This window comes from Crossiella sp. CA198 (assembly GCF_052078295.1).
Taxonomy (GTDB): Bacteria; Actinomycetota; Actinomycetes; order Mycobacteriales; family Pseudonocardiaceae; genus Crossiella.
In genome coordinates this window covers 282,670-339,669 of the sequence record NZ_JBQJIM010000008.1, presented here as the reverse complement: position 1 = coordinate 339,669, position 57,000 = coordinate 282,670, and the positions used below count along the sequence as shown (strand labels likewise).

57 protein-coding genes (2 of these 57 cut by a window edge) are annotated in these 57,000 nt (G+C 70.1%); 44 read left to right on the top strand and 13 right to left on the bottom strand.

The window, feature by feature from the left end; all coding sequences use genetic code 11:
* Positions 1-455 carry the 5' portion of a DUF2231 domain-containing protein gene (locus tag ACTOWY_RS16270; protein WP_441310446.1) on the bottom strand. The gene continues 40 nt to the left of window position 1, outside the view, so 455 of the gene's 495 nt are visible here — the first part of the coding sequence; its start codon is at positions 453-455; the stop codon falls past the left edge of the window.
* A 171-nt stretch (positions 456-626) separates the two neighbouring features.
* On the opposite strand from ACTOWY_RS16270, the gene ACTOWY_RS16265 reads away from it, so the two are divergent.
* The 3 genes from ACTOWY_RS16265 to rdgB all read left to right on the top strand — a co-directional run bounded on the left by ACTOWY_RS16265 (position 627) and on the right by rdgB (position 3,296).
* Entirely contained in the window at positions 627-1,847 is a 1,221-nt protein-coding gene (locus ACTOWY_RS16265; protein ID WP_441310445.1) for an RNA-guided endonuclease InsQ/TnpB family protein, read from the top strand.
* 94 nt (positions 1,848-1,941) lie between these two features.
* On the top strand, positions 1,942-2,700 hold the full coding sequence (gene rph, locus ACTOWY_RS16260; protein ID WP_247766109.1) for a ribonuclease PH: 759 nt from the start codon (positions 1,942-1,944) through the stop codon (positions 2,698-2,700).
* A complete protein-coding gene (gene rdgB, locus ACTOWY_RS16255; RefSeq protein ID WP_441310444.1) occupies positions 2,697-3,296 on the top strand; it encodes an RdgB/HAM1 family non-canonical purine NTP pyrophosphatase in 600 nt (199 codons plus the stop codon). Before rph ends, rdgB begins: the two co-directional genes overlap by 4 nt.
* A gap of 51 nt (positions 3,297-3,347) precedes the next feature.
* On the opposite strand, the gene ACTOWY_RS16250 is transcribed toward rdgB, so the two are convergent.
* The 6 genes from ACTOWY_RS16250 to ACTOWY_RS16225 all read right to left on the bottom strand — a co-directional run bounded on the left by ACTOWY_RS16250 (position 3,348) and on the right by ACTOWY_RS16225 (position 9,385).
* Complete coding sequence (locus ACTOWY_RS16250) at positions 3,348-3,680, bottom strand: DMT family transporter (protein ID WP_441310443.1); 333 nt, start codon at positions 3,678-3,680, stop codon at positions 3,348-3,350.
* 218 nt (positions 3,681-3,898) lie between these two features.
* Entirely contained in the window at positions 3,899-4,816 is a 918-nt protein-coding gene (locus ACTOWY_RS16245; protein ID WP_441310442.1) for a hypothetical protein, read from the bottom strand.
* A gap of 125 nt (positions 4,817-4,941) precedes the next feature.
* Positions 4,942-5,415, bottom strand: a complete 474-nt coding sequence (gene bcp / locus ACTOWY_RS16240) for a thioredoxin-dependent thiol peroxidase (protein WP_441310441.1) — start codon at positions 5,413-5,415, stop codon at positions 4,942-4,944.
* Between the two features lie 354 nt (positions 5,416-5,769).
* Positions 5,770-7,683, bottom strand: coding sequence for an acyl-CoA dehydrogenase family protein (locus tag ACTOWY_RS16235; protein ID WP_441310440.1), 1,914 nt, complete (start codon positions 7,681-7,683; stop codon positions 5,770-5,772).
* 87 nt (positions 7,684-7,770) lie between these two features.
* On the bottom strand, positions 7,771-8,514 hold the full coding sequence (locus ACTOWY_RS16230; protein ID WP_441310439.1) for a DUF305 domain-containing protein: 744 nt from the start codon (positions 8,512-8,514) through the stop codon (positions 7,771-7,773).
* Positions 8,507-9,385 (bottom strand): DUF3105 domain-containing protein, encoded by an 879-nt coding sequence (locus tag ACTOWY_RS16225; protein ID WP_441310438.1) that lies wholly within the window; start codon positions 9,383-9,385, stop codon positions 8,507-8,509. The genes ACTOWY_RS16230 and ACTOWY_RS16225 overlap by 8 nt, the downstream gene beginning before the upstream one ends.
* 189 nt (positions 9,386-9,574) lie before the next feature.
* On the opposite strand from ACTOWY_RS16225, the gene argS reads away from it, so the two are divergent.
* The 19 genes from argS (at position 9,575) to fabF (ending at position 33,180) form a co-directional block, all read left to right on the top strand.
* Positions 9,575-11,245, top strand: a complete 1,671-nt coding sequence (gene argS, locus ACTOWY_RS16220; RefSeq protein ID WP_441310437.1) for an arginine--tRNA ligase — start codon at positions 9,575-9,577, stop codon at positions 11,243-11,245.
* A gap of 54 nt (positions 11,246-11,299) precedes the next feature.
* Positions 11,300-12,718 (top strand): diaminopimelate decarboxylase, encoded by a 1,419-nt coding sequence (gene lysA / locus ACTOWY_RS16215; RefSeq protein WP_441310436.1) that lies wholly within the window; start codon positions 11,300-11,302, stop codon positions 12,716-12,718.
* Positions 12,715-14,028: a homoserine dehydrogenase gene (locus ACTOWY_RS16210; protein ID WP_441310435.1), complete on the top strand. Its 1,314-nt coding sequence runs from the start codon at positions 12,715-12,717 to the stop codon at positions 14,026-14,028. The genes lysA and ACTOWY_RS16210 overlap by 4 nt, the downstream gene beginning before the upstream one ends.
* Positions 14,025-15,110 (top strand): threonine synthase, encoded by a 1,086-nt coding sequence (gene thrC, locus ACTOWY_RS16205; RefSeq protein WP_441310434.1) that lies wholly within the window; start codon positions 14,025-14,027, stop codon positions 15,108-15,110. Before ACTOWY_RS16210 ends, thrC begins: the two co-directional genes overlap by 4 nt.
* The gene (locus tag ACTOWY_RS16200; protein WP_441310433.1) at positions 15,107-15,382 is read left to right on the top strand and encodes a hypothetical protein; all 276 of its coding nucleotides are present in this window, start codon (positions 15,107-15,109) and stop codon (positions 15,380-15,382) included. Before thrC ends, ACTOWY_RS16200 begins: the two co-directional genes overlap by 4 nt.
* A gap of 68 nt (positions 15,383-15,450) precedes the next feature.
* Positions 15,451-16,014, top strand: a complete 564-nt coding sequence (locus ACTOWY_RS16195; protein WP_441310432.1) for a DUF3558 family protein — start codon at positions 15,451-15,453, stop codon at positions 16,012-16,014.
* Positions 16,015-16,130: 116 nt separating this feature from the next.
* Positions 16,131-16,448 (top strand): hypothetical protein, encoded by a 318-nt coding sequence (locus ACTOWY_RS16190; RefSeq protein WP_441310431.1) that lies wholly within the window; start codon positions 16,131-16,133, stop codon positions 16,446-16,448.
* 1 nt (position 16,449) lies between these two features.
* Positions 16,450-17,034, top strand: a complete 585-nt coding sequence (locus ACTOWY_RS16185; protein WP_441310430.1) for a DUF3558 domain-containing protein — start codon at positions 16,450-16,452, stop codon at positions 17,032-17,034.
* 206 nt (positions 17,035-17,240) lie between these two features.
* The gene (locus ACTOWY_RS16180; RefSeq protein WP_441310429.1) at positions 17,241-18,254 is read left to right on the top strand and encodes a hypothetical protein; all 1,014 of its coding nucleotides are present in this window, start codon (positions 17,241-17,243) and stop codon (positions 18,252-18,254) included.
* Positions 18,251-19,036: an ESX secretion-associated protein EspG gene (locus tag ACTOWY_RS16175; protein ID WP_441310428.1), complete on the top strand. Its 786-nt coding sequence runs from the start codon at positions 18,251-18,253 to the stop codon at positions 19,034-19,036. Before ACTOWY_RS16180 ends, ACTOWY_RS16175 begins: the two co-directional genes overlap by 4 nt.
* 173 nt (positions 19,037-19,209) lie before the next feature.
* Positions 19,210-19,740 (top strand): hypothetical protein, encoded by a 531-nt coding sequence (locus ACTOWY_RS16170; RefSeq protein WP_441310427.1) that lies wholly within the window; start codon positions 19,210-19,212, stop codon positions 19,738-19,740.
* 8 nt (positions 19,741-19,748) lie between these two features.
* The gene (gene thrB, locus ACTOWY_RS16165) at positions 19,749-20,678 is read left to right on the top strand and encodes a homoserine kinase (RefSeq protein ID WP_441310426.1); all 930 of its coding nucleotides are present in this window, start codon (positions 19,749-19,751) and stop codon (positions 20,676-20,678) included.
* A gap of 321 nt (positions 20,679-20,999) precedes the next feature.
* Positions 21,000-23,072: a transcription termination factor Rho gene (gene rho / locus ACTOWY_RS16160; protein ID WP_441310425.1), complete on the top strand. Its 2,073-nt coding sequence runs from the start codon at positions 21,000-21,002 to the stop codon at positions 23,070-23,072.
* A 430-nt stretch (positions 23,073-23,502) separates the two neighbouring features.
* Positions 23,503-24,630: a sensor histidine kinase gene (locus tag ACTOWY_RS16155; protein ID WP_441310424.1), complete on the top strand. Its 1,128-nt coding sequence runs from the start codon at positions 23,503-23,505 to the stop codon at positions 24,628-24,630.
* A complete protein-coding gene (locus ACTOWY_RS16150; RefSeq protein WP_441310423.1) occupies positions 24,627-25,304 on the top strand; it encodes a response regulator in 678 nt (225 codons plus the stop codon). The genes ACTOWY_RS16155 and ACTOWY_RS16150 overlap by 4 nt, the downstream gene beginning before the upstream one ends.
* A gap of 159 nt (positions 25,305-25,463) precedes the next feature.
* Entirely contained in the window at positions 25,464-28,022 is a 2,559-nt protein-coding gene (gene lanKC, locus ACTOWY_RS16145; protein WP_441310422.1) for a class III lanthionine synthetase LanKC, read from the top strand.
* Positions 28,023-28,030: 8 nt separating this feature from the next.
* Complete coding sequence (locus ACTOWY_RS16140; RefSeq protein ID WP_441310421.1) at positions 28,031-28,135, top strand: SapB/AmfS family lanthipeptide; 105 nt, start codon at positions 28,031-28,033, stop codon at positions 28,133-28,135.
* Between the two features lie 1,159 nt (positions 28,136-29,294).
* Positions 29,295-31,886 carry an aldehyde dehydrogenase family protein gene (locus ACTOWY_RS16135; protein ID WP_441310420.1) on the top strand — a complete coding sequence of 864 codons (2,592 nt, stop codon included), beginning with the start codon at positions 29,295-29,297 and terminating at the stop codon, positions 31,884-31,886.
* A gap of 31 nt (positions 31,887-31,917) precedes the next feature.
* Positions 31,918-33,180 carry a beta-ketoacyl-ACP synthase II gene (fabF, locus tag ACTOWY_RS16130; RefSeq protein WP_247765538.1) on the top strand — a complete coding sequence of 421 codons (1,263 nt, stop codon included), beginning with the start codon at positions 31,918-31,920 and terminating at the stop codon, positions 33,178-33,180.
* Positions 33,181-33,259: 79 nt separating this feature from the next.
* Here fabF and ACTOWY_RS16125 read toward each other — a convergent pair whose 3' ends face one another.
* Positions 33,260-33,631: a hypothetical protein gene (locus ACTOWY_RS16125; protein ID WP_441310419.1), complete on the bottom strand. Its 372-nt coding sequence runs from the start codon at positions 33,629-33,631 to the stop codon at positions 33,260-33,262.
* A gap of 251 nt (positions 33,632-33,882) precedes the next feature.
* On the opposite strand from ACTOWY_RS16125, the gene rpmE reads away from it, so the two are divergent.
* Together rpmE and prfA are read left to right on the top strand one after the other, a co-directional pair.
* Entirely contained in the window at positions 33,883-34,095 is a 213-nt protein-coding gene (rpmE, locus tag ACTOWY_RS16120) for a 50S ribosomal protein L31 (protein ID WP_441310418.1), read from the top strand.
* Positions 34,096-34,174: 79 nt separating this feature from the next.
* Complete coding sequence (gene prfA / locus ACTOWY_RS16115) at positions 34,175-35,254, top strand: peptide chain release factor 1 (RefSeq protein WP_441310417.1); 1,080 nt, start codon at positions 34,175-34,177, stop codon at positions 35,252-35,254.
* 3 nt (positions 35,255-35,257) lie between these two features.
* Here prfA and ACTOWY_RS16110 read toward each other — a convergent pair whose 3' ends face one another.
* Positions 35,258-36,232, bottom strand: coding sequence for a hypothetical protein (locus ACTOWY_RS16110; RefSeq protein ID WP_441310416.1), 975 nt, complete (start codon positions 36,230-36,232; stop codon positions 35,258-35,260).
* 133 nt (positions 36,233-36,365) lie between these two features.
* Here ACTOWY_RS16110 and prmC point away from each other — a divergent pair, with 133 nt between their 5' ends.
* From prmC to ACTOWY_RS16075, 7 genes are all read left to right on the top strand, one after another.
* Positions 36,366-37,232, top strand: a complete 867-nt coding sequence (prmC, locus tag ACTOWY_RS16105) for a peptide chain release factor N(5)-glutamine methyltransferase (protein ID WP_441310415.1) — start codon at positions 36,366-36,368, stop codon at positions 37,230-37,232.
* 138 nt (positions 37,233-37,370) lie between these two features.
* The gene (locus ACTOWY_RS16100; protein WP_441310414.1) at positions 37,371-38,513 is read left to right on the top strand and encodes an acyltransferase family protein; all 1,143 of its coding nucleotides are present in this window, start codon (positions 37,371-37,373) and stop codon (positions 38,511-38,513) included.
* Between the two features lie 10 nt (positions 38,514-38,523).
* On the top strand, positions 38,524-39,174 hold the full coding sequence (locus ACTOWY_RS16095; protein WP_185009551.1) for an L-threonylcarbamoyladenylate synthase: 651 nt from the start codon (positions 38,524-38,526) through the stop codon (positions 39,172-39,174).
* Positions 39,171-39,818 carry a cyclase family protein gene (locus ACTOWY_RS16090; protein WP_441310413.1) on the top strand — a complete coding sequence of 216 codons (648 nt, stop codon included), beginning with the start codon at positions 39,171-39,173 and terminating at the stop codon, positions 39,816-39,818. Before ACTOWY_RS16095 ends, ACTOWY_RS16090 begins: the two co-directional genes overlap by 4 nt.
* A 35-nt stretch (positions 39,819-39,853) precedes the next feature.
* Complete coding sequence (locus ACTOWY_RS16085; protein WP_441310480.1) at positions 39,854-40,336, top strand: helix-turn-helix transcriptional regulator; 483 nt, start codon at positions 39,854-39,856, stop codon at positions 40,334-40,336.
* A gap of 10 nt (positions 40,337-40,346) precedes the next feature.
* Positions 40,347-40,757: a VOC family protein gene (locus tag ACTOWY_RS16080; protein WP_441310412.1), complete on the top strand. Its 411-nt coding sequence runs from the start codon at positions 40,347-40,349 to the stop codon at positions 40,755-40,757.
* Positions 40,758-40,782: 25 nt separating this feature from the next.
* Positions 40,783-43,170, top strand: a complete 2,388-nt coding sequence (locus ACTOWY_RS16075) for an ATP-binding cassette domain-containing protein (protein WP_441310411.1) — start codon at positions 40,783-40,785, stop codon at positions 43,168-43,170.
* Here the strand turns inward: ACTOWY_RS16075 and ACTOWY_RS16070 are convergent.
* A complete protein-coding gene (locus ACTOWY_RS16070) occupies positions 43,167-43,883 on the bottom strand; it encodes a polysaccharide deacetylase family protein (protein WP_441310410.1) in 717 nt (238 codons plus the stop codon). The two genes, ACTOWY_RS16075 and ACTOWY_RS16070, sit on opposite strands and share 4 nt — an antisense overlap.
* 452 nt (positions 43,884-44,335) lie before the next feature.
* On the opposite strand from ACTOWY_RS16070, the gene ACTOWY_RS16065 reads away from it, so the two are divergent.
* The 10 genes from ACTOWY_RS16065 (at position 44,336) to atpD (ending at position 53,342) form a co-directional block, all read left to right on the top strand.
* Positions 44,336-45,481, top strand: coding sequence for a glycosyltransferase family 4 protein (locus ACTOWY_RS16065; protein ID WP_441310409.1), 1,146 nt, complete (start codon positions 44,336-44,338; stop codon positions 45,479-45,481).
* Positions 45,482-45,960: 479 nt separating this feature from the next.
* Complete coding sequence (locus tag ACTOWY_RS16060; protein WP_441310408.1) at positions 45,961-46,383, top strand: hypothetical protein; 423 nt, start codon at positions 45,961-45,963, stop codon at positions 46,381-46,383.
* A gap of 116 nt (positions 46,384-46,499) precedes the next feature.
* A complete protein-coding gene (locus ACTOWY_RS16055) occupies positions 46,500-46,724 on the top strand; it encodes a hypothetical protein (protein WP_441310407.1) in 225 nt (74 codons plus the stop codon).
* Between the two features lie 5 nt (positions 46,725-46,729).
* Positions 46,730-47,521 (top strand): F0F1 ATP synthase subunit A, encoded by a 792-nt coding sequence (gene atpB / locus ACTOWY_RS16050; protein WP_441310479.1) that lies wholly within the window; start codon positions 46,730-46,732, stop codon positions 47,519-47,521.
* A gap of 64 nt (positions 47,522-47,585) precedes the next feature.
* Positions 47,586-47,819, top strand: coding sequence for an ATP synthase F0 subunit C (atpE, locus tag ACTOWY_RS16045; RefSeq protein ID WP_441310406.1), 234 nt, complete (start codon positions 47,586-47,588; stop codon positions 47,817-47,819).
* A 29-nt stretch (positions 47,820-47,848) separates the two neighbouring features.
* Positions 47,849-48,406, top strand: coding sequence for a F0F1 ATP synthase subunit B (locus ACTOWY_RS16040; protein ID WP_441310405.1), 558 nt, complete (start codon positions 47,849-47,851; stop codon positions 48,404-48,406).
* An 8-nt stretch (positions 48,407-48,414) separates the two neighbouring features.
* Positions 48,415-49,245, top strand: coding sequence for a F0F1 ATP synthase subunit delta (locus ACTOWY_RS16035; protein WP_441310404.1), 831 nt, complete (start codon positions 48,415-48,417; stop codon positions 49,243-49,245).
* A gap of 86 nt (positions 49,246-49,331) precedes the next feature.
* A complete protein-coding gene (atpA, locus tag ACTOWY_RS16030) occupies positions 49,332-50,978 on the top strand; it encodes a F0F1 ATP synthase subunit alpha (protein ID WP_441310403.1) in 1,647 nt (548 codons plus the stop codon).
* A gap of 8 nt (positions 50,979-50,986) precedes the next feature.
* Entirely contained in the window at positions 50,987-51,919 is a 933-nt protein-coding gene (locus ACTOWY_RS16025; protein WP_441310402.1) for a F0F1 ATP synthase subunit gamma, read from the top strand.
* Positions 51,912-53,342 (top strand): F0F1 ATP synthase subunit beta, encoded by a 1,431-nt coding sequence (atpD, locus tag ACTOWY_RS16020; protein WP_441310401.1) that lies wholly within the window; start codon positions 51,912-51,914, stop codon positions 53,340-53,342. The genes ACTOWY_RS16025 and atpD overlap by 8 nt, the downstream gene beginning before the upstream one ends.
* Before the next feature lie 69 nt (positions 53,343-53,411).
* Here atpD and ACTOWY_RS16015 read toward each other — a convergent pair whose 3' ends face one another.
* Complete coding sequence (locus tag ACTOWY_RS16015; RefSeq protein ID WP_441310400.1) at positions 53,412-54,746, bottom strand: ubiquinol-cytochrome c reductase iron-sulfur subunit N-terminal domain-containing protein; 1,335 nt, start codon at positions 54,744-54,746, stop codon at positions 53,412-53,414.
* Entirely contained in the window at positions 54,728-55,270 is a 543-nt protein-coding gene (locus ACTOWY_RS16010; RefSeq protein ID WP_441310399.1) for a SigE family RNA polymerase sigma factor, read from the bottom strand. The genes ACTOWY_RS16015 and ACTOWY_RS16010 overlap by 19 nt, the downstream gene beginning before the upstream one ends.
* Before the next feature lie 115 nt (positions 55,271-55,385).
* Here ACTOWY_RS16010 and ACTOWY_RS16005 point away from each other — a divergent pair, with 115 nt between their 5' ends.
* Complete coding sequence (locus tag ACTOWY_RS16005) at positions 55,386-55,751, top strand: F0F1 ATP synthase subunit epsilon (protein WP_441310398.1); 366 nt, start codon at positions 55,386-55,388, stop codon at positions 55,749-55,751.
* A 27-nt stretch (positions 55,752-55,778) separates the two neighbouring features.
* A complete protein-coding gene (locus ACTOWY_RS16000; protein ID WP_185009515.1) occupies positions 55,779-56,210 on the top strand; it encodes a DUF2550 domain-containing protein in 432 nt (143 codons plus the stop codon).
* An 81-nt stretch (positions 56,211-56,291) separates the two neighbouring features.
* Here the strand turns inward: ACTOWY_RS16000 and ACTOWY_RS15995 are convergent, their stop codons facing one another.
* Positions 56,292-56,864 (bottom strand): cob(I)yrinic acid a,c-diamide adenosyltransferase, encoded by a 573-nt coding sequence (locus tag ACTOWY_RS15995; RefSeq protein WP_441310397.1) that lies wholly within the window; start codon positions 56,862-56,864, stop codon positions 56,292-56,294.
* A gap of 56 nt (positions 56,865-56,920) precedes the next feature.
* Between ACTOWY_RS15995 and murA the strand changes: the two genes are divergently transcribed.
* Positions 56,921-57,000, top strand: the 5' end (the start) of a protein-coding gene (gene murA, locus ACTOWY_RS15990) for a UDP-N-acetylglucosamine 1-carboxyvinyltransferase (protein WP_441310396.1). 1,189 nt of this gene lie beyond the right edge of the window; 80 of the gene's 1,269 nt are visible here — the first part of the coding sequence; the start codon lies at positions 56,921-56,923; its stop codon lies beyond the right edge, outside the window.

The following is a 57,000-nucleotide window of genomic DNA, read 5'->3' as shown; positions in this document are numbered from 1 at the left end:
CCACTGTGCCCGATCCGCACCACCTGCACGGTGCTCGCGACCCCGGCCGCGGCGAGGAGCACGGCGGCCGCCACCGCCACCCGCCGCCAGGTCGCGGGCGCCGTGCCCGCTTCGCTTTCCCGGTCCGCCAGCCTGCCCACCACCAGGAAGGCGATCATCAGCACCCCGAAGGCCAGCGCGTACGGCAGCAACTGGGTGCCGAGATCGGCATGCCGCTGGATCAACGGATTGGCCACCCCCAGCGCGGCCTGCAACTGCTCACCGCTGACCTGGGCGACGGGCACCGCGACCACCCCGGCCACGGTCAGCGCGAGCACCGGCCAGCCGAACCGGCGCCGCCAGGCCGGGCGGATCGCGATCAGCAGCGCGCACAGCGCGGCCAGCGGCAGCAGGATCACCACGGCATGCACGATCAGCGGGTGCAGGGGTAGACCATCGACGGTCGTCAGATCCATGGCAACCTCTCAAGGAAAACTGTTTCCGCCCCGGCAGGAAGACCGCCTGCCTTGGACAGCGGACGAATCAGGGTAGAAACCAGGCTGATCCGGCACACGTTGATCACTCGCTCGGGTGGCTCGGTTCTGTCCTGCGGCTGGGGAGCCTAATGCCGGGTACTGTCCACGTGTGTGGAGCAGGACGGGACCGTGATGCGGCGGTCGTTCAAGTTTCTGTTGCGCCCCACCAGCAAGCAGGCCGCCGCGTTCACGCAGATGCTGGCCGACCACTGTTCGCTGTACAACGCGGCACTCGAGGAACGCCGCACGGCGTACCGGCAGTGCGGTGTGACCGTGCGATACCCGATGCAGTCCGCGCAGCTCACCGCGATCCGGTCGTTCGACCCAGAGCGGCAAGGGCGATGGTCGTTCTCCTCGCAGCAGGCCACCTTGCGCAGGCTTGACAAGGCGATGCGGGCCTTCTTTCGCCGGGTCAAGGCCGGTGAGAAGCCCGGGTATCCGCGGTTCCGGGGTGTGGGCTGGTTCCACACCGTGGAGTTCCCCAAGGATGGTGACGGGGTCCGCTGGAACTCGACTCCAGACGACCCGGTGACCCGGGTCCGCTTCCAGGGGATCGGGCACGTCCGGGTCCACCAGCACCGGCCGGTCAGCGGCAACGTCAAGACCGTCTCGGTCAAACGGGAGGGTGACCGCTGGTACGTCGTGCTGTCCTGCGACGACGTACCAGCTCAGCCGCTCCCGGTCACCACTGTGTCGGCCGGTATCGACCTGGGTATCGCGCACTTCCTGACCACCAGTCACGGCACGCATGTCCCCAACCCGCGGCCTTGCCAGACCGCGTCCGACCGACTCGCGCGGATCCAGCGAGTTCTGGCTCGCTGTGAACGCGGCTCGACTCGTCGGCGGAAGGTCGTCACCCGGCTGGCCGCCCTGCACCGGAAGATCCGGCGCCAGCGGCTCGACCATGCTCATCAGACGGCATGGACGCTGGTCCGCACATTCGACGTGATCGCGCACGAGCGCCTGAACGTCGCCGGCATGGTCCGGTCGCCCAACCCAAGACCGGACCCGGAGCAGCCCAAGACCTTCCTGCCCAACGGCGCTGCTGCCAAAGCAGGTCTGAACCGGGGTATCCAGGACGCGGGTTGGGGGGTGTTCCTGGGTGTGCTCGCGCACAAGGCTGACAGTGCCGGTCGCAGGTTGATCCCGGTGGACCCCCGCAACACATCCCGTCGCTGTCCGAACTGCGCACACGTGTCCAGCGACAACCGTCGAACCCAGGCCGAGTTCGTGTGCGTGGCCTGTGGGTATACGGCCAACGCGGATGTCGTCGGCGCGCTCAACATCGCACACAGGGCCGGGCTGGTCCTGCGCGAAGCCCGAGCGGCCTAGCGAGAAGCCGCCTGCCTTGGCTGGCGGAGGAGTCACGTCCACTCCATACGACGGGCTGTCCAGGCCGGTTCACCAAGGTAGCTAGGCTAGCCCCGTGGTGCGCATCGACGGCAGAAGCGACGAGACCCTGCGGGACATCAAGATCACCCGGGGTTACCAGGACTGGCCAGCTGGCTCGGTGCTGGTGGAGTTCGGCAAAACCCGCGTGCTCTGCGCGGCCAGCGTGTCCGAGGGGGTGCCGCGGTGGCGCTCCGGATCCGGACTGGGCTGGGTGACCGCCGAGTACGCGATGCTGCCCTCGGCAACGCACAGCCGCAGTGACCGGGAGTCCATCAAGGGCAGGGTCGGCGGGCGCACGCACGAGATCAGCAGGCTGATCGGCCGCTCGCTGCGTACCTGCATCGACCTGTCCGCACTGGGCGAGAACACCATCGTGATCGACTGCGATGTCATCCAGGCCGACGGCGGCACCCGCACCGCCGCGATCACCGGCGCCTACGTGGCGCTGGCCGACGCGATCACCTGGCTGGGCGCGGCTGGCAAGCTGGCCGACCCGAAGCCGCTGTCCTGCCAGATCGCCGCGGTCAGCGTGGGTGTGGTGGACGGCAGGGTGCGGCTGGACCTGCCGTATGAGGAGGACTCCCGCGCCGAGGTCGACATGAACGTGGTGGCCACCGACGCGGGCACGCTGGTCGAGGTGCAGGGCACCGGCGAGGGCGCCACCTTCGCCCGCTCCACCCTGGACAAGATGCTCGACCTGGCCCTGGCCGGCGTGGCCGACCTGTGCCGCCTGCAGGCCGAGGCGCTGGAGCTGCCGTACCCGGGCACGCTGCCGGAGGGCAAGAAGGCATGAGGGTCCTGCTGGCCAGCCGCAACGCCAAGAAGCTGGCCGAACTCCGCCGGATCGTGGCCGCCGAGCAGCTCGACGGCATCGAGATCGTCGGGCTGGACGAGGTCCCGGACTTCCCGGAGGCCCCCGAGACCGGCGCGACCTTCGAGGAGAACGCCGTCGCCAAGGCCGTGGACGCGGCCGCAGCCACCGGCCTGCCGTCCATCGCGGACGATTCGGGCCTGGCGGTGGACGCGCTCAACGGCATGCCCGGCGTGCTCTCCGCGCGCTGGTCCGGCAAACACGGCGACGACCTGGCCAACCTGGAACTGGTGCTGAACCAGCTCGGCGACACCCCGGACGAGCGCCGCGGCGCGGCCTTCGTCTGCGCCCTCGCGCTGGCCGTGCCCGGCACGGAACCGGTGGTGCTGCGCGGGGAATGGCGGGGCACACTGCTGCGCGCCCAGCTCGGCGCCAACGGCTTCGGCTACGACCCGATCTTCGTGCCCGAGGGCGAGACCCGGACCTCGGCGGAGCTGACGCCTGCGGAGAAGGACGCCGACTCGCACCGCGGCCGGGCGATCCGGCTGCTGGTGCCGCACCTGCGCGCACTGGGCTGAGCAGGCAGGACGGCGGGGGCGAGCGCTGCCTGGCCCCGCCGCTCCCGCTCGCTAGTGCGCGAGGCTGGTCGACACCTGCACCACCAGCACCCCCGCCACGATCAGGCCGATCCCGGCCAGCGTGAGCCCGTTCACCGCGTCCGCGAACAGCACCTTCCCGGCCACCGCGACCAGCACGATCCCGCCCCCGGCCCAGATCGCGTAGGTGACCGCGACCGGCACGCCGAGCCGGATCACCTGCGCCTCCAGGTAGAAGGCCAGCGCGTAGCCGCACACCAGGCCGATCGTGGGCCACAACCGGGTAAAGCCGTTGGAGTATTTGAGCATCAGGGTGGCGAAGACTTCGAAAACAATGGCAAGCGCGAGCAAAGCCCATTTGAGCATGACAATTCCCAGGTAGGGGTGAGTTGAAGGCGAATCCCCTGGTCAGGGGCGTGCCTGGTCAACCACCGCGAGCTGGGAAATGAACCCTGACAACCCTCTGGTCGAAGCCGCCGAAGATGCCGACGCCGGGCGGCGTCAATGCGCCACGCACGGTATATCACCCTGTCAGTTGGTCCTGTGAATACCTCAAGGCTAGCAGAACCGGAAAAGTGGTCAATTCAGAACAGGCCACCCAGCTCGCCCGCGCCCGCGGTCAGCGACCTGGCCGCGCGTGAGTACCCGGTGCCCGGCGCGTGCGTGCTCAGCAGCACCACCACCTTGGACCGCTCGGCCAGCAGCCCACTGGTGTGCAGGTCGACCCCGGCCCGGCCCTGCGCCCAGCCCTGTTTGACCGCCCACTGCACCTCGGGCAGTCCGTAGGGGATGCCGAAGTGCTGGTCGAACCCGTCCGCGGCCACTCTCGGCGCCGCGGCCAGCGCGCCGACGATCACCTCCCGCTGCGCCTTGGGCAGCTCGGTGAGCACGTGCCGGTACACCTTGCCCAGATCCCGCGCGGTGACCTTGGTGTCGCCCCAGTGCATCGGATCCAGCGGGGGCGCGGTCCGGCTCAGGCCGATCTTCCTGGCCTGCCGCTGCACCATGGCGCTGCCGCCGGTCTCCATCCAGAGCTGGCTGGCGATCCCGTCGTGGCTGGCCGCGAGCATGGTGCGCAGTTCGGCGTTGCTGGACAGCCCGGACTGCATGGCGTCGATCGCGATCAGCAGCTTCACCAGCGAGGCCGACCGGAACTGGCGATCCGGGTCGGAGGTGGCCAGCTCCCGCCAGTTGCCGGTGTCCAGCACCAGCACGCCGACCCCGGAGGCACTGCCGCCCGCCCGCACCGCACGGGCCACCGCGCTGCCCAGCTCGGCCGGGGACCTCTTGTCGCCCTTGGGTTTGCCCGGATCCGGGTCGACCATGGGGGTCGGCTCGGGCACGTCGGCGGCACTGGGGGTCAGCCCGGCACTGGTCGCCGCGACCTGGCTGGTCGGCGCGGGCGGATCGGCCGGACCGGGTCCGCCGAGCAGGTGGATGGAGAGCAGGCCGGCCGCGCACACCACGAACACGCTGGCCATCGCCACCACGGAGTTCCTCACGAGTGGTCTACGCCGTTGCCCCACAACGAAGTTGGCTCAGTGCTCAGGCAACTTTCGAGCTGGGTTCGGCGTAGGCCGGGCCGTGCGGATCCGGTTGCACCGCGGGGAGAATCTTCAGTTTTGGCTCAGACGCGCAGATCCTTGCGGAGCTTGGCCACGTGTCCGGTGGCGCGCACGTTGTACTGGGCGGTGGCGATCTTGCCGTCCGGATCCACCACGAAGGTCGAGCGGATCACCCCGGTGACGGTCTTGCCGTACATCATCTTCTCGCCGAAGGCGCCCCAGGCGGCCAGCACCGAGCGGTCCGGATCGGACAGCAGCGGGAAGGTCAGCTCCTGCTCGTCCCGGACCTTGGCCAGCTTGGCCGGCTTGTCGGGGGAGATGCCGAGCACGGTGTAGCCTGCCTCGTTCAGCTCGGCCAGGTTGTCCCGGAAATCGCAGGACTGCTTGCTGCAGCCGGGGGTGCCCGCGGCCGGGTAGAAGTAGACGATCACGTGCTGGCCGCGGAAGTCCGACAGCGAGACGGGCTTCTCATCGGCGTCGGGCAGGGTGAACTCGGGGGCGGGGTCGCCGGGGGCGAGGCGGGAGAACTCGGTCATGCCGCCGACGCTAGAGGATCGCCCCGACAGTCCGATCAGGCGGCCGGAGCCGAGATCAACAACCCGACACCCAGGGGCACCACCCCCGCCGCGAGTGTTGGCCGTTCTGGTACACCGAGTTGGCCGTTCCGGACGTCGAGTTGGCCCAACTGGTACACCCGGTTGGCCAAACTCGTACGCCCCGTTTGCCCAACTCGACCGGCCGCCCGCTTAGCCCAACTCGGCGTACCACTTGGCCCAACTCGGCGTACCACTTGGGCCAAACCGGCGTACCAGTTTGGCCAACTCGGCGTACGACAACGGCCAACACTCCGCCCGGCTTGGCCTGGTGGGTGGCCGGGCGGAGTGGGTGGGTCAGGTTTGGCCGGGGTGGCGGTGGACGTTTTCGGACTCGGATGGGCCCGGGGTCGCGTCGGCGATCCAGGCGCCGGGCAGGGAGGGGTCGAGGATGCCCTCCTCCAGCCAGGTGTGTTCGCCGGCGAGGACCTGGCGGGCCAGGCGGGAGTCGGTGTCGTCGGTGTTGGTCCACAGGCGGGTGAACAGTTCGTCCACCCGCACCCTGGCCTGGCGGCAGAAGGCATCCGCCAGGTCGCGGGCCGCGGGGGTGTCCAGCCACTGGGCACGCACGCAGGTGGCGCTGATGGCGAACAGTTCCGCGCCGATGTCCACGATCCGGCCCAGGAAGACCTGCTTGCGCTCCATCTTCCCCTGCCAGCGGGACATCGCGTAGAAGGTCTGCCGGGCAAGTTTGCGGCTGGCCCGTTCCACGAACCGCAGGTGCGTGGCCAGCTGGCCGAACTCGGTGAAGCTGCTGGGCAACTGGCCCTTGCCCACGGTCAGCGTGGGCAGCCACTTCGCGTAGAACGCGCCGGCCCTGGCCGCGGCCTTGACCTTGCGGCCGGTGTCGGCGTCCGGGTCGATGATGTCGCCTGCCACCGACAGGTGCGCGTCCACCGCCTCGCGGGCGATCAGCAGGTGCATGATCTCGGTGGAGCCCTCGAAGATCCGGTTGATCCGCAGGTCGCGCAGGATCTGCTCGGCGGGCACGCCGCGTTCGCCGCGGGCGGCCAGCGACTCGGCCGTCTCATAGCCCCGGCCGCCGCGGATCTGCACCAGCTCGTCCGCGACCAGCCAGGCCAGTTCCGACCCGTAGAGCTTGGCCAGCGCGGCCTCGATCCGGATGTCGTTACGTTCCTCATCGGCCATCTCGCTGGACAGGTCCAGCACCGCCTCCAGTGCGAACGCGGTGGCCGCGATGAAGGCGATCTTGCTCGACACCGCCTCGTGCTCGCCGACCGGACGGCCCCACTGCACCCGCTCCGCCGCCCACTCCCGAGCGATCTTCAGGCACCACTTGGCCGCGCCCGCGCACATCGCGGGCAGCGAGAGCCTGCCGGTGTTCAGCGTGGTCAGGGCGATCTTGAGGCCCTGCCCCTCCTCGCCGATCCGGTCCTCGGCAGGCACCTTGACCTGGTGGAACCGAGTGACCCCGTTCTCCAGCCCGCGCAGGCCCATGAACGCGTTGCGCCGCTCCACGGTGACGCCCTCGGCGTTGCCCTCCACCACGAACGCGGTGATCCCGCCGCGCCGTCCCTCGGACTTGGGCACCCGGGCCATCACCACCAGCAGATCGGCCACGACCCCGTTGGTGGTCCACAACTTCACGCCGTCGAGCAGGTAGCCGCCGTCCTCGGTCGGGGTGGCCGTGGTGGCCAGCCGGGCCGGGTCGCTGCCCACATCCGGTTCGGTGAGCAGGAAGGCGGTGATGTCGGTGCTGGCACAGCGCGGCAGATACTTCCGCTTCTGCTCCGGCGTGCCGAACTGCTTGAGCGGCTGCGGCACCCCGATCGACTGGTGCGCGGACAACAGCGCGCCGATGGCCGGGCTCACCGAGCCGACCAGCATCAGCGCCTTGTTGTAGTAGACCTGGGACAGCCCCAGCCCGCCGTACTCCGGGTCGATCTTCATGCCCAGCGCGCCGATCCGGCGCAGCCCGTCGAAGACCTCGTCCGGGATCCGCGCCTCGCGCTCGATCCGGGCGCCGTCGATCTCGTTCGCACAGAACGCCCGCAGCCGGGTGAGGAACTCCTCACCGCGGCGGCGGGTCAGCTCATCGCCCTGTGGATGCGGGTGGATCAGTTCCAGGCGTAGTCGCCCGAGGAACAGCTCCTTGCCGAAGCTGGGTTTGCGCCACTGCGTCTCGCGCGCCTGCTCCGCTACCTGGCGGGCCTCGCGCTCGGTCGTGCGGGCTGGATCCACTGCGGTCATCGCTGACCCCCTGCCGTCGGATTACCCGACGGTACTACCGGTGGGTAATGCGCGCAGGTCGCCGCTCGGGTGGTCCTTGCCGAGCGGTCAGTTCGGCGGCAGTGGCTCCGCGTTGCGTTCGACCAGGCGCAGGTCCAGCACGTCCAGCTCGGAGTGCTGGGCCTTGAGGATGTTCTCCGCCAGGTTGCGCACCACCGCGAGCTTGGCGTTCTTGCGGCCGTAGTTGGCCATCTCCGCGCCGCCGATGTGGTGCCGCCGCATGAGCTGGAGGAAGTACACCTCGAACTCCACGCCGGTCATCCTGCGCAGCTTGGACAGCTCTTCCTGGGTGGCCATGCCCGGCATGGTGTAGATCCCCGGCGACTGCCCCGGCTGCACCGGCTTGTGCCCGTGCCCGGCGGGCGCGTCCTTCATCCACTCCATGTACTTGCCGCTGGGCGACTGCTCCGGGTGCCCCCACAGCGCCAGCCAGCCCTTCATCCGGCCGACCTGTTCGAGCTGGGTGCTCTCGATGTCGAAGGCCAGTTCCCTGATCAGCTTGTCCGAGCTGCGATCGCGCACCATCGCGGCCATCTCCACGGCCTGCAGGTGGTGCACGGCCATGTCCTGGGCGAAGCCGGTGTCCGGCGAGTCCAGCGCGGGCACCGAGCTGTCCGTGGTCTGGCCGGGCAGGTTGATCAACAGGCCACCGGCCGCGCCGAGCATCAGGATCGCCAGCACGGCCGCGGTGGCCACCAGGATCCGCATCGCGGGGGACGGAGCCCGGTGGGTGACCTCTTCGGTCTCCCCCGGGTCCGTCTCGTCCACGATCCGGGGCTCGGACTCAGCCACCGGGCGGCGGGTTCTGCCCGCTGGGCTGGCCCTGCCCGCCCGGCTGTCCACCAGGCTGTCCACCAGGCTGGCCGCCTGGCTGTCCACCGGGCTGCCCGCCAGGCTGGCCGCCGGTCTTCTCATCCGGCGCCTTGGTGCCACCGTCCATCGGCACCGCGTCCGGGCCCGGCTTCTCCGCCACGAACGGCGGCGCGTTGTCCGGGTCGAAGGCGTTGGTCGCGCAGGTCGCGCCGACCTCCGGGTAGGTGAACTGGTTGCGCCGCAACGCCGAGATGAACTGGTCCACCCTCGGGTCGTCCACGCTGTCCAGCTTGAGCTGACGGCCCCAGGCCTGCAGCGAGATCGGCTTGTCCAGGCCCGGGTACGGGGACAGCATGGTGAACTGCTGGCCCTGCGCGCGCACCTTCAGCTTGTCCAGGTCGGCGCCCTTGATCTGGTCCGGGTGGTAGGCGATCCAGACCGCGCCGTGCTCCATCGAGTGGACCATGTTCTCGTTGCGCACCGGGTTCGGGTACACCACGCCGGTGCAGGTCGCCCACACCTCGTCGTGCGGTCCGCCGATGGGCGGGAAGTGGTCGTAGGCCACCCGCTGCGCGCCCGAGACGTGCTTGCCGGCCTCGTAGTTCTGCTTGACGACGCCCTGGATCTTCTCCGAGGGGTCCTTGTTCGTCTCCGACGGCGTGTACTCCGCCAGCGCCGCCCGCTTGTCCGCCTGCTCGGAGTTCTGCACGTAGGCGTAGCCGAAGACGCCGCCCGCGAAGACCAGCACCGCGAGCACAGCCGCGATCGTGCCCCAAGGCTTGGGCTTGCTCATCGCGATCGGCACCCGGTTGCCCGCCCGCGCGTTCTTGCTGCTCTTACCGCTGACCATGTCTGCCCGGCCCCTGTCTGCATGCCGTACGGGTTACCGCGCGTCAGTGTAAGGATCGGCTGTCAGGTGCGAGTCAGCTCTTTGGGGGAAGCTTCAGGTGCTCGCCCGATCACAGAGCATTACTGCCGGAACCTCAACCGCTTCGATACGAGGTCGAATGGGTATGCGGGCGCGAATAGACTACGTCGCGTGACTCCTGCTGCCTTGGCTGATCTGGTTCGTTCCGTCGCCCTCGACGTGCTCACCACGCGCGGGCTGGACACCGCGGTGCTGCCCGCGGCGGTCACGGTCGAGCGACCCCGAAACCCCGAGCACGGCGACTACGCCACCAACCTGGCCCTGCAGATCGGCAAGAAGCTGGGCCTGGCCCCGCGCGAGCTGGCCGAGGACCTGGCCAAGGCACTGGCCGCGCGGGAGGGCATCACCGCCGCGGAGATCGCCGGACCCGGTTTCGTGAACCTGCGGCTGGCCGCCGACGCGCAGGGGCAGCTGGTCAAGGACGTGCTGACCTCGGGTGAGACCTTCGGCCGCGGCGTGGCGCTGGCCGGGCAGAAGATCAACCTGGAGTTCGTCTCGGCCAACCCGACCGGCCCGATGCACCTGGGTCACGCCCGCTGGGCCGCGGTTGGCGACGCGCTCGGCCGGGTGCTGGCGGCCGGTGGCGGCGAGGTCACCCGCGAGTTCTACATCAACGACGCCGGCGCGCAGATCGGCAGGCTGACCAAATCCCTGGTCGCGGTGGCCAAGGGCGAGCCGGTGCCCGAGGACGGCTACGCGGGCGAGTGGATCACCGACGTGGCCGCGAAGATCCTCCAGCAGGAGCCCGAGGTGCTCGCACTGGCCGAGCCGGAGCGGGACGCGAAGTTCCGCGACCTGGGCGTCGAGCTGATGCTCGACTCGATCCGGCGCAGCCTGGGCCAGTTCCGCACCGAGTTCGACGTCTACTTCAGCGAGAAGTCGCTGCACGCCTCCGGCGAGGTGCAGGCCACCCTGGACACGCTCAAGGAGTCCGGTCACCTGTACAAGGAGGCCGGGGCCTGGTGGCTGCGCTCCACCGACTACGGCGACGACAAGGACCGCGTCGTCATGAAGGGCAACGGCGAGGCGGCCTACATCGCCGCGGACATCGCCTACCTGCGGAACAAGCGCTCCCGCGGCTTCGACCTGTGCGTCTACCTGCTGGGTGCGGACCACCACGGCTACATCGGCAGGCTGCGCGCGGCCGCCGCCGCCTTCAACGACGACCCGAACTGCGTCGAGGTGCTCATCGGCCAGATGGTCAACCTGGTCAAGGACGGCGTGCCGGTCCGGATGGCCAAGCGCGCGGGCAACGTGATCACCCTGGACGACCTGGTCGAGGCCATTGGGGTGGACTCGGCCCGGTACGCGCTGATCCGCTCCTCGGTGGACTCCACCCTGGACATCGACCTGGACCTGTGGACCAAGAGCACCAGCGAGAACCCGGTCTTCTACGTCCAGTACGCGCACGCCCGGCTGTCCTCGCTGCTGCGCAACGCCGCCGAGCTGGGCATCACGGCGCCTGCCGCGGCCGAGATCAGCTCCGAGCTGCTCGGACTGCTGGAGCACGAGAAGGAAGGCAAGCTGATCCGCACCCTCGGCGACTTCCCCAAGGTGCTCGCATCAGCCGCTGAGCTGCGCGAACCGCACCGGGTGGCGCGCTACCTTGAGGAGCTGGCCGGCGCCTACCACAAGTTCTACGACAACTGCCGGGTGCTGCCGCAGGGTGACGAGGAGGCCGGTCCGCTCAACAGCGCCCGGCTGCTGCTCTGCGCGGCCACCCGCCAGGTGCTGGCCAACGGACTCGGCCTGCTCGGGGTGAGCGCACCCGAGCGGATGTGACCAGCGTCTATGCCGACGGACGGCCGCGCGGGCAGTGTGTGAGGATTAGCGACCGTGAGGGCACACCCCGCCGGTCCTCGGCACGCTGACGTCATTGTTCCCGCGACGGCCGGTCCCCGGCCGTCCACCACGGCTGAACTCGGTGAGCTGCACGAGGCCGTGTGGCCGCGGGGCGCGAAACGCGGCCCCGACGGCGTCGTGCGGCTGGCCGGGGTCGATGTGCGCGAGCTGGCGCGGACCTACGGCACGCCGCTGTTCGTGATGGACGAGGCGGACTTCCGCGCGCGCTGCGCCGAGCACGCCGAGGCCTTCGGCGATCCGACCCTGGTGCACTACGCGTCCAAGGCGTTCCTCTCCGTGGAGATCGCCCGCTGGGTGGCCCAGGAGGGGCTGAGCCTGGACATCTGCAGCGGCGGCGAACTGGCCGTGGCCCAGCGCGCGGACTTCCCCGGCGAGCGGATCACCTTCCACGGCAACAACAAGTCCGTTGCCGAGCTGCGGGCCGCGGTGGATGGCCGGGTCGGCACCGTGGTGGTGGACTCCTTCCACGAGATCGCCCGGCTGGACCAGATCGCCCGCGAGGCCGGGATCGTGCAGTCCGTGCTGATCCGGGTCACCGTCGGGGTCGAGGCGCACACGCACGAGTTCATCGCCACCGCGCACGAGGACCAGAAGTTCGGCTTCTCGCTCGCCTCGGGGGACGCCGCCGAGGCGGCCCGCCGGGTGCTGGCCGCCGAGGGCCTGCGCCTGGTCGGCCTGCACAGCCACATCGGCTCGCAGATCTTCGAGGCGGACGGCTTCGAGATCGCCGCGCACCGGGTGATCGGGCTGCTCGCCGAACTACACAAGGAGCACGGCGCGGACGCGCTGGCCGCACTGTCCACTGTGGACCTCGGTGGCGGCCTGGGCATCGCCTACACCGCCGAGGACGACCCGCCGCCGCCGTCGAAGCTGGCCGACCAGCTGCGCGCGATCGTGGCGCGGGAGTGCGAGCTGGCCGGGCTGCCCACGCCCAAGGTCGCGGTGGAGCCGGGCCGGGCCATCGTCGGGCCGGGCACGGTGACCCTCTACGAGGTGGGCACCATCAAGGACGTCACGGTGACCGGCGGGTCCGTCCGCCGCTACGTCAGCGTGGACGGCGGCATGAGCGACAACATCCGCACCGCGCTCTACGACGCGGTCTATGACTGCCGCCTGGTCTCCCGCGAGGTCGAGTCCGAGGCGGTGCTGTCCCGGTTGGTGGGAAAGCACTGCGAGTCCGGCGACGTGGTGGTGCGAGACTGCTGGCTGCCCGAGGACATCGCCCCGGGTGACCTGGTCGCGGTGGCCGCGACCGGGGCCTACTGCTACGTGATGGCCAGCAGCTACAACCGGCTGCCCCGGCCTGCGGTGGTCGCCGTGCGCGACGGCGAGCACCGGCTGGTGCTGCGCCGGGAGACCGAGGACGACCTGCTGCGCCTGGAGGTGCTGTGACCAACAGCGGAGAGCCGATCAAAGTCGCGCTGCTGGGCTGCGGGACCGTCGGCACGGAGGTCGTGCGGCTGCTGCGTGAGCAGGCCGAGGACCTCACCGCGCGCATCGGCGCCCCGGTGGAGCTGGTGGGCATCGCGGTCCGCCGCCCGCACAAGCACACCGATGTGCCTGCCGAGCTGCTGACCACCGACGCCGCCGCCCTGGTGGCGGGCGAGGCCGATGTCATCGTCGAGGTCATCGGCGGCATCGACCCGGCCCGCGGCCTGCTCACCAGCGCGCTGAGCAACGGCAAGGCGGTGGTCACCGCGAACAAGGCGCTGCTGGCCGAGCACGGCGGCGAGCTGTTCGCCGCCGCGGACGCCTCCGGCGCGGATCTCTACTTCGAGGCCGCGGTGGCCGGGGCCATCCCGCTGCTGCGCCCGCTGCGCGAATCCCTGGCCGGTGACCGGATCACCAGGGTGATGGGCATCGTCAACGGCACCACCAACTACATCCTCTCCGCGATGGACGCCACCGGCTCCGGCTACGGCGAAACGCTGGAGGAGGCCTCCCGGCTGGGCTACGCCGAGGCCGATCCGACCGCGGACGTGGACGGCTTCGACGCCGCGGCCAAGGCCGCGATCCTGGCCTCGCTGTCCTTCCACACCAGGGTCACCGCCTCCGATGTCCACCGCGAGGGCATCGCCTCGGTCACCGCCTCCGACATCGCCGCGGCCAGCCTGCTCGGCCGCACGGTCAAGCTGCTGGCCATCTGCGAGCGGGTGCTCGGCGAGGACGGCACCGAGTCGGTCTCGGTCAGGGTGCACCCGGCGATGATCCCGCGCACACACCAGCTGGCCAGCGTCAACGGCGCGTTCAACGCGGTGTTCGTGGAGGCCGAGGCGGCCGGTCAGCTGATGTTCTACGGCCCCGGCGCCGGTGGCGCGCCCACCGCCAGCGCGGTGCTCGGCGACCTGGTCGCGGTGGCCCGCAACAAGGTCCTTGGCGGGCGCGGACCGCGCGAGTCCGCCTACGCCGACCTGCCGGTGCGGCCGATGGGCGAGACGCTCACCGCGTACCACATCAGCCTGGAAGTGGACGACCAGCCGGGTGTGCTCACCCAGGTGGCCGCGATGTTCGCCGAGCACGGCGTCAGCATCGCCGCGGTCCGCCAGGAGGGGCGTGAGGGCGAGAGCAAGGCCGCCAGCCTGGTCGTGGTCACGCACATGGCGCCGGACGAGGCGCTGCGCTCCACTGTGGACAAGATCGCCGGACTGCCGATCGTGCGCGAGGTGGCGGCCGTGATGCGGGTGGAAGGTGAGCAACTGTGACCGCGCTCGTCACCGACGCCTCGGTGCGTCCCGGCTGGCCAGGGATCATCAACGCCTACCGGGACCGGATCGCCGTGCCCGAGGGCGCGGAGATCATCACCCTGCACGAGGGCGGCACCCCGTTGCTGCCTGCCGGGCACCTGTCCGAGCTGACCGGCTGCCAGGTCTACCTCAAGATCGAGGGCGTCAACCCGACCGGCTCGTTCAAGGACCGCGGCATGACCGTGGCCATGACCTACGCCAAGGCCGAGGGCAGCAAGGCGGTCATCTGCGCCTCCACCGGCAACACCTCGGCCTCGGCCGCGGCCTACGCCGCCAGGGCCGGGCTGACCAGCGCGGTGCTGGTGCCCAAGGGCAAGATCGCGCTGGGCAAGCTGGCCCAGGCGGTGGCCTACGGCGCGCGCATCCTGCAGGTCGACGGCAACTTCGACGACTGCCTGGAACTGGCCCGCAAGACCGCCTCCGCGCACCCGGTCTACCTGGTGAACTCGGTCAACCAGGTGCGCATCGAGGGCCAGAAGTCGGCCGCCTTCGAGGTGTGCGACGTGCTCGGCCGGGCCCCTGACGTGCACTGCCTGCCGGTGGGCAACGCGGGCAACATCACCGGGTACTGGAAGGGCTACCGGGAGTACGCCGCCGACGGTGTGGTGCCCGCGACCCCGCGCATGTTCGGCTTCCAGGCCGAGGGCGCGGCGCCGCTGGTGCTGGGCCACCCGGTGCCGGACCCGGAGACCATCGCCACCGCCATCCGGATCGGCAGCCCGGCCTCCTGGACCGGCGCGGTCACCGCGCGGGATGAGTCCGACGGCCTCTTCCACGCCCTCTCCGACGAGCGGATCCTGGCCGCCTACCGGCTGCTGGCCGCCCGCGAGGGCGTGTTCGTGGAACCCGCCTCGGCCGCCAGCGTGGCCGGCCTGCTGACCACCGCGGCGGATGGACGGCTGCCGAAGGGTTCGGTGGTGGTGTGCACGGTCACCGGCCACGGACTCAAGGACCCGGACACCGCGCTGCTGGGCATGACCGAGGTGGAGGCCCTCCCGGTGGACCCGGCCGCGGTGGCCACGGCGCTCGAACTCGGGTGAGCCGCGGGCTGCTCCGGTCCGGCTACTGGATCCTCACCGCGTTCGCGCTGGGGCTGCTCGCGGTCTCGGCCGCACAGGCTCCGGCGCCTGCCTACCTGTGGGCACTGGGCGCGCTGATCGCCGCCGTGCTCGCGGTGCTGCTGGTCCGCGCCGGTCTGCGCACCGGCTGGTTCGGCTGGACCTGGTTTCCGTTGCCCGCCTTGCTCGCGCTGCTGGCCGGCCTGTGGATGATCTACCTCTTCCGCGGCCACCCGGCCTCCTTCGGCCGCTGACCCCGGCTGGCTGATCGGCCTAGACTGGGGTGGCAGCCGGATCAGCCGAGGCAAGGGGAGTGCGTGCGATGGCTCGACGCTGCTGGGCACTGGCCGCTGTCCTGCTGGCGGCCCTGAGCACCGCCTGCACCGCCGAAGCGCCCGCGCCGCCGCCGGGGCCGAGCACGGTGGTCAAGGAGTGGACCAAGGTCGGCAAGCCCAAGTCGGTGGACAAGGGCTTCCGGACCAAACCCTGCGAGTCGCTGACCACGACCGAACGCCGCACCGTCGGCCTGCCCTCGGCCCCGGTCCAGGCCGCGGCCGAGGAACCGGCCGGCTGCACCTGGCGCGACCAGGCCAGCGGCGCCGCGGTCCGGGTGGAGCTGGACCAGCTCTCCCTCGCCCAGCGCTTCGACCACGAGCCCGCAGGGGACGGCGTGACCGTGGTGCAGATCGCCGGGTACCCGGCTGTCCGCGCCAAGGAGGGCGCTGACCAGCGCGGCTGCACCCTGCGGATCGGCGTGTCCGGCACCGAGGCGCTGGCCGCGACCTTCAGCTCACCCAGTACCGGCGCGGAGACGACCACCGACGCCTGCGCCCTGGCCCAGCAGGTCGCCGAGATCGTGCTCGGCAAGCTCCCCGAGGGCACTTGAGGCCTGTATTTGCGTTTGTCATGTGAGCTGGATCACGAGTATGCAAAGCGCGGAACCGGCGTCAGGGGTTGTGACATCCTAAGTCCTGTCTGGGAGGACAGCGCTGGAGGGAACCCATGGCAGACCGTGTGATGATCAAGCCGGACCAGGTGCCGGGCCTGATCAGCAAGCTCGAGGCTGAGCTGGAGCAGGCACGTGAGCTACGTGAGTACACTTCGGCGATCGGCACCCAGGATCTCCCGGCCTCCGACCCCGCGAGCAAGGAACTGGCTCGCCGGCTCGACCTGCCAGCCACCGGTGGGTCCACCAGCCTGGTGGCCGCGGCCGAGAAGCTGATCGCCTCGCTGGAAGCGATGATCACCAACCTCAAGCAGGGGCTCGCCGACTTCGAGCAGCAGGAGCGGGCCAACCACGGAACGATGAAGAGGTCCTGACGTGCGCAAGCCGCTGCTTGGTCTGATCGCCGCGCTCACCGTGCTGCTCGCGGGGTGCGGTGGCGGTCAGGCGCCCGCGACCTCGGGCACCTCCGAGCCCGCGCCGGGCACCAGCAGCAGCGCGAGCAAGAGCGATCTGCCGCCGATCAACAACCCGCGCAAGGCCGAGGACTTCCTGGCCAAGCCCTGCGAGTTGCTGAGCACGGCGCAGCTGACCGAACTCGGGATCGCGCTGACCCCGCCGGGCAAGCCGACCGATTCCACGGTGGGCGTGAAGAGCTGCACCTGGCGGGCCTCCGGTCAGGGCATCACGGTCGGCGTCAGCGACAAGAACACTTTTGAGCACATCCACAAGGTGAACAAGGACAAGCCCTCGTTCAGCCTCGCCCAGGTCGACGGTTACCCGTCGATCCGGATCAAGAGCGAAGGCGGCCTGGGCTGCGACGCGTGGGTGGGAGTCTCCGCCGCGCGAATGATCGTTGTTTTCGACACGGCCAGCGAGTCAGTGCTGCGCGGCCGGGATGTATGTGAGCACGCGCAGCAGGTCGCCGGGGCGGCGATCAAGAACCTGCCGCAGGCCGGATAACTGGGGTGAAGAGATGACCAACTGGGACGCTTACAGCCACGAGCAGATCCACAAGATGATCAACGACGGTGACGGGCACTACGCCCTGAACCGCCGTGACCTGCTCTGGGAATACCAGGCCAAGCGGCTGACCCGGATCGGCGAGAACGTCAAGAAGGCGTTCGAGGCCGCGGCCGGGGTCAACCCAGGGCAAGTCCTTCGATCAGATGCAGGAGCGCGTCTCCCCTGCCTACAAGTGGGCGGCGGACGCCTCCACCATGGCAGGCGGCATGCGCACCACGGTCGAGGGCAGCACGACGACCTTCGTGGACACCCAGAAGAAGATCGAGCCGCCCAAGGAGGTCACCTCCAGCGACAACGTGATCTCCCGCGGCTGGGCCTCGCTGACCGGTGGCATGACCGACAAGCAGCGTGAGCAGCAGGACAAGGACAACGCCGAGCGCAAGGCCCGCGAGACCATGCGCGGCTACGAGACCACGGTGCTCTCCTCGACTGCCAACCTGCCCACCTTCATCGCGCCCGACCCGATCGACGTCGGCGTCGGCAGTGGCGGCGGTGGCAGCACCGAGATCGGCGGCACCACCGGCACGCCCACCCGTCGTGGGAGCACCGGCAACAACAACACCAACCGCGACCGCGGCGGGGTCGGCGACCGGGACGGCGACGGCATCCCGGACGACCGCGACCCGGTGGACGACCGCAACCCCGAGCGCAACCCCGGCCGGGACAAGGACGGCGACGGCATCCCCGACGACCGGGACCCGATCGACAACCGGTACCCGATCGAGCTGCCCAACGACCAGGTCGACCCGAACCGGGTCACCCCCACCCCGATCCTCAACCAGCCACTGCCCAGCAACCCGGTGCCGGTCGGCCCCGGCGGCGGTCCGGCCCCCTTCGGTGGTGGCGGGATGCCGATGGGCGGGATGCCCGGCGGCTTCGGCGCGAACGCGGCGGGCATGCGGCCCGGCTTCGGTCCCGGCGGCATGGGCGGGGTCGGCGCGGGTGGCCTCGGCGGTCCCGGCGGCGCGGGTGGCTTCGGCCCCGGTGGCCGGGGCGGCGCGGGCGGCATGGGCGGTCCCATGGGCGGTGGCGCACGTGCCAACGGCGAGGAGGACAAGGAACACCAGCGTCCTGACTACCTCATCGAGACCGACGACATCTTCGGCGACGGCATGCTGGTCGCGCCGCCGGTAATTGGCGAGAATCCGGGCCTGTGACTGTCTCACTCGACCTCGAACTGAACGCACTGGAGTTCGAGGTGCTCTGGGAGCACCTGCAACTGGGCGACAAGCCCACCGAGCTGAACACGCTGTCCCACGGCGTCACCGACGAGGAACGCGCGCATTTCCGCCGCCGGGCCTGGGATTCGCTGGAACAGCGTGGCCGCGCCGAGGACGGCCGGTTGGACGTGGAACTGGAGGACCTGCTGGTCCTGCTGGCCCGCCCCAACCGGTCCATCGACATCCGCTTCTCCTGGCGGGTCGGCGAGCAGATCCTGCCCGAGATCAAGGCGATCTGCTCCGCCGTCGGCGACACCGGGGTACTGGCCGTGCACGACGGCGACCGGTACCGCTTCGGCTGGGTCCGCAGCACCGGCCTGGCCCCCGCGGCCGCCGGCCTGCTGCCCCAGCCCCCACCCGGCCGCATCGGCTCGGTCACCGTCGCCGCCGACGTGCTGGAGTCCGCCGTCAGCCAGGCCGCCGAAGCCGGCAAGGTCTTCGTCCAGATCCTGACCTCCCGCGGCGTCCGCCAGGAAGACGCCCAGCTCCTCTGGGAAATCGGCGACGCCGACCGCACCCTGTACGCCCAGTTCGGCGCCACCGCGCGGGACCAGTACGGCCGCAGCGTGCGCGCCAGCAGCGTGCTCAACGTCTTCGACATCCAGGCAGGCCGCTGCGGCAGCCGGGAACGCAACGGGTGGATCAACTTCTTCGGCGTGGACAACCGCAAGGTGATCGAACAGCTGGACAGCCTGCTGAGCGAGGTCGTCGCGCACTGACCCGGCGCCGTTGCCGGGTTCGGGTGCGGGCCGATCGCTGATCCTCTAGGTTCGGGTGTGGGCCGGGCTGGGGGAGGCGTCGGTCCGGACCGCAGGGGGAGCGGATGCCGTCCGTCGGCCGCGATCAGCACAATCGATTCCACCCCAACCCAGGACACTCGGAGATGGCTGCCATGCCACCGGGCTCAGCCGGTGTGCCGCCGTGGCAGTTCGTGCCCGGCACGGGCCGCACCAGACGTGCCTGGACCGTGAACGGCGTCATCCAGGGCTGCGCGGCGGTGCTTCTCCTCGGGTTGTGGCTGTTCCTGCTGACCCAGTCGAACCGGGCCAACCTGGAGTTCTTCGCCGTTCTGCTGGGGCAGCTCCCGCTGTACGTTCTCGGGTTCGGCTGGACTGCGGCCTTCCTGCTGCAGAGCCGGAGGCTGTTCCGTGGCGAGCTGGTCGACACGGCGGCGCTACCCGGCCTGCGCCGGACCGCGATCATCGGCAGTCTGATCATCCTGTGCTGTGGTGTGCTGATCACCACCGTCACCATTCTGCTGCCCTGGCTGCTCGGTCGCCCTGGACTGCCCGGCCGCTTCTGGTTCCAGGTGGTCGGCGTGCTCCCGGGCTGCCTATTCGGCGACATGCCGCGCTCGATCATGCGGAGCCTGGACAAGCGGGTGCGCGAGGTCGCGAGGGCCGGTTGGGCCCGGATGCCCTGATCTAGGGTGTGCTGGTGCGGATCGGTAGTGGTGTGCGGGTCACGGTGCCCGCGTCGACGGCGAATCTCGGTTCGGGGTTCGACTCGCTCGGGCTGGCGCTGGGCCTCTATGACGAGGTCGAGGTGCGGGTCGCGCCTGCGGGGGAGATCCGGGTTCGGGTCGAGGGTCAGGGCGCGGGGCGGGTGCCGACGGATGAGCGGCATCTGGTCGTGCGGGCGGTGCGGTCCGCTTTGTCCAGTTGTGGGGTTGCCGGGCTGGGGCTGGAGCTGGTGTGCCGGAACCGGATTCCGCACGCCCGTGGGCTCGGGTCCTCCGCTGCGGCCGCGGTCGCGGGAGTCGCGGCCGGGTTCGCGCTGGCGGACCGGGAGCTGGATGACGGGGTGTTGCAGCTCGCGGCGGAGTTCGAGGGGCACGCGGACAACGCCGCGGCCAGTGTCTACGGCGGGATCGTGATCGCCTGGCAGGACGGCAAGGACTACCAGGCCATCCGGTTGGAGCCGCATGAGGAGCTGGCGCCGCTGGTGTTCGTGCCGGAGACCGAATCCGAGACGAAGACCACACGGGGGTTGCTGCCGGAGCAGGTCCCGCTGCGGGACGCGGCCTTCGCGGCCGGGCGCTCCGCGCTGGCCGTCTACGCCCTGACCACCGATCCCTGGCTGCTGCTGCCTGGCACCGCGGACCGGTTGCACCAGGAGTACCGCAGGCCCGCCTTCCCGGCGACGATGGCGCTGGTGGACTCGTTGCGGGCGGCCGGGATCCCGGCCATGGTCTCCGGAGCGGGACCCACCGTGATCGCCTTCCCGCGCGGGGGTCACCTGCCTGACGAGGCGGACCTGTCCGGGTTCACCCCGATGGCCCTGCCCATTGACCAGGGCGGGGTGGTGGTGGAACCGATCGGGGGGTCCGCGAACCCGTCTGAGGGAGCAAAGCCGAGGTAGCCAAGGCCCTTCCCGCCACGCCAGGACCCACCCGGTTGTTGCACCCCGTTGACCCGGGGTCTACCCTCAGAGGCAATCAGTCACCGCGCGCACGGTCGCCGGTGCCGTTCCCGGGCCTCGTTCCTGGGTCGCATCCCCGTTGAAGCTAGGTCTCGATCCCCTCCAGGACGGGATCCACGCTGACGGGTACACCGAGGCGGTGATTGACAGTCCCGTACCGAGTCTTCCCACCGGTACTGGACGACCTGCTGTCCCGCGTTCCGTCGGGCGGCAAGTCCGCTGGTCCACGTAGGAGGCGGGGACCGGTCAGGAAGGACATTCGTGAGCGAAACCGAACTACTGGGCGGCGACGCGGTCGAGACGACCGCTGCCAGCCCTTCGGCCAATGGCACGGCGACTCGACGTCGTGGTGGCCTTTCCGGGATGGTGCTCGCCGAGCTGCGTCAGCTCGCTGGTGAGCTGGGCATCGGCAACACCAGTGGGATGCGCAAGGGCGACCTGATCGCCGCCATCAAGGAGCGGCAAGGCGGCGGTTCGGCGCCACGCGCCGAGGCTGCCAAGCCGGCCAAGGCCGAGACCGGTCAGTTGGCGCTGGGTGCCGAAAGCACCCCCGCGCCCAAGGCCACCGCGGTGGAGAGCGCCCCGCCGGCGCCCGCCGCAACCCCCGCCGCCGCGGACAACGCGGCTGGTGAGGGCGACGCCGGGGGCGATAATGCCCGGCGTAACCGCCGCCGTCGGGCGGCCACCCGTCCGGCCGGGAGCCCGGAGGGCGAGCAGCGGAACCCCCGCGAGCGCGCTCCGGAGCAGCCCCAGGCCGACAAGCCCGTCGAGCAGGTGGAGCAGCCTGTCGCTGTCGCCACCGAGCAGCGGGAGAAGCCGGCCGAGCAGCGCCAGGAGCGGGCCGAGCGTGGCGAGCGGCAGGAACGCGGTGAGCGGGGCGAGCGCGGGGAGCGGGGAGACCGGGGTAACCGGAACGACCGCAACCGCAATCGCAACGACCGCAGCGACCGCAATGACCGCGGGGACCGGGGCGAACGTGCCGCGGCGGCCCAGAGTCAGCCGCAGGTCGTCGAGGACGACGAGGACGAGGACGGCAGGGGACGGCGCGGACGCCGCTTCCGGGACCGTCGGCGCAACCGTGGCCGGGATGGCGAGGGTGGCGGCACGGACCGGGGTGACCGTGGAGATCGCGGTGACCGTGGCGAGCGGGGCGGTCGTGGCGGCGGCGGTGGCGACACCGAGGTCCGCGAGGACGACGTGCTGCTGCCGGTGGCCGGCATCCTCGACGTGCTGGACAACTACGCCTTCGTGCGCACCTCCGGTTACCTGGCGGGCCCGAACGACGTCTACGTCTCGCTGTCGCTGGTCCGCCGCTACGGCCTGCGCCGTGGTGACGCGCTCACCGGCGCCGTGCGCCAGCCCCGGGACGGGGAGGCGCAGCGGCAGAAGTTCAACCCGCTGGTGCGGGTGGACTCCATCAACGGCCTGGAGCCGGAGGCCGTGCGCGGCCGCCCGGAATTCACCAAGCTGACCCCGCTGTACCCGAACGAGCGACTGCGCCTCGAGACCGAGCCGCACATCCTCACCACGCGCGTCATCGATCTGGTGATGCCGATCGGCAAGGGACAGCGCGCGCTGATCGTCTCCCCGCCCAAGGCGGGCAAGACCTCGGTGCTGCAGGCGATCGCCAACGCGATCACCACGAACAACCCGGAGTGCCACCTCATGGTCGTCCTGGTGGACGAGCGCCCCGAGGAGGTCACCGACATGCAGCGTTCGGTGAAGGGCGAGGTCATCGCCTCGACCTTCGACCGGCCGCCGGGCGACCACACCACTGTGGCCGAACTCTCCATCGAGCGCGCCAAGCGCCTGGTGGAGATGGGGCACGACGTGGTCGTGCTGCTGGACTCGATCACCCGGCTGGGCCGCGCCTACAACCTGGCCGCCCCCGCCTCGGGCCGGATCCTCTCCGGTGGTGTCGACTCCACCGCGCTCTACCCGCCCAAGCGCTTCCTCGGCGCCGCGCGCAACATCGAGGGTGGCGGTTCGCTGACCATCTTCGCCACCGCGCTGGTGGAGACCGGGTCCACCATGGACACGGTCATCTTCGAGGAGTTCAAGGGCACCGGTAACGCGGAGCTGAAGCTGGACCGCAAGATCGCCGACAAGCGCACCTTCCCGGCGGTTGACGTGGATGCCTCCGGCACCCGGAAGGAGGAGCTGCTGCTCTCTCCGGACGAGCTGGCGGTCACCATCAAGCTCCGTCGGGTGCTGGCGGCGCTGGACGACCAGCAGGCCATCGACCTGCTGCTGGACCGGCTCCGCAAGACCCGGACCAACATCGAGTTCCTGATGACGGTCTCGAAGAACACGCCAGGCAGCAACGACGACTGATACTCGTCGGTAAGTAAGCGGGCGCTTTCGGCCGATGGCCGGGGGCGCCCGCTTTTTGTCGCCAAAGGGACGCTCCGTTTGTGACCGGATCGCGCTGTTGCCCCAGAACGATCCTTTTGGGAGTCAAGAAATCCGCCAGGTTAGCCGATCGCCAACAGCGCTGCCCGGGAGTCAGCCGCTGACGCGATCGGTTGGCTCCGTGTGCAGTAGTCCGGTGGGCGTAATAGCCCTGACCGAAAGGCGGCAGCTGTCGTTGCGCAGACAATAAGGGCATTGGGCCGATTAGGTGACGGCTTCTGTCCTGGGTGGTTGAGCGGCGCAGATGCCAGGTATTTACCTACTGGGAGTGGTGGGCGGAACGGTGACACGGGCGTCTAGTGGGAGGCGGCTGTCGGTGTGGTCGCGTGGCGCGAGGCAAAGCGCCCCTGACGTGCTGCTGGTCGGCGCGCTCGGGGCGCTGGACCTGCTCGCGCTGTTCCTGGTCCCCGCCGAACCCTGGCGGCTGGCCGCGGGGGCGCTGGCGGCCTACGGGGTGACCCTGCCGCTGCTGTTGCGCAGGCGCAGGCCGGTGGTGATCTTCCTGATCGTGGGCGCGATGGTGCTGGCCCGCGGCGTGCTCGGGGTGCCGGAGATGACCGGCGGGATCCCGCTGCTCATCGCCGCGCACGCGCTGGGCCGCTACGGCGCGCGCAGGCACCGGCCGTGGGTGGCCTGGGTGGTGGCAGGCTGGGGCGGGGCGCACGCGGTGATCGTCAGCCTGATGTACGAGAAGCACATCCAGCTCGCCGACTGGCTGGTGGTGGCGCTGGCGGTGGGCCTGGCCTACATGATCGGCAGCCACCAGCACCGCTTCGCCGCGCACGTGGGCTCGTTGCGCCGGAGTGTGCACCGGCAGCGCGAGCGGCGCAGCCGCGAGGTGCGCTCGGCGGTGGTCGCCGATCGCGAGCGGATCGCCCTTGACCTGCACGATGTGGTGGGCAACCACCTCAGCGCGCTGTCCGTGCAGACGCACGTCTTCGAGGAGCTGCTGGCCAGGCACGATCCGCAGGCGGTGCTGGCGGCCAACCAGATCCGCGAGTCCAGCAGGCAGGCGATGACCGAGATGGTCCGGCTGCAGAACCTGCTGCGCGGGATCGCGGACGGCCCGGACGGTGCCGACTGCGGGCCGGAGGGGGTGACCCGGCTGGCCTCCGCGGTGCGCAACGCAGGCAACGACGTGGAGTTCTCAGTGGCCGAGCTGCCGCGTTCGATGAGCCCCGAGGTGGGCGCGGAGGGGTTCCTGGTGCTGCAGGAGGCACTGACCAACGTGGTCAAGCACGCCTCGCCGACCAGGGTGAGCATCGAGGTGGGCGTGGACACCGCCACGGACGCGCTGCGGTTGCGGGTGGTCAACGAGCCGCCGAGGGCGGCCCGGCTGCCCTCGGTGCCCGGCAGCGGGCTGGGGCTGCTCAGCATGCAGGCCAGGGTGGCCCGGCTGGGTGGCGAGCTGAGTTCGGCGGCCGCGCCCGACGGCGGCTACGTGGTGGACGCGCGGATCCCGCTGCGGAGCGTTTCGTGACCATTCGCCTGCTGCTCGTCGACGACGACGCGGTGGTCAGGGCGGGGCTGTCCACCCTGCTCTCGCTGCGCCCCGACCTTGAGGTGGTCGGCGAGGCCGCCACCGGGGTGGCCGCGCTGGCCAAGGCCGCCGAGCTGTGCCCGGACGTGGTGCTGATGGATGTGCGCATGCCCGAACTGGACGGCATCGGCGCCACCCGCAGGCTGGTCGGGGAGTGGACCGGTCCGGCGCCGCGGCCCAGGGTGCTGATGCTGACCACCTTCGACTCCGACTTCCACGTCTACTCGGCGCTGGCCGCCGGGGCCAGTGGGTTCCTGCGCAAGGACACCTCGCCGGAGGAGCTGGCGCACGCGGTCCGGGTGGTCTCCCGGGGTGATGCCATGTTGTCCCCCGCGGTGACCCTGCGCCTGATCGAGCACACCGTGCACCGGATGGTGCAACCCGATCCGGCGGTCGCCAGGGGAATTGGTCTACTTGGTGAGCGGGAGATCGATGTGGTGAAGTTGGTGGCCACCGGCTGGTCCAATGCCGCCATTGCGGAAAAGCTGGACAGCACCGAGTCCTCGGTCAAGAGCCGGGTGACCAGGGTGCTGGCCAAGCTGGGGCTGGATAACCGTGTTCAGCTGGCCATCTTCGCGTACCGGACCGGGCTGGTCTCGATTTCCCCGGAGTAGGCAACGGATTGCCCGCGACTAAAGTTGCGGGCCAATACTTTCCTGCGACTTTCGTGGCGAAAAAGGTAGACCGCTTAGCGTAGTGCGGAAATGCGCAGTGCGGGTAGGGTTCTTTTGGGATCGAGGGGAAAGCTCAAAAAAGCGGGGAGGTGTGCCGGCGTGATTGAAGTCGAATACGAGAAGTATTGTTTCGTCGATCGTTACTTCTACGACTCCCCGGCGCACCGCACCGCAGCGGTCGAGCGGTACCCGCTGGTCAGTGCGCCGCTGCCGCCGCACTGGCAGCGCAGCAGGCGGGAGTCCTGGGTGGTCCTGCACCCCCAGGGCGCGCCCACCCCGGACCAGGGCTGGAAGATCCACGTCTCCGCCACTCCCGACGGGGCCGCCGAGGTACTGGAGACCGTCGCCGCCGACTGCCTGCTGCACCGGGTGCCGTTCAAGTTCCTGGACAGCCGGGCCGCGGTGCTCGCGCACAACGCCAAGTACGCCGCCCGCGGCGCCAGTGGCAAGTTCATCACCCTCTACCCGGCCGACGAGACCGAGTTCGCCAGGGCACTGCACCGGCTCGACCCGCAGCTGGCAGGCCGGTCCGGTCCGTACATCCTCAACGACCTGCGCTGGGGCCAGGGCCCGCTCTACGTGCGCTACGGCGGTTTCACCGAGCGCTACTGCCTCACCGCCGAGGGCGAACTGGTGCCGGCGCTGGCCGATCCCGAGGGCAACCTGGTGCCGGATCAGCGCGGCCCGAAGTTCAGCCCGCCGTCCTGGGTGGCGCTGCCCGAGGTGCTGCGGCCGCACCTGGACCGCCGCCGCGCGCGGGCCGGACTGCCCTACCGGGTGCTGCGCCCACTGCACTTCTCCAACGCGGGCGGGGTCTACCTGGCCGAGGAGCCGGACGGCTCGCGGCAGCTGGTGCTCAAGGAGGCCCGCCCACACGCCGGGCTGGACGTGGACGGGCACGACGCGGTGCACCGGCTGGCCAACGAGCACGCCATGCTCACCCTGCTGGCCGGACTGCCAGGGGTGCCCACGGTGCTGGGCCGCTTCACCTGCTGGGAGCACGAGTTCCTCGCGCTCAGCCACGTCGAGGGCGTGCCGCTGGCCACCGAACTGGTCCGCCGCTACCCGCTGGCCACCGCAGGGGCCGATGACGCCGCCGTGGCCGGGTACACCCAGTGGGCACTGGAGGTGGTGGCCAAGGTGACCGCGGCGGTGGCCGCGCTGCACGAGCGCGGGGTGGTCTTCGGCGATCTGCATCCGATGAACATCATGGTCGGCCCGGACGGCCGGATCACCCTGCTGGACTTCGAGCTGGCCGCCCCGGTCTCGGCGGCCACCCGCGCCCCGCTGGGCGCGCCCGGCTACACCGCACCGCCAGGGGTGGGCGGCTTCGACGTGGACCACTACGCGCTGGCCGCGCTCCGTCTCGCGCTGTTCCTGCCGCTGAACTCCTTGTGCGCCTTGGCACCCGGCAAGGTCCGCTCGCTCTGCGCCGCGGTGCTGGCCCGGTTCCCGCTGCCGCCGGAGTACGTGCGGCCGATCCTGGCGCGACTCTGTGCCGGCGCCGGGTCCCCGCCACCCAGCACCCGGGACCCGGTGCCGCCCGCCTTCGCCACCGGCCCGGCCGATCTGGCCAGGCTGCGGGAGCGGATCACCGCGGCGATCGTGGCCGCGGCCACCCCGCAGCGGGCCGACCGGCTCTTCCCCGGCGACATCGCCCAGTTCGCCGAGGACGGCCTCGGCCTGGCGCACGGTGCGGCCGGGGTGCTCTACGCCTTGCACACCAGCGGATCCGGCCGGTTCCCGGAGTACGAGGACTGGCTGCTGCGGGCGCTGGCCCGGCGCGGCGCAGGCAGGCCGGGACTGTTCGCAGGCGGGCACGGCATCGCGCTGGTGCTGGCCGAGTTCGGGCATATCGAGACCGCGCGGGAAGTCCTGGAGCGGCTGGCCGCGGCCACCGAGGCGTGCACGGGCGCCGATCTGTACGAGGGCCTTTCCGGCATCGGGCTGACCCTGTTGCACCTGGGCCGGGTGATCGGCCGGAGCTGGCTCACCGAATGGGGCCTTGACCTGGCCGACCGGGTGGCCGCGCTGGTGCTGGCCGGGGTGGCGGCGATGCCCTTCGGAGCGCCCGGACTCACCCGCGGCGGTGCGGGCGTGGCGCTGTTCCTCAGCCGCGCGCACGCCGAGGGCGGCGCGGACGAACTGCTGGACGCGGCCGGTCGCGCCCTGCACCGGGACCTCCAGCACGCCGAGCTGACCGCGGACGGGGCCTTGCAGGTCCGCGCCGGTCGCAGGCTGCTGCCCTACCTGGCCGCGGGCACCGCAGGGATCGCCCTGGCCATGGCCGAACTGCTGCGGCTGCGGCCGGATCCGGTGTTCACCGGGGCGCTGCCGGCTGTGCAGCGGGCACTGGAAGCAGAGTTCACCATTCACAGCGGGCTATTCACCGGCCGGGCCGGACTGGTGTGCGCGCTCGCCGCGCTCCGCGGCCTGCCTGGGGTGGACGGTGACCGGGTGCAGGACACGCTGCGCGGTCACGTCAGCAGGCTGGCCTGGCACGCGGTGCCGCACGGGGGCGGGCTGGCCTTCCCCGGTGACGCGCTGCTGCGACTGTCCCACGATCTCGCCACCGGTTCGGCAGGCGTGCTGCTCGCGCTGCACGCCGTGACCACCGGGGCGTTGCCACTGTTCGCCCGAGCGCACGAGGGGAGGTGACAACCCGGATGGACGTACTGGACCTGCAGGCGATCGAGCTTGCCGAGGTCGACGGCTCCGCCGAGTTCGGCGCGGGCCTGATCAGCACGCTGAGTCTGCTGATCTGCTGGTGACACACCGCACACCATGTGTGCCATCGGGGGATGCTCTCGCCGCGACCGGGAGCATCCCCCGACCTTATTCCGGGGGTACACCCCGCTGGCATCGACATCCTGTTGCCCTCCGCTCCGCTTCCACCGGCTTGCGCGGTACCCGCCACCCGCTCCAGGGACTCTCAGTTCGCTGATCCTGGATCGCGCTGTCGCTGGACTTCCGGGCTCGCACGTGCTGTGCCGGGGTCAGCTCGGCCGCGGTCCCCTGGACCCGGCTTCGCCGCAGGTCGGACGCGTGAGACCGGTACCACACGGGTGCGCGCCGACCCGGCCGCGCGGCGGTGCGGGCGCGCGCCTGGCCACTGGCACCTCTGTTGTTCTTCCAGAACGCGGGCGGTTATTCACCGACGCACTTTGCGTTGGCTTGACGTCTTTTCCCTCGTAACAGGTTAATTCGGTCGACTGTTCGATAATAACTTCTCGTAGGTCGCAAGGCTGAGGGAATGGTTTGCCGGAGTTGGCGCGCGCTGTGTCAACCGGCCCCTTTGCCCGCTCTCCCGGACGCGCGAACGGTCCGCGCTCAACCGTTCGGCGGTGCGCTCGATACCCTGTTCGGTCTAGCTCTCTGGTGATCGGGACTAGGCGGCGTGGCTCGGTCCAGGCGGCCCCGACCAGCCTGATCGGGCGGCCAGGCTGGTGGAAATCCTCCTGATCTCGGCAGATCAGCCTGGGTGTGCCGGAACCGGTCAGGCATACTGGGGTGGTTGCGTAGATCGGGTGGTACCTCGCGTGCGGCTCGAACGCAGCCCCCGGCCGGACGCAGCTGTAGACCTGCTTCAGGAAGTTTTATCTAGCCGGAAGAACGTCAGAAAGTTCTCATTGTCGAAACATGACTACGCCCCGGTAATTTGAGTGGGTGTTCCGACCAATGCTGGAATTGGTGGAACGGAACCGTGGCCGGTGGCGGGCCACAAGGCGCAGGGGCGACTGACCCGGGTGTGAACCCACCGTCAGTGGTCCGACACACAAAGTGAGCAGTAGTAGGGCAACTAAACCCCGGATGGCAATCGCGTGCGCTCGCCGCGAGCTGTATGCGTGGCCATCGGCGGGGTGAATCCGGGCGAGGGGTGGGAGACCAGCGGTGGAACCTGTGGCAGCCAGGTTGGTGACAGCGAACTCCGTGCGATCCACGGCTGAGGTCGAGCAGGACGCACTGCGGGTGGCGGCCGCACTGCGCGCTCGTGGGCTGTGTCCAGGGAACCGGGTGATCCTCAAAGCGGACAACTCGGCTGGATACGTCACCGTGCTCTTGGCCTTGGTGCATCTGGACATCTCGATCGTGCTGGTGGACCACCGGCAGACCCCCGAGGAGACGGCGCGGATCACCGCCTTCGCCAGGGCGGGCTGGGCGCTGGTGCGCCCGGAGGTCAGCCAGGACCTGACCGTGCTCGACGCCGACCGGGTGATCAGCCTGGACGGCCTGCTGGAGGACGCCGCGGCCATCCCGGCCCTGGGCGGCTCGCTGTCCTTCGTGGACTGGTTCACCCGCTCCGACGCGCTGATCGCCTGGTCCTCCGGCACCACCGGCGAACCCAAGGGCATCGTGCGCTCGGGCAAGTCCTTCCTGGGCAACATCGAACGCACCCAGCAGCGGATGGCCTACACCGAGGCCGACGTGCTGATGCCGCTGCTGCCCTTCTCCCACCAGTACGGGCTCTCGCTGGTGCTGCTGTGGTGGATCGCGCGCTGCTCGCTGATCGTGGCGCCGTACGCCCGGCTGGACCACGCGGTGGACATGGCCGGCCGCTACCGGGCGACCGTGGTGGACGCGACTCCCGCGACCTACCACACCATGCTCAAGCTGGTGGAACGCCGGCCGGAGTCCGCCGAGGGCCTGCGTGACGTGCGCATGTGGTGCGTGGGTGGCGCGCCGCTGGACCGGGCGCTGGCGGAGAAGTTCGTGGTGGCCACCGGCCAGCCGCTGCTGGACGGCTACGGCAGCACCGAGGTCGGCAACATCGCCCTCGCGGCACCCGGCAACGCCATCGGCTGTGGCCAGCCGCTGGACGGGGTCGTGGTGCGGATCCTGGACGAGGACGGCAACGCGGTCCCGCCGGGCGAGATCGGCGAGATCCTGGTCAGCTCGCCCGGTCAGCTCACCGGCTACCTGGCCGCGGACGGCTCGGTCACCGAGCACGCCGAGGACGTCTACCGCACCAACGACATCGGCTACACCGACGAGGAGGGCAACCTCTACGTGGTCGGCCGCAAGTACGCGGTGCACCGGATGGGCCACACGCTCTACCCGGAAGCCTTGGCGCGCAAGGCCGAGGAGGCCGGGGCCGCGGTCAAGGTGGTCGCCCTGGACGACGAGCGCCGGGGCAGCCAGCTGGTGTTCGTGGTGGCCGACCCGGACCTGCGTGAGGCCCGGTACTGGCGAGAGAAGATCTGCGCGCTGCTGCCCTCCTACGAGCAGCCCAACCAGGTGCTGGTGGTGACCGAGTTCCCGTTGAACAACAACGGAAAGCCCGACCTGACCCGGCTCACCGACCTGGCCGCGGTGCCGCACCCGGCGCGACTGGCCGCACTGCGCGCGGTGGCCGAGCACATCCGCAACGATCCGCAGCCGCTGATCGACGTGCTGACCGAGATCTCCAACCACAAGGCCGTGCTGGACGAGATCGAGGCCGGGCTGAGCGCGCTGGAAGGGGCACTGGAAGAGGTCTCGGCCTACCGGCCCGGCCGGGTGCCGAAGATGGCCGTGTTCATGTCCTCCAACGTGTTGTTCTACTCCTACGTGCTCTACACGCTGATCCCGTCGCTCTACACCGACGAGGTCATCTTCCGGCCGTCCAGCCAGGTCACCGGCACCACCAAGCGGTTGCACGAGCTGCTCGCGCCGGTGCACAAGCTGGAGTCCATCGAGCTGACCACGTTGAGCCAGCGGCAGTTCGTCGAGGTCCCGGTGGCCGAGGCGGACGTGCTGGTGTTCACCGGCGCCTACCAGAACGCCGAACTGGTCCGGGCCCAGCTGCGCGATGACCAGATGCTGCTGTTCTACGGCCAGGGCGTGAACCCGTTCGTGGTGGCCGAGGGCGCGGACATCGACCTCGCGGTCACCGACGCGGTGCGGATCCGGATGCTCAACTCCGGCCAGGACTGCTTCGCCCCTGACGTCTTCCTGGTGCACGCCGGTGAGGCCGAGGCGTTCGTGGACCAGCTCACCAAGCGGGTCGGCGAACTGCGCTACGGCAGCTACACCGACCCCGGCGCGGACTACGGCCCGCTGTACTACGAGACCGCGATCGAGGCGGCCGCGGACTACCTGCGGCTCAACCGCGAGCACATCGTGGCCGGCGGGCGGCTGGACTTCCGCTCCCGGCACCTGGAGCCCGCGGTGCTGGTGCGGCCCTACAACAAGAAGATGCCCATCGAGGAGACGTTCGCGCCGATCTTCAACGTGGTCGTCTACCAGAACACCCAGCAGCTGCGGGCCTTCGCCAACCACCCCACGGTGAACGAGCGGGCGATGGGCGCGATGGTCTACGGCGACGCGCCGGATGTCGTGTCCGCGCTGGGCAAGCGGCACTACGTGTCGGTGAACCTCACCGTGCTGGACACCGACGACGGCAACAAGCCGTTCGGTGGGTACGGCGTGGCCGCCAACTACGTGGCGTATCAGGGACAGCGGGTGGCCGAGCCGCTGCTGATCTCCAAGGCCGTCGCCGAACACCTGCCCGCGGCCCGCAAGACCCGCATGGCCAACGCCTGACCGTCCGGACATACGAGGTGGAGAAAAGCCAATGTCGGTAGCAGAGTTCCGGAAGCACCGGCCGCGGGTCGTGGTGACCGGCTGGGGCGCGATCAGCCCGGTCGGCCTGACCGCGGAGGACACCTGGTCCGCGTTCATGGCCGGGCGTAGCGGGATCGCCCGGATCGCCACCTTCGACGCCGAGCCCTTCCCGTCCCAGATCGCGGGCGAGGTCAAGGGATTTGTGGCCGAGGACCACATGCCGCGCAAGCTCAGCAGGCGGATGGACCTCTTCGCCCAGTACGGGGTGGCCGCCTCGATCCAGGCGGTCGAGGCCGCCAAGCTGACCATCGACAGCGAGCTGGCCCCGCGCTGCGGTGTGCTCATCGGCACCGGCTACGGCGCGATGAAGTACATGCAGGACTCGGTCAAGCTGCTCACCGAGAAGGGCGGTCGCGCGGTCGGGGCCTACCAGGCCATCACCGGCGCGCACGATTCGGCCACCGGCGAGGTCAGCCTGATGTTCGGCGCGGCCGGACCGACCCTGGCGCTCAACTCGGCCTGTGCCACCGGCACCGACGCGATCGGCACCGCCACCCGCTGGATCCAGTACGGCGAGGCCGATGTGGTCATCGCGGGCGGCGCGGAGATGAGCGTCACCCCGCTGGACATCGCCTCCAGCTCCAACGCCAGGGCGCTGTCCCGGCGCAACGACGACCCGGAGCGGGCCAGCAGGCCCTTCGACGCGGACCGGGACGGCTTCGTGATGGCCGCCGGTTCCGGCGTGGTCATCCTGGAATCGCTGGACCACGCACTGCGCAGGGGCGCGCCGATCCTGGCCGAGATCGTGGGTTACGCCTCGACCTCCGACGCGCACCACTGGACCGCCCCGCACCCGGAGGGCGCTGGCGCGCGGCGGGCGATGACCAGGGCACTGGCCGATGCCGGGGTGGCGCCGGAGCAGATCGACTACATCAACGCGCACGGCACCAGCACCGAGCTGAACGACAAGACCGAGACCCAGGCCATCCGCAACGTGCTGGGCGAGCACGCGACCAAGATCCCGGTCAGCTCCACCAAGTCGATGACCGGGCACATGATCGGCGCGGCGGGCGCGATCGAGCTGATCGCCTGTGGTTTCGCCATGCGCACCGGCGTGGTGCCGCCCACGATCAACCTGCACAACCCGTTGGACCCGGAGATGAACTTCGTGCCCAACGCGCCGCAGGAGCACCAGGTGCGGTACGCGATGAGCAACTCCTTCGGCTTCGGCGGGCACAACGCGGTGCTGGTCGCCAAGAGCTGGGAGAGCTGAGCGCTCAGTCACACGGAGAACGGCGCGTCCCCGGGTCTGCGGGGGACGCGCCGTTTCCGTTTCAGCAGGGGAGCGGGCTTCAGGTGCTGATCAGATCCCTGGTCTCGGCGCAGCCGCCATCGGCGTCCAGGGTGGGCAACTTGCGCAGGGTGCGCACGAGCAGCAGCAGGCAGGGCACACCGAGGGTGACCGCGAGCCAGGAGGGCAGCTCCTGCCCGTCAAGGGCGACCCCGGCGGCCACCAGTGCCAGCAGGTAGGGCCAGCGCAGGCCGTGCCGCTGCCAGCCGGCCTGCCAGACCACGTTGCGGCTGGTGACCAGGCCGAGTGCGGCGGCGACCCCGAAGGTCGCGCTGTAGAGCTGGGTCGTGGTGCCGAAGGCCAGCAGGCCGAGGCCGCCGATGCCGATCATCGATCCGATGACCAGCAGCGGGATGCCCAGCCAGGTCAGCATGGGTACTCGCCAGCTCGCCGCACACAGCACGTGATGATTTTGCTGCGGCCTGTGACCGATATCAGCAGTCTGCGCTGGCAATGCGCCCGATGGTCCGGCCATTGCGCCCGGAGGTCGGATTCTGGAGGTGAGCGGTACCACGGCGAGAGCACCAGGACGACCTGGCATACTCAGGGGTCGGAATAAGGCTCCGGTTCACCCCGTTGTACGGCTCGTGGGGACCCGGCGGCCCCTGAGAAAGGAACAAGACGGTGAGAAGCGGTATCCACCCCGACTACGTGGTCACCCAGGTGAACTGCGGCTGTGGCAACTCCTTCGAGACCCACAGCACCAAGAAGACCGGCCAGATCACGGTCGAGGTCTGCTCCAACTGCCACCCCTTCTACACGGGCAAGCAGAAGATCCTCGACACCGGCGGCCGCGTGGCGCGCTTCGAGGCCCGCTACGGCAAGCGCAACAAGTAGCCGACTTCACGGCGCCCATCCCGCTGGGGTGGGCGCCGTTGTCGTGTCGGCCTGAAGGTCTTACCGGGAAGAGGACGCCGTGGACACCGCCTCGCTGGACACCCTGCTCGTGGAGTACACCGAGCTGGAGGGTCGGCTGGCCGATCCCGCGGTGCACGCCGACCAGGCGATGGCGCGCAAGCTGGGCCGTCGCTACGCCGAGCTGACCCCGGTCGTGCGCACCCTGCGCGAGCTGGACCAGGCCCGGTCCGACCGGGAGGCCGCGCTGGAGCTGGCCAGTGAGGACGCGGCCTTCGCCACCGAGGCCGCCGCGCTGGCCGAGACCATCCCGGCGCTGGAGCAGCGGCTGACCGAGCTGCTGCTGCCCAGGGACCCGCACGACGCCGCGGACGTGGTCATGGAGATCAAGTCCGGCGAGGGCGGCGAGGAGTCGGCGCTGTTCGCAGGCGACCTGCTGCGGATGTACCTGCGCTTCGCCGAGCGGCAGGGCTGGAAGACCGAGGTGCTCGACTCGGTGGAGTCCGACCTCGGCGGGTTCAAGGACGTCACCGTGGTGGTCAAGAGCAAGGGCGGGCCCGAGCTGGACGGGGTGTGGGCCCGGCTGAAGTACGAGGCCGGCGTGCACCGGGTGCAGCGGGTGCCGGTGACCGAGTCCCAGGGCCGGGTGCACACCTCCGCGGCCGGGGTGCTGGTCTACCCCGAGCAGGAGGACGTCGAGGTCGAGATCGACGAGAAGGACCTGCGGGTGGACGTCTTCCGCTCCTCCGGCCACGGCGGCCAGAGCGTGAACACCACCGACTCCGCGGTGCGCATCACCCACCTGCCCACCGGCATCGTGGTCTCCTGCCAGAACGAGCGCAGCCAGCTGCAGAACAAGGCCCGCGCGATGGCCGTGCTGCAGAACCGGCTGGTCGCGCTGGCCGAGGAGGAGGCCGCCCGCAAGGCCTCGGCGGACCGGCGCAGCCAGGTCCGCACGGTGGACCGCTCCGAGCGGGTGCGCACCTACAACTTCCCGGAGAACCGGATCTCCGACCACCGGGTCAACTACAAGGCCTACAACCTGGACCAGGTGCTCGACGGCGAGCTGACCGCCCTGCTGGACGCGCTCGCGACCGCGGACAAGGCGGAACGCCTCGCCGCGGCCGGAGCGACCGCCTAGCGGTCAGGACGTCCAGCGCACCGCGTGGTCCTGCCGCCACTGCGGGCTGTTGGTCCCGGCGACCTGGCCACGCTCGTTGATCGCCTTGGCGTGCCCTGGCAGCTGATCGCTCAGCTTGGGCAGCTCGGTCGCCACACCCGCGGCGTCCCAGCGGACCGCGCGCCCGCTGGAGGCGCCGACCGCCACGCCGGAGTCGTTGATCGAGTAGGCGCCGCTGTGGTCGGAGCCGGGCAGGTGTGGCAGCACGGTCACCCTGCCGCGTTCCCAGCGCACCGCCCCGCCGCCGCCACCGGGCAGGTCGTAGGAGCCGACGATCACCCCGTGCCGGTTGACAGCGTGCGCCGTGCTGCGGGCCCAGCCGGCCAGCTGGGGCAGCCTGTGCACGTTCCCGGCGGCGTCCCAGAACACCGCGTCGTCGTCGGATTTGCCGACCACGACGGAGTTCTCCCCGATCGCCCCGCTGGAGCCGACCTCGCTCTCCTGGTGGCCGGGCAGCGGCGGCAGCACCCGGGGCGCGCGGCCGGAACTCCAGCGCAGGGCCCTGGTCTGGAAGGTTTCCGGGTGATCGCCGTTGCCCGCGATCACGCCCTTGTTGTTGATCGATTTCGCGATGGTCCTGGTGTAGATCGCCGGGCTGGGCAGCAGGACCGGTGCGGCGCCGGGATGGGCCCAGCGCACCGCCTGGTCGCCGGAGTTGCCGACGATGACCCGGTTGTTGTTGATCGCCTCGGCGGTCGCCCAGCCCGCGGCGGTGGGCTGCAACTTCACCGCGACGCCGTCGTGGGGCCAGAACACCCCCTGGACCTGGCCGGGCGTGCTGGAGGCCCCGACCACGCCGTCAGGGCCGATGTCGTTGGCCCAGGACAGGTGGTACCCGGGCAGCGCGCCCAGGTCGGTGATGACGGGCGCGGCCTGGGCGGGTGAACCACCCAGCAGCAGGGCCCCGGTGATCGTGATGAGCGCGAGTGAATTACGCACGTTCGATGTCCCCTCCCCGGAACGAATGAACCGGTGCTGAAGCTAGTGAGCGGTCCTCCGGGGGACTGACTGCTGATCGGCGCAACGCGTCGATCAATCGAGTGATACCGGGTAGTCGGTAACCTCGCGCGTTGTGAACCGACAGCCGTTGCGTCTCGCGGTCATGGACGCCGAGCGGATCCTGACCGAGGCCGGGGTGGCCAGCCCCAGGGTGGACGCCGAACTGCTCGCCGCGCACGTGCTCGGCGTGGAGCGGATGAGGCTGGGCCTCATCCCACTGGTGGACCCACCGGTGATCGAGGCGTTCCACCGGCTGGTGCGGCGGCGGGCCAGCCGGGTGCCGTTGCAGCACCTGCTCGGCAAGGCCTGGCTGGGCCCGCTGGAGCTGGCGGTGGGGCCGGGGGTGTTCACCCCGCGGCCGGAGACCGAACTGCTGCTGGAGTGGGGCCTGGCCGCGCTGACCGGCGTGCAGCGGCCGGTGGTGGTGGACCTGTGCACCGGCTCGGGCGCGCTGGCGCTGGCCGTGGCGCACCAGCGGCCGGACGCGCTGGTGCACGCGGTGGAACGCGATCCGGCCGCGCTGACCTGGGCCCGGCGCAACGCCGACGCCCAGGCCGACCGGGGCGACACCCCGGTCCGGCTGCACGCGGGCGATGTGGCCGATCCCGGACTGCTGGCCGAGCTGGACGGGGCGGTGGACCTGGTGCTGTGCAACCCGCCGTACGTGCCGGAGGGCACCCCGGTGCCGCCGGAGGTGGCCGAGCACGACCCGCACGCCGCGGTCTTCGCCGCGGACGAGGGGCTGGCGGTGATCCGGCACGTGCTGCGCTGCGCGGCCCGGCTGCTCAAACCCGGTGGCGGCCTGGCGGTGGAGCACGACGACACCCAGGGCGAGTCCGCGGTGGCGCTGCTGTCCACCCGCCGGGTGCTGGCCGAGGTGACCGGCCACCTGGACCTCACCGGCCGCCCACGATTCGTCACCGCGCGAAGGACACTTTGAAGGTCGTTTGCCCCAAATGGGCTAGGGTGACCCGCGCAAACAGTCGTGATCGTCGTCACTTTTCGCCGTTTTTTGCAACTAGGTAGCCCGTTCGGGCAACTTGCTCTCCGAAGGCACCAACGTCGGGGAGCAAGCTGAATGAAGTCACTAACGCACGCCGGGTACATGGCCATGCGCCGGTTCGACGGCCTCGACGGACTGCGCGCCATCGCCGCGGTCATGGTCGTGGTCTTCCACTACGGCGGTCCGGACCGGCTCCAGGGCTGGATCGGTGTGCAGGTCTTCTTCGTGCTCTCCGGGTACCTGATCACCACGCTCATGCTGCGTGAGGAGGCCCGCACCGGCCGGGTCGCGCTCAAGGCGTTCTACCTGCGCCGGGTCTTCCGCATCCTGCCGGTCTACTTCGTGGTGCTGGCCTTCCTCGCGGTGGCCACCCTGGTCCTGGGCATCTACCAGAGCAGCCACCTGGGCGAGGCGATGCCGCTGTACCTGACCTTCTTCAACGAGTTCGCCGGCTCCAACCCGTTCGGCCAGTCCTGGTCGCTGGGCATCGAGCAGAAGTTCTACCTGGTCTGGCCGCTGGTCGCGTTCGCCTTCGGCGTGCTGCCGCTGCGCCGCCGCCTCGGCATCACCGGGCTGCTGATCATCGGCGCGCTGGTGGCCACCCCGTTCACCTTCGGCCCGCACGCCTCCGGCTGGCCGGTGCACTACGTCTCCATCCTGCTCGGCTGCGTGCTGGCGATGCTGATGCACAACGCGCGCACCTACCGGCTGATCCAGCCGCTGACCCACCCGGCGGTCGGCGTGGGCCTCGCCATCGCGGTCATCACGCTGCACAGCTTCCTCAAGCCGATCGGCGACGCGCTCAACCAGGTCGCAGGCGTGCCGGGGTTCATCTGGCTGATGGCCTTCTACCCGGTGGCCGTCACCCTGCTGCTGCCCGCGGTGATCGCGCCCGGCCCGGTGGCCAAGGTGCTCTCGGTCCGCCCGATGGCCTACGTGGGCGAACGTTCGTACTCCCTCTACCTGGTGCAGTCCATCGCCGCGGCCCCGCTGCACTTCCTCTTCCCCAGCCTGGGCGGCTGGCCGCTCGCGCTCAGCGTGGTGGCCCTGGCCCTGGTGCTGGCCAGCGTGCTCTACCGCACGGTCGAGGTGCCGATGATCAACGTGGGCCGCAAGGTGCTCAAGCCGCGCCAGCCCGCCAAGACCGAGGCGGAGGCGGACAAGGCGGAAGCGGCCAAGGTGGAGGAGCCGCGTCCGGTGCTGACGCCGGTCTCGTAGGCTGCACGGTGTGAGCACCGTCTACGACTGCGGCCAGCCGGAGTCCCGGGTGGCCGGACTGGCCGCGGCGGCCGGCGCGTTGCGCGCCGGCCAGCTCGTGGTCCTGCCGACCGACACCCTCTACGGCATCGGCTGCGACGCCTTCGACGCCAACGCCGTGCAGGGCCTGCTGGATGCCAAGGGCCGGGGCCGGGACATGCCGGTCCCGGTGCTGGTCGGCAGCTGGTCCACCATCGACGGCCTGGTGCTCTCGGTGCCGCACCAGGCCCGCTCGCTGATCGAGGCGTTCTGGCCGGGCGGGTTGTCCATCGTGCTGCCGCACGCCTCCTCGCTGGCCTGGGACCTGGGCGACACCCGGGGCACGGTGATGCTGCGGATGCCGCTGCACCCGGTGGCCATCGAGCTGCTGCGCGAGGTCGGCCCGATGGCCGTCTCCAGCGCCAACCGCTCCGGGCACCCGCCTGCCACCACCGCCGCGCAGGCCAGGGACCAGCTCGGCGAGCTGGTGCCGATCTACCTCGACGGCGGCCCGTGCGAGCACGCGGTGCCCTCCACCATCGTCGACCTGACCGGCTCGGATCCGCTGGTGCTGCGCGAGGGCGCGGTCAAGCTGGCCGAGATCACCGAGGTGCTGGGCTTCGACGTGCAGCTCGCCCAGTGATCATTGATCTCAGCCACCGGATCACCGACGGGCTGCGCACCTACCCTGGGATGGCCCCGCCGCGGATCAGCACCGAGGTCAGCTTCGCCGAGACCGCGGCCCGGATGGCCCCCGGCGTCAGCTTCGCCATCGGCCGGATCGAGCTGGTCGGCAACACCGGCACCTACCTCGACACCCCGGCGCACTTCCACCCCGACGGCTACGACCTGGCCGACCTGCCGCTGGAGCGGGTGGTCGACGTGCCCACGGTGGTGCTCGACGCGCGCGAGGGCATCAGCCCCGATCTGCTCGACGGCGCGGGCGACCTCGCCGGGTGCGCGGTGCTCATCCACACCGGCTGGTCCCGGCACTGGGGGAGCGAGGCCTACTTCACCGGGCACCCATTCCTGACCGCCGACCTGGTCGCCACGCTCATCGCGGCCGCGCCGGCGCTGGTCGGCATCGACTCGCTCAACATCGACGACAACACCGATCCGGCCCGCCCTGCCCACCACGGCCTGCTCGGCGCGGGCATCCCGATCGTGGAACACCTCACCCGGCTGGACCGGCTGCCCGCCCGCGGCGCCCGGTTCACCGCGCTGCCCGCCCCGGTGGCCGGGATGGCCACCCTGCCGGTGCGCGCGGTGGCGGTCCTGCCGGACTGAGCGAGCCCGGCCGAGGCCGACCCGTGACCTCGGCGATGTTGGGCAGACCCGCCCTGACGTGGCACGATCCGCTGGTGACCAGCGGTTCCACCGACGCGCAGCGCCTGCGCGACCTCAAGCTGCTGCGCCGGGTCCGGGACCGGATCGACCGGGACTACGCGCAGCCGCTGGACGTCGCGGCGCTCGCCCGCGGCGTGCACATGTCCGCGGGGCACCTGAGCCGGGAGTTCCGCCGCGCCTACGGCGAATCGCCGTACAGCTACCTGATGACCCGCCGGATCGAGCGCGCGATGACGTTGCTGCGCCGGGGCGATCTCAGCGTCACCGAGGTCTGCTTCGCGGTCGGCTGCTCCTCGCTGGGCACCTTCAGCACCCGGTTCACCGAGCTGGTCGGCATGCCGCCCAGCGCCTACCGCCGCGAGGCCGCCAGGGCCACCGCCGGCATCCCGTCCTGCGTGGCCAAGCAGGTCACCCGACCGGTCAGGAATCAAGAAGCGCGGCCGGTGAACCGCACCTAACGTGACCGCCATGGACATCAGCATTCACGCGAGCTTCCTGCCCCAGGACGATCCGGAGGCCGCGATCGCCTTCTACCGCGACACCCTCGGCTTCGAGATCCGCAACGACGTCGGCTACGACGGGATGCGCTGGATCACCGTCGGCCCGCCCGGCCAGCCCGGCACCTCCATCGTGCTGCACCCGCCCGGCGCCGACCCCGGCATCACCGAGGAGGAGCGCCGCGTCATCGCGGAGATGATGGCCAAGGGCACCTACGGCGGCATCGTGTTGTCCACCAAGGACATCGACGGCCTCTTCGAGCGGCTGCAGGCCGGTGACGCCGACGTCATCCAGGAGCCGACCGACCAGCCCTACGGCGTGCGTGACGCCGCCCTGCGCGACCCCGCGGGAAACATGATCCGCATCCAGCAAGCCCGCTGAACCTCCGGTGACCGATGGAGACACGATGAGCAAGGCCAAGAGGACGAGTGCGCCCGAGCCGCACGAGGCGGACAGCCACGACCTGATCCGGGTGCACGGCGCGCGGGAGAACAACCTCAAGGACGTCAGCGTCGAGATCCCCAAGCGCAGGCTGACGGTGTTCACCGGTGTCTCCGGCTCTGGCAAGTCCTCGCTGGTGTTCAGCACCATCGCGGCGGAGTCGCAGCGGATGATCAACGAGACCTACAGCGCGTTCGTGCAGGGCTTCATGCCCACGCTGGCCAGGCCAGAGGTCGACGTGCTGGACGGGCTGACCACCGCGATCATCGTGGACCAGCAGCGGATGGGCTCGGATCCGCGCTCCACCGTCGGCACCGCCACCGACGCCAACGCCATGCTGCGCATCCTGTTCAGCAGGCTCGGCAAGCCGCACATCGGCTCACCGCAGGCGTTCTCCTTCAACGTGGCCTCGATCAGCGGCGCGGGCGCGGTCACCATCGAACGCGGCGGCCAGACCCTGAAGGAACGGCGCAGCTTCAGCGTCACCGGCGGCATGTGCCCGCGCTGCGAGGGCCGGGGCAAGGTCAACGACATCGACCTCACCCAGCTCTACGACGACTCCAAGTCGCTGGCCGAGGGCGCCTTCACCATCCCGGGCTGGAAGTCCGACAGCCACTGGACGGTGCGGGTCTACGCCGCCTCCGGCTTCGTCGACCCGGACAAGCCGATCCGCAAGTACACCAAGCGGGAGATGCAGGACTTCCTGTACAAGGAAGCGACCAAGATCAAGATTGATGGGGGCAACTTCACCTACGAGGGCCTGATCCCCAAGATCCAGAAGTCCTTCCTGGCCAAGGACAAGGAGGCGATGCAGCCGCACATCCGGGCGTTCGTGGAGCGGGCGGTCACCTTCACCATCTGCCCGGACTGCGAGGGCACCCGGCTCAGCGAGGGCGCCAGGTCCTCGAAGATCAAGAAGATCAACATCGCCCAGGCCTGCGCGATGCAGATCAGCGATCTGGCCGACTGGGTGCGCGGGCTGACCGAGCCCTCGGTGGCCCCGCTGCTCGGCGCGCTGCGGCACACCCTGGACTCCTTCGTGGAGATCGGGCTGGGCTACCTCTCACTGGACCGGCCCTCGGGCACGCTCTCCGGCGGCGAGGCGCAGCGGGTCAAGATGATCCGGCACCTGGGCTCCTCGCTCACCGATGTCACCTACGTCTTCGACGAGCCCACCATCGGCCTGCACCCGCACGACATCGCACGGATGAACTCCCTGCTGCTGCGGCTGCGGAACAAGGGCAACACGGTGCTGGTGGTCGAGCACAAGCCGGAGACCATCGCGATCGCCGACCACGTGGTCGACCTGGGTCCCGGCGCGGGCACCGCGGGCGGCACGGTGTGCTTCGAGGGCACCGTGGACGGGCTGCGGGCCAGCGGCACGGTCACCGGCAGGCACTTCGACGACCGGGCCGCGCTGAAGCAGTCGGTGCGCACACCCACCGGCCAGCTGGAGATCCGCGGCGCGACAAAGCACAACCTGCGCAAGGTCGACGTGGACATCCCGCTCGGCGTGCTGGTGGTGATCACCGGCGTGGCCGGTTCCGGCAAGAGTTCGCTGATCCACGGCTCGATGCCGACCGAGGAGGGCGTGGTCTCGGTCGACCAGACCGCCATCCGCGGTTCCCGGCGCAGCAACCCGGCCACCTACACCGGCCTGCTGGAGCCGATCCGCAAGGCCTTCGCCAAGGCCAACGGCGTGAAACCGGCCCTGTTCAGCGCCAACTCCGAGGGCGCCTGCCCCAACTGCAATGGCGCGGGCGTGGTCTACACCGACCTGGGGATCATGGCCAGCATGGCCACCACCTGCGAGGAGTGCGAGGGCAAGCGGTTCCAGGCCGCGGTGCTGGACTATCACCTGGGCGGCAAGAACATCAGCGAGGTGCTGGCCATGCCGGTCACCCAGGCCAGGGAGTTCTTCAGCGCGGGCGAGGCCGCCACCCCGGCCGCGCACGCCATCCTGGACCGGCTCGCCGACGTCGGCCTCGGCTACCTCAGCCTGGGCCAGCCGCTGACCTCGCTCTCCGGCGGTGAGCGGCAACGGCTCAAGCTGGCCACCCACATGGGCGACAAGGGCGGTGTGTATGTCCTCGACGAGCCCACCACCGGCCTGCACCTGGCCGACGTCGAACACCTGCTCGGCCTGCTGGACCGGCTGGTCGAGGCGGGCAAGTCGGTGATCGTGGTGGAACACCACCAGGCGGTGATGGCGCACGCGGACTGGATCATCGACCTGGGCCCCGGCGCCGGCCACGACGGCGGCCAGATCGTCTTCGAGGGCACCCCCGCCGACCTGGTGGCCGCCCGCTCCACCGTCACCGGCGAACACCTGGCGGCCTACGTCGGCGCCTAGCCGTTGGCCCGCGAGGTGCCGAACAGCTCGTCCAGCGTGACCGGTTGCAGCCCGCGCTGGGTGATCAACGCCTGGATCCGGTCGAACTCGTGGATCGCGGTCGGGAAGTTGGCGTGCGCCAGGATGATCGATCCCGGCCGCAGCCACTTCTCGACCTCCGCGTAGAGCACGTCCGGCGCCAGCTTCCCGGAGTCCCCGAACGACCCGTTCCACAGCACCATCCGGGTGTACCCGTGCTTGGCCGCGACCCGGTCCACCCGCGCGTCCCGGTTGCCGAAGGGCGGCCGCAGCCAGGGCCGCGCGGTGACCCCGAAGGTCTTCTGGATCCACGCCTCGTTGCGCTCGATCTCCCTGCCGATCTCCTCATCGGAGAGTTTCAGCAGGTTGGGATGGCTGTAGGTGTGGTTGCACAGCTGGATGACCCCGGCCGCCTCCAGCCTGCGGATCCGCTCGGCGAAGGGCTCCCAGTTGGCGTGGTACTGCCCGTTGGGACAGAAGGTCAGGTGCAGCCCCTTCTCCGCCAGCGCCACGTACCCGCCAACGCACTCCTTGCAGGTCCCGTCGTCGATGGTGAGCGCGAACCGGTTCCCGGCCTCGGCGGGCCCCTTGCGCACGACCTGCGGATCGCCGGGCTTGGGCAGCGGGATCGGCGGCAGCGGCCGACCGGCCGGATCGGGCGCGTCGGAGGTCGCCGACGGCGTTGGTTGTGCCACCCGATCCGGAGCACCACAGGCCACCAACGTGACGGCGGCGATACCCAGAGCGACCAAAGTCATCCATCGTGCGTCCCTCACATGGGTTCAGACGCACGCCGGGATGATCGGTTGTTAGCCGGAACGTGTTCCCCACCACGTCCAGCCGGGCTGATCGGTCATCGAGGCCGAACCCGGGCACCCCCGCCCCGGCCCGGCCCGCTCACCACCTGGCCCGCGAACCCGTCCCGCCCATGCAACCCCGCCCGCCCCTCGGGCGTCCCCTCTGCAGACGCCAACCACGCCTGCCCCTACGCTTGGCCTCGCTCCGGCCGCCGCATCTCAGGCGAGTAACGTTGGAGCGCAGCCAGCCACCCCGCACACCCCCGTCGCACGGCTGGGAAGATCATCTCCCCGAAGGTCCTCCCAACCCGCGCCCCCGATCCGCGAGGTTTGTCTCCGAAGTGGGCCCGATGCCTGCCATCGCAGCCGGACTCCCCATCCGGGAGTACCTGCTCGTCTGCCTGGTCACCGCCGCGGTGACCTTCCTGCTCACCGGGCTCATCCGGCTGCTGGCCCGCAAGGTCGGCGCGGTGGCCTACCCGAGGCAACGCGACGTGCACGCCAAACCCATGCCCCGGATGGGCGGGGTGGCGATGTACGGCGGGGTGCTCGCCGGGATGGTGCTCGCCTTCCACCTGCCCGCGCTGCGCCGGGCCTTCGACTACTCCTCCGACATCGTCGCGGTGGTGGTCGCCGGCGGGGTGATCGTCCTGGTCGGCGCGCTGGACGACCGGTTCGAGCTGGACTCGCTGACCAAACTGGCCGGCCAGATCACCGCCTCCGGGCTGCTGGTGCTCTTCGGGGTCTCCTGGTTCTACTTCTGGGTGCCGTGGGAGGCCAACGGCGGCGGGGTGCTCTCGCTCGGGCCGGACCAGGGCGCGCTGCTGACCGTGTTCCTGTCCGTGACCATGATCAACGCGATGAACTTCGTGGACGGGCTGGACGGGCTGGCCGCCGGGATCGGCCTGATCGCGGCCGCGGCCACCTGCGCCTTCTCCATCGGACTGCTGGTCGAGCGCAACGGCGACGTGCAGGTCTACTCGCCCGCGCTGATCGGCGCGGTGCTGGCCGGGGCCTGCATGGGCTTCCTGCCGCACAACTTCAACCCGTCCCGGATCTTCATGGGCGACTCAGGATCCATGCTGATCGGCCTGATGCTCGCCGCGGCCAGCACCACCGCCTCCGGCAAGATGGACTACAGCGCCTACAAGGCCTCCGACCTGATCGCGATGCTGTCCCCGCTGGTCGTGGTGGCCGCGGTGCTCTTCGTGCCGCTGCTGGACCTGGTGATGGCCGTGATCCGCCGGACCAGGGCCGGTCGCAGCCCGTTCTCCGCGGACAAGATGCACCTGCACCACCGGCTGCTGGAGATCGGCCACTCACACCGGCGCGCGGTGCTGTTGATCTACTTGTGGGCCGCCCTGCTGGCCTTCGGCGCGGTCTCGCTGAGCCTGTTCGAGATCACCACGGTGCTCTGGGGCGTGGGCATCGGCCTGCTGCTCGCGCTGCTCGCCTCGGCCGTCCCCCGACTGCGGGACACCCGTCGCGCGCGGTGATCGACTGCTGGTCAGATTCATTCGGAAGAGTGCTCAGTCTGGCCGCGGAAATCACTGTCCGACACCCCGGTTTCCGATTTTCCGCGTCCGAGGACGGGGTGTGCGCCGTCAATTGCGCGGATCCGGCTGACCGCGGCGCCGTCGCGTCCCCCGGCGGACGTCCGCCGGGCCGACCCGGCCGGGACCCGTGGTCTGACCGGCTTGTCTGGCGCGGGCCGCCGGACAACCCGGCGGGGAATTCACCGATGAATTCCATTGGGTGATTTTTCCGGAACCCTCGGGGAAATGCGCGCCTGCCTTTTGTGGCAAGGCCCGGCGGGGTCAAATGTCCGGTACGCCGGAAATCGCGGGGAAATTCGTCCGGAAGTCGTTCGCGGACCGCCCGCAGGGGTCGGCCAAGATCGTCTAGATACGCCTGTTCCGGCCCCGGGTCAACCCCCCTGTTAGGGCGGCTTAACGTAGCTGACACACTGGTGCCCGTGAGCGAAGAGGTCCAGGTCAACTGGGTGGAACCGAAGACGGCGCCGACGATCGCCGTCGTCGGGGTCCTCGCTGTGGCCGTCGCCGTGGCCGGCTGGTTCATGGGCGGGCCGATCGAGGCGCTGGCGCCGCTGGCAGGCGCGGCGATCGTGGTCCTGTTCTTCTTCTCCGGGGCCTGGGTGGTTTCCAGGGTGGCCCGGCACATGCCCGAGATGGTCCTCGCGGTCGGTCTCGGCTCCTACATCTTCCGGCTGCTCGCGGTGCTCGGGACGCTGTTCCTGCTGCGTGCGGCCGGGCTGCCGCCCAAGTGGATCGCCGCGGGCGTGGTCGCCGCCGTGCTCGGCTGGATCGTCTCGATGACGATCACCGTGGTGCGGATGCGGCCGGGTCTCGGCGGCGTGCGACCTGGCTCCGGTAAGTAATGAAGAACACCGAAAACCCCCGTCCGGGCGGCCCGCAATCGCCTGATATGGTGCCTTCGACCGAAGAGGAAAGATCACCCTCCTCGGATCAAGGAGGGGTCGGCCAAGCCTGGTCTGTGCTCTCCGTCCTGTTCGCCGGTCTCATCATCTGGGGCGGCATCGGGATGGGTCTCGACAAGCTGCTTGAGACGAAGTTCCTCACCCCGATCGGAGCCCTTATCGGCTTCGGCGGATCGATCTACCTGATCATCGTGAAGTACGGCCGCCCGGGCGACCTTACTGGTTCCCCCAAGGCTGACGTGCCGCCTAGTAGGACCGACGACACGGAGGACAAAGGGTGAGCCAGATGCTGCTGGCCGCGACCGGCGAGGGCGACGGCTTCAAGCCGCCAACCGTCGAACACACCTTCTTCTTCGACAAGGTGGGCGACGGGACGATCATCGCCTCGGTCAAGGCGATGACGCTGCTGGGCCTCGGGGCGGTCATCGTCATCGTCCTCATGCTCTGGACCTCGCGCAACGCGAAGGTCATCCCCAGCAAGCTGCAGTTCCTCGGTGAGAGTCTCTACGGCTTCGTCCGGAACTCGATCGCCGTGGACATGATGGGCAAGCGGGACGGGCTGCGCTACGCGCCCTTCCTGGCCTCGCTGTTCATCTTCATCCTGGTGCTGAACCTCTTCGGCATCGTGCCGCTGGCGCAGTACCCGGTGACCAGCCACCTGGCCATCCCCGCGGTGCTGTCCATCCTCGTTTACATCATCTACAACGTGGTGGGCATCAAGAAGCACGGCTTCCTCGGCTACTTCAAGCTGATGACCGTCCCGCCCGGTGTGCCGGTCGCGGTGCTGCCGCTGGTCGCGCTGATCGAGTTCGCCTCGAACTTCCTGATCCGGCCGTTCACCCTGGCCGTCCGGTTGTTCGCGAACGCCTTCGCCGGCCACCTGATCCTGACGATCTTCGGCACCGCCACTCTGTACATGATCAGCTCGGGCAGCCTGGTCACCGTGGTCGCCCCGCTGTCCGCGGGCATGTTGATCATCATGACCTTCTTCGAGCTGCTGGTGGCCGCTCTGCAGGCGTACGTGTTCACCGTACTGGCCGCCTTCTACATCCAGAGTGCTCTCGCCGACGAGCACTGAGTCGCCCAGCAAGATCTTCCGCACTCAGTGCGGCAAGTAAAGAACCGAAAGGACACCGATCCAGATGATCGACGTCGTTGCCAACCTCGCCGCGATCGAGGGCAACCTCAACACCATCGGTTACGGCCTTGGCGCGATCGGCCCGGGCATCGGCGTGGGCCTCGTGTTCGCCGCCTACCTGCAGGCCAACGCCCGCCAGCCCGAGGTCGCCGGCCTGAACCGGACCTGGCTGATCCTGGGTATGGCCCTCGTCGAGGCGCTGGCCCTGCTGGGCTTCGTGCTCGCGTTCGCGGTCTGACCTCGTCCCACTGACGGCTAGGAGTCGCGATGAGTGAGGTATCGGCAGCCGTCGTGCTGGCCGCGGGGGACACCGTCTTCCCGCTGGGCCTGCCGCTCGGCGAGATCATCCTCGGCCTGATCGCCTTCGGTGTTGTCTTCTTCGTGCTCAACAAGTACGCCTTCCCGCAGTTCGAGAAGGCGTACTCGGCTCGCACTGAGGCGATCGAAGGCGGCATCGCCAGGGCCGAACAGGCCCAGGCACAGGCGCAGGACGCGCTGCAGCAGTACAAGGCGCAGCTGGCTGACGCACGGGCCGAGGCGGCTCGCATCCGGGACGACGCGCGGGCCGAGGGCCAGCAGATCGTCATCGAGCTGCGGGAGCAGGCACAGGCCGAGTCCGAGCGCATCGTGGCTCAGGGCCAGGCCGCGCTGGCCGCGCAGCGGGCGCAGATCGTCGCGGAACTCCGCGGTGACCTGGGCCGGATCGCGGTCGACCTGGCCGGCCGGGTGGTGGGCGAGTCCCTTGAGGACGAGGCCCGCCGGCGCGGCACTGTCGACCGCTTCCTGGACGAGCTGGACGCCACGTCGGCGCCGGCCGGGAAGTGAGCGGGACGATGACTGCGATGCAGCACGCCGCGAGCCGAGAGGCCTTCGCCGCCGCGGAAACGCGGTTGTCCCAGGTCACCTCCGACGCCAGCGGCGACACGCTGGGCACGCTCGCCGACGAGCTGTTCGCCGTCGTCAGCCTGCTCGGCAGGGAGCCCGCGCTGCGGCGGACGGTGGCCGATCCGGCCACCGACCCGGCCGCCAGGGAGCAGCTGGTCCGCCAGTTGCTCGGCGGCAAGGTGGCGGCGGAGACGATGAACGTGCTCTCCGCGGTGGTCACCGCGCGCTGGTCCAGCCCGCGTGAGCTGGTGGACGGCATCGAGACGCTCGGCCGCACCGCGCTGCTCACCCAGGCCGAGCGGGCCGAGCGGCTGGACGCGGTCGAGGACGAGCTGTTCCGGCTCGGCCGCATCGTGGCCGCGGACGGTCAGCTCGACCGGCTGCTCTCCGATGCGACCGGCAGTGTCGAGGGCAAGCGCGCGCTGCTGCGCGGGCTGCTCGGCAGCAAGGTCGAGAAGGTCACCCTCGCACTGGTCGAGCAGCTCGCCACGAGCCTGCGCGGCCGTGGCGTGGTGACCGGCCTTGAGGAGCTGGCCGACGCGGCAGCCAAGCGCCGGGAGCGCTCGGTGGCCCACGTCCGCACCGCGTTCGAGCTGACCGAGGCGCAGCAGGACCGGCTCACCGCCACCCTGACGCGCATTTACTCGCGGCCGATCGCGTTGCACGTCGAGCTGGACCCGTCGGTGTCCGGTGGTCTGGTGATCAAGGTCGGTGACGAGGTCATCGACGGAAGCGCGGCAGGCCGCCTGGAGGCGCTGCGCCGAACCCTGGCCGGCTGACGCCAGGGCAGGGGGGTCCGGGACCCGGATCCCCCACGACGAAGCACCCCCCTTCTTTGAAGATCGAAGCGAGAGCAGGAACGACAATGGCGGAGCTGACGATCTCGTCGGACGAGATCCGCAGTGCGATCGAGAACTACGTCTCCAGCTACTCCCCGGAGGTCAGCCGGGAAGAGGTCGGGGTCGTCGCCACCACCGGTGACGGCATCGCCACTGTCGAGGGCCTGCCCTCGGCGATGACCAACGAGCTGCTGGAGTTCTCCGGCGGCGTGCTTGGTGTCGCGCTGAACATGGACGTCCGCGAAATCGGTGCGGCCATCCTCGGCAACTACGAGGGTCTGGAAGAGGGCCAGGAGGTCAAGCGGACCGGCCAGGTGCTCTCCGTGCCGGTCGGCGACGGCTTCCTCGGCCGCGTGGTCAACCCGCTGGGCGACCCCATCGACGGCCTCGGCGAGATCGTCTCGGAGACCCGGCGCGCGCTGGAACTCCAGGCGGCCAACGTGATGCAGCGGCAGAGCGTGAAGGAACCGCTCCAGACCGGCATCAAGGCGATCGACTCGCAGACCCCGATCGGCCGTGGCCAGCGCCAGCTGATCATCGGTGACCGCAAGACCGGCAAGACCGCGGTCTGCGTGGACACCATCCTGAACCAGAAGGCCAACTGGGAGACCGGCGACCCGAAGCAGCAGGTCCGCTGCATCTACGTCGCGATCGGCCAGAAGGGCTCCACCATCGCCGCGGTGAAGAAGGCGCTGGAGGACCGCGGTGCGATGGAGTACACCACCATCGTCGCGGCCCCCGCCTCCGACGCGGCTGGCTTCAAGTGGCTGGCGCCCTACACCGGCTCGGCCATCGGCCAGCACTGGATGTACCAGGGCAAGCACGTCCTGATCGTCTTCGACGACCTGACCAAGCAGGCCGAGGCCTACCGCGCCATCTCGCTGCTGCTGCGCCGCCCGCCGGGCCGCGAGGCGTACCCGGGTGACGTCTTCTACCTGCACTCCCGTCTGCTGGAGCGCTGCGCGAAGCTCTCCGACGAGCTGGGCGCGGGTTCGATGACCGGTCTGCCGATCATCGAGACCAAGGCCAACGACGTGTCGGCCTACATCCCGACCAACGTCATCTCCATCACCGACGGCCAGTGCTTCCTGGAGTCGGACCTGTTCAACCAGGGTGTCCGCCCCGCGGTCAACACCGGTATCTCGGTTTCCCGGGTCGGTGGCTCCGCGCAGGTGAAGGCGATGCGCAAGGTCGCGGGCTCGCTGCGGCTGGAGCTGTCCCAGTACCGCGAGCTGGAGGCCTTCGCGGCCTTCGCCTCCGACCTGGACGCGGTCTCCAAGGCCCAGCTGGCGCGTGGCTCGCGGCTGGTGGAGCTGCTCAAGCAGTCCCAGTACAGCCCGTTCCCGGTCGAGGAGCAGGTCATCTCGATCTTCGCCGGTAGCCGTGGCCACCTCGACTCGGTGCCGGTGGGCGATGTCCGCCGCTTCGAGTCCGAGCTGCTGGACTCGATCCGCCGCAACCACAAGGGCATCCTGGACGAGATCCGCGACACCAAGGACTTCTCCAAGGAGAACGAGGAGCGCCTGGTCGAGGCGATCACCAAGTTCAAGCAGGAGTTCACCGCCTCCGACGGCTCCCGGGTCGTCAACGAGGCGGCGGCTGGCGCGATCGACGCCGACAAGCTGGGCGCCGAGTCGGTCAAGGTGAACCGTCCCGACCCCGCGAAGAAGTGACGTGACCCATGGCTGCTGAACTTCGTGTCCTCAAGCAGAGGATCAGGGCGACCCAGTCGACCAAGAAGATCACGCGCGCGATGGAGCTGATCGCCACCTCCCGCATCGGCAAGGCGAAGGCGAAGGTGGCGGAGTCCCGCCCCTACGCCGAGGAGATCACCACCGTCCTCACCGCCCTCGCCGACGCGACCACCCTTGATCACCCGTTGCTGGTGGAGCGGCCGGCGCCCAAGCGGGCGGCGGTGCTCGTGGTCACCAGTGACAAGGGCATGTGCGGCGGCTTCAACTCCTCGGTCATCAAGGCCGCGGAGGAGCTCCAGACCCTGCTCAAGCAGCAGGGCAAGGAGCCGGTGCTGTACGTGATCGGTCGCAAGGGTCAGGCGTTCTACCGGTTCCGCCAGCGCGCGGTCGCCAACTCGTGGGTCGGATTCACCGAATCCCCCGTCTACCGCAACGCGGTCGAGATCGGCGACGAGCTGGTGCCCGCCTTCCTGGCAGGCGCCGACGACACCGTGGAGGGCCCCGGCCCCGACGGTGTGCGTGGCTTCGACGAACTGCACGTGGTCTACACCGAGTTCCGCTCGATGCTCTCCCAGACGCCGATCGCCAAGCGGGTCGCCCCGCTGGAGGTCGAGTTCGCGGAGAAGTCCGAGACGCCGAGCGCGGTCTACGACTTCGAGCCGGACGCCGAGACCCTGCTCGACGCACTGCTCCCCAAGTACATCAAGACCCGGTTGTTCGCGGCTCTGCTGGAGTCCGCGGCCTCGGAGTCGGCGGCCCGTCAGCGGGCCATGAAGGCGGCCACGGACAACGCCACCGAGCTGATCCGTGTCCTCACCCGTGAGGCCAACCAGGCCCGCCAGGCCCAGATCACCCAGGAGATCAGCGAGATCGTCGGCGGCGTCGACGCTCTGGCTGGCGCCGCAGGAAGTGATGAGTGAGATGACGACTGCTACCGCTGCCGGCACCGGCCGGATCGTCCGGGTCAACGGCCCGGTCGTGGACGTTGAGTTCCCGCGGGACTCGGTGCCCGAGCTGTTCAACGCGCTCAAGGTGGAGATCACCTATGAGGCGATGGCCAAGACGCTGACCCTGGAGGTCGCCAAGCACCTTGGCGACAACATGGTCCGCACGATCTCCATGCAGCCGCCGGACGGCCTGGTCCGTGGCGCGGCGGTGACCGACACCGGCAAGCCGATCTCGGTCCCCGTCGGTGACGCGGTCAAGGGCCACGTGTTCAACGCGCTCGGCGAGTGCATGGACACCCCCGGCTACGCCAAGGACGTCGAGCACTGGGGCATTCACCGCAAGCCCCCGGCCTTCGACCAGCTTGAGCCGCGCACCGAGGTGCTGGAGACCGGCCTCAAGGTCGTCGACCTGCTGACCCCGTACGTCAAGGGCGGCAAGATCGGCCTGTTCGGCGGCGCGGGCGTGGGCAAGACGGTGCTCATCCAGGAGATGATCACCCGTATCGCCCGGAACTTCGGTGGCACCTCGGTGTTCGCCGGTGTTGGCGAGCGCACCCGTGAGGGCAACGACCTCATCGCCGAGCTGACCGAGTCCAACGTGCTCAAGGACACCGCGCTGGTCTTCGGTCAGATGGACGAGCCGCCGGGCACCCGGCTTCGGGTCGCGCTGTCCGCGCTGACCATGGCGGAGTACTTCCGCGATGTGCAGAACCAGGACGTGCTGCTGTTCATCGACAACATCTTCCGGTTCACCCAGGCGGGTTCCGAGGTCTCCACGCTGCTGGGCCGCATGCCCTCGGCCGTGGGTTACCAGCCCACCCTGGCCGATGAGATGGGCGAGCTGCAGGAGCGCATCACCTCCACCCGGGGTCGTTCGATCACCTCGATGCAGGCGATCTACGTGCCCGCCGACGACTACACCGACCCGGCGCCGGCCACCACCTTCGCCCACCTGGACGCCACCACCGAGCTTTCTCGCGCGGTGTTCTCCAAGGGCATCTTCCCGGCGGTGGACCCGCTGGCCTCCAGCTCGACGATCCTGCACCCCGCGATCGTCGGCGACGAGCACTACCGCGTCGCCCAGGAGGTCATCCGGATCCTGCAGAAGTACAAGGACCTGCAGGACATCATCGCCATCCTCGGCATGGACGAACTGTCCGAAGAGGACAAGGTGCTGGTGAACCGGGCCCGCCGGATCGAGCGGTTCCTGTCCCAGAACATGTACGCGGCCGAGCAGTTCACCGGCCAGGCCGGTTCGACCGTGCCGGTCAAGGAGACCGTCGAGGCCTTCGACAAGCTGGCCAAGGGCGACTTCGACCACATGCCGGAGCAGGCCTTCTACATGTGCGGTGGCCTTGAGGACCTTGAGGCGAACTACCAGAAGCTCAAGGGCTGACCGGTAGCACCCTGAACACCACGAAGACCGGGCTTCCCCCTGGGAGGCCCGGTCTTCGTGTGTCTCCGGCTAGCCGAGCCGGAACTCGACGGTCTTCCCGCTGCTGACGGCCCGCACCTCGGTGGCGGTGGCGGGCAGCAGCGCGGCGTCCTGGCCCGCCTCCTGCCAGGCCGCCGACGGCCCGGTGCGCCAGCTCAGCCGCACGTCCTGCCCCGCGACCACCCAGCCGTCCTCCCCTGGCAGCCGGACCCGCACCGGCAGCGCCGAGGGCTCGCCGGGGCCGCCGTAGATCACCTGCTCGGTCTGGGCCCGCGCGTTCAGCAGCACACTGTAGAGCCGGGTCGGGCCGCCCTCGCTGACCTCGGTGAGGTAGACCGAGCGGCTGTCGGGCAGTCCGGCCAGCAGGTCCCAGAACCTGGTCCGCTTCGAGCGGAACGGGTCCAGGTAGCCCTGCGACCCCAGCGCCTCCGCACCCGCCACCCTGATCTCATCCGGCGGCCGGATCGTCGGCGCCGCGATGAGCCTGCGCGCCAGTACCCCGTCCTGGCGGATGCCGGTGCCGGTCCCGGGGTCCGCGTCGTTCTCCCGATCCGCCGACCCGGTCAGGCGGGCCAGTTCCCGCGGGTACGCCGAGGCCAGCCTGGGCCGCAGCGGGGTGACCTGAGCCGCCTGCCCCACCGTGGTGATCACCGAGGTGGCTGGGTGGATCTCCGGCGGGACCTGGGCCAGCGCCACCCCGTCGACGAAGTCCAGCCGCTGGAAGTCCCTGGTCACCTTGCCGTCCACGGCCACCCGGAGCCCCGGCGACCAGCGCACCTCGCCCGGCTGGGTCAGGGTGAGCAGCGTCCGGTCCTCCTGGCCGAACAGGAACGCGCCGGCCAGGGCACCCGCCTCGGCAGGCAGGTCCACCGCGAGCAGCCGCAGCGCCGTCTCGCCCGGCGCCCGGCCGACCAGCGCGGGCATGGTGCTCTCCCCGCTGCTCCGGCCGACCCGTTGCAGCAGCACCACGGCCGGTCCGGCGGCGGTCTCGCCCGCCCAGTAGACGTGCGGCTGGCCGTGCAGGATCACCGCCGGTCCGGGCTGCGGCAGGCTTTTGGCCCAGTCCCTGGCGAAGACGGCCAGCGCCTCCCTGCGCAGCGGGTCGTCCCCGGCCCTGGGGCCCAGCGCGTTCTGGCCGAAGCGGGCGTCGGCGGTGAGCTGATCCGGGCGGAACTGGTTCAGGAAGGTCCACGCCAGGGCGCCGAAGCCCAGGGCGGCGACCGTGCTCAGCGCGGTGGCCAGCACCAGCAGCCTGCGTCGCCTGCGCCGACGGCCGCCGAGGACCACTCGCTCGGTGAACCCGGGCAGAGTGTCCACAGTGGACGCCACTTTCGTGAGTGCTTCCTTCAGCTCGTCGGTGTGCATCGGCTACCCCGGTCTTGTTCGGCGGTGGTGTCGGCCCCCACGGGGTCGAGCAGGTCTCGGAGTCGGGCGAGACCGCGGGAGGTCTGGCTCTTGATGGTGCCGACGCCGCAGCCCAGCGCGTGCGCGGCCTGGGCCTCGGTCAGATCGTCGAAGTAGCGCAGCACCACCGCGGCCCGCATCCTCTGCGGCAGCTCGGCCAGTGCCCGCAGCAGCGCGTCGCGGTCGGCGACCTGCTCCTCGTGGCCGGGCTCACTCGGTGGGATCACCTCCTCCAGCGGCGCTTCCCGCACCCGGCGGGAGCGGTGCCGCCAGCGGTTGGCCGCCGCGTTGGCCAGTGCGGCGCGCACGTAGGCCTCCGGCGCGGAGTTGATCTTGCGCCACTTCCCGTAGGTGCGTTCGAGCACCTCCTGCAACAGGTCCTCGGCCGCTCCCCGGTCACCGGCGCACAACAGATACGCCGTTCTCAGCAAGGCGGTCGAACGGGTTTCGACGAACACGTCGAAGCCCTCCTCGGCCTGCCTCATGAGCCCCCCTCCCCAGTTCTTTCGTCTCCTCAGTACTTCTGACACCGGCCCGCCCCACCAAGTTGCCAGGGCACCGACTAAACTGAACTCCAACGAGCACGCGAAGGAGATGCCCGTGGCTGAGATGTCCGTCCAGTTGGTCGCTGTCGAGCGCCGCCTGTGGTCCGGGACCGCGAAAATGGTGGTCGCGCAGACGACCGAGGGCGAGATCGGCATCCTGCCCAACCACGAGCCGGTGCTGGGGCAGTTGGTCGAGGGTGGTGTGGTGCGAGTCACCACCACCGATGGTGAGACCGTCACCGCCGCCGTGCACGGCGGTTTCCTTTCCGTCACCGGTGACACGGTGAGCATTCTGGCCGAGAGCGCCGAGCTGGGTCACGAGATTGACGTGGATCAGGCCCGCGAGGACCTCAGCCACTCCGACGAGCAGGCGAGGGCACGGGCCGCGACCCGCCTCAAGGCCGCCGGCCAGCCGGTCTGACGCGCGAACGGACGGGTGGACGCAGCCGTGGACATCGCCGAAATCATCGGACTGGTCCTGGCTGCGGTGGCCATCGCCATCGCGTTGCTCGCCTGGCGGCGACTGCGGTTGCTGCGCCAGGGCGGCATTGACGTGGCCCTGCGCGACCAGCTGGGTGAGAAAGAACGTGGCTGGCACCTGGGCATCGGCAAGTACCGCGGCGACGAGTTCACCTGGTACCGGGTGCTCAGCCTGCGGTCCGGTCCGGACAAGGTGATCAGCCGGGCCGGGCTGGAGATCGACACCCGGCGCGAGCCGACCGGGTCGGAGACCTACGTGGTGCCTGCCGGGTCCACCGTGCTGCGCTGCCGGGGCGAGGACCTTGAGCTGGAGCTGGCCATGCCCGCCGACGCGCTCACCGGTTTCCTGTCCTGGCTGGAATCCGCCCCACCCGGGCGCTCCATCCCCTGGGCCTCCTGACCCACCCGCACTGACGAGTTGGCCCAACCGGTACGCCCGGTTGGGCCAATTTGGCGTACGAGTTGGGCCAACTCGCCGGGGTCAGCCGTTCTTGCCGGGCTCCCACAGCACGTCGCCGTCCGGGTTGGCCACTCTGGCCAGGATGAACAGCAGGTCGGAGAGCCGGTTCAGGTACTTGGCGGCCAGCTTGTTGGTGCGCTCCGGGTCGGCCTCCAGCAGTGCCCAGGTGCTGCGCTCGGCCCGGCGGGAGATGGTGCGGGCCTGGTGCAGCAGGGCCGCGCCGGGGGTGCCGCCGTTGAGGATGAACGAGTTCAGCTTGCCCAGCCTGGCGTTGAACTCATCGCACCAGCCCTCCAGCCGGTCCACGTAGGCCTGGGTGATGCGCAACGCGGGGTACGGCGGGTCGGGCACGATCGGGGCGCACAGGTCCGCTCCGACGTCGAAGAGGTCGTTCTGGATGGCCTGCAGGACCGGCGCCACGTCCTCGGCCAGGTTGCCAAGGGCCAGCGCCACGCCGAGCGAGGCGTTGGTCTCGTCGACATCGGCGTAGGCGGCCAGCCGGGGGTCCGTCTTGGGCACCCGGGCGCCGTCGCCGAGCGCGGTGGTGCCGTCATCGCCGACACGGGTGTAGATACGCGTGAGGTGCACCGACATGTCCTGCACAGTACGGGTTTCGGTCACGCTCCGGGTTGCCCATACGATGGGTCATCGTGGGTGAGCATTTCCGGGTGACGGGTGGCGCACGACTGGTCGGCGAGGTCGACGTCGTAGGCGCGAAGAACAGCGTGTT

Bases quoted from the DNA above. Each gene is read 5' to 3' on its own strand.
- rdgB (WP_441310444.1), top strand. From the start codon at position 2,697: ATGAGGGTCCTGCTGGCCAGCCGCAACGCCAAGAAGCTGGCCGAACTC.
- ACTOWY_RS16250 (WP_441310443.1), bottom strand. From the start codon at position 3,680: ATGCTCAAATGGGCTTTGCTCGCGCTTGCCATTGTTTTCGAAGTCTTC.
- bcp (WP_441310441.1), bottom strand. From the start codon at position 5,415: ATGACCGAGTTCTCCCGCCTCGCCCCCGGCGACCCCGCCCCCGAGTTC.
- ACTOWY_RS16235 (WP_441310440.1), bottom strand. From the start codon at position 7,683: ATGACCGCAGTGGATCCAGCCCGCACGACCGAGCGCGAGGCCCGCCAG.
- ACTOWY_RS16225 (WP_441310438.1), bottom strand. From the start codon at position 9,385: ATGGTCAGCGGTAAGAGCAGCAAGAACGCGCGGGCGGGCAACCGGGTG.
- ACTOWY_RS16195 (WP_441310432.1), top strand. From the start codon at position 15,451: ATGGCTCGACGCTGCTGGGCACTGGCCGCTGTCCTGCTGGCGGCCCTG.
- ACTOWY_RS16190 (WP_441310431.1), top strand. From the start codon at position 16,131: ATGGCAGACCGTGTGATGATCAAGCCGGACCAGGTGCCGGGCCTGATC.
- ACTOWY_RS16180 (WP_441310429.1), top strand. From the start codon at position 17,241: ATGCAGGAGCGCGTCTCCCCTGCCTACAAGTGGGCGGCGGACGCCTCC.
- ACTOWY_RS16170 (WP_441310427.1), top strand. From the start codon at position 19,210: ATGCCACCGGGCTCAGCCGGTGTGCCGCCGTGGCAGTTCGTGCCCGGC.
- ACTOWY_RS16140 (WP_441310421.1), top strand. From the start codon at position 28,031: ATGGACGTACTGGACCTGCAGGCGATCGAGCTTGCCGAGGTCGACGGC.
- fabF (WP_247765538.1), top strand. From the start codon at position 31,918: ATGTCGGTAGCAGAGTTCCGGAAGCACCGGCCGCGGGTCGTGGTGACC.
- ACTOWY_RS16125 (WP_441310419.1), bottom strand. From the start codon at position 33,631: ATGCTGACCTGGCTGGGCATCCCGCTGCTGGTCATCGGATCGATGATC.
- ACTOWY_RS16100 (WP_441310414.1), top strand. From the start codon at position 37,371: ATGAAGTCACTAACGCACGCCGGGTACATGGCCATGCGCCGGTTCGAC.
- ACTOWY_RS16085 (WP_441310480.1), top strand. From the start codon at position 39,854: ATGTTGGGCAGACCCGCCCTGACGTGGCACGATCCGCTGGTGACCAGC.
- ACTOWY_RS16080 (WP_441310412.1), top strand. From the start codon at position 40,347: ATGGACATCAGCATTCACGCGAGCTTCCTGCCCCAGGACGATCCGGAG.
- ACTOWY_RS16075 (WP_441310411.1), top strand. From the start codon at position 40,783: ATGAGCAAGGCCAAGAGGACGAGTGCGCCCGAGCCGCACGAGGCGGAC.
- ACTOWY_RS16065 (WP_441310409.1), top strand. From the start codon at position 44,336: ATGCCTGCCATCGCAGCCGGACTCCCCATCCGGGAGTACCTGCTCGTC.
- atpB (WP_441310479.1), top strand. From the start codon at position 46,730: ATGCTGCTGGCCGCGACCGGCGAGGGCGACGGCTTCAAGCCGCCAACC.
- atpE (WP_441310406.1), top strand. From the start codon at position 47,586: ATGATCGACGTCGTTGCCAACCTCGCCGCGATCGAGGGCAACCTCAAC.
- ACTOWY_RS16040 (WP_441310405.1), top strand. From the start codon at position 47,849: ATGAGTGAGGTATCGGCAGCCGTCGTGCTGGCCGCGGGGGACACCGTC.
- ACTOWY_RS16035 (WP_441310404.1), top strand. From the start codon at position 48,415: ATGACTGCGATGCAGCACGCCGCGAGCCGAGAGGCCTTCGCCGCCGCG.
- atpA (WP_441310403.1), top strand. From the start codon at position 49,332: ATGGCGGAGCTGACGATCTCGTCGGACGAGATCCGCAGTGCGATCGAG.
- ACTOWY_RS16025 (WP_441310402.1), top strand. From the start codon at position 50,987: ATGGCTGCTGAACTTCGTGTCCTCAAGCAGAGGATCAGGGCGACCCAG.
- atpD (WP_441310401.1), top strand. From the start codon at position 51,912: ATGAGTGAGATGACGACTGCTACCGCTGCCGGCACCGGCCGGATCGTC.
- ACTOWY_RS16015 (WP_441310400.1), bottom strand. From the start codon at position 54,746: ATGCACACCGACGAGCTGAAGGAAGCACTCACGAAAGTGGCGTCCACT.
- ACTOWY_RS16010 (WP_441310399.1), bottom strand. From the start codon at position 55,270: ATGAGGCAGGCCGAGGAGGGCTTCGACGTGTTCGTCGAAACCCGTTCG.
- ACTOWY_RS15995 (WP_441310397.1), bottom strand. From the start codon at position 56,864: ATGTCGGTGCACCTCACGCGTATCTACACCCGTGTCGGCGATGACGGC.